Annotated in this window: 46 protein-coding genes, 1 tRNA gene, 2 pseudogenes and 1 riboswitch (1 of these 50 running past the window's edge); of the genes and pseudogenes, 47 read left to right on the top strand and 2 right to left on the bottom strand. The window is 35.8% G+C overall.

Features of this window, described 5'->3' with window-relative positions:
- The 14 genes and pseudogenes from HMPREF1140_RS08995 to HMPREF1140_RS09060 all read left to right on the top strand — a co-directional run.
- A pseudogene (locus tag HMPREF1140_RS08995) lies at positions 1-994 on the top strand (N-acetylmuramoyl-L-alanine amidase family protein); the annotation flags it as partial.
- 17 nt (positions 995-1,011) lie between these two features.
- Positions 1,012-5,910, top strand: a complete 4,899-nt coding sequence (locus HMPREF1140_RS13570) for an InlB B-repeat-containing protein (protein WP_009663569.1) — start codon at positions 1,012-1,014, stop codon at positions 5,908-5,910.
- Positions 5,911-6,047: 137 nt separating this feature from the next.
- On the top strand, positions 6,048-7,058 hold the full coding sequence (locus tag HMPREF1140_RS09005) for an asparaginase (RefSeq protein ID WP_009663574.1): 1,011 nt from the start codon (positions 6,048-6,050) through the stop codon (positions 7,056-7,058).
- Positions 7,059-7,079: 21 nt separating this feature from the next.
- The gene (locus tag HMPREF1140_RS09010) at positions 7,080-8,483 is read left to right on the top strand and encodes a CAP domain-containing protein (RefSeq protein ID WP_009663554.1); all 1,404 of its coding nucleotides are present in this window, start codon (positions 7,080-7,082) and stop codon (positions 8,481-8,483) included.
- Between the two features lie 210 nt (positions 8,484-8,693).
- A complete protein-coding gene (gene infC / locus HMPREF1140_RS09015; RefSeq protein WP_007591878.1) occupies positions 8,694-9,191 on the top strand; it encodes a translation initiation factor IF-3 in 498 nt (165 codons plus the stop codon).
- 28 nt (positions 9,192-9,219) lie between these two features.
- Positions 9,220-9,417, top strand: coding sequence for a 50S ribosomal protein L35 (rpmI, locus tag HMPREF1140_RS09020; RefSeq protein ID WP_007591879.1), 198 nt, complete (start codon positions 9,220-9,222; stop codon positions 9,415-9,417).
- A gap of 27 nt (positions 9,418-9,444) precedes the next feature.
- Complete coding sequence (gene rplT / locus HMPREF1140_RS09025; protein WP_007591881.1) at positions 9,445-9,801, top strand: 50S ribosomal protein L20; 357 nt, start codon at positions 9,445-9,447, stop codon at positions 9,799-9,801.
- Between the two features lie 54 nt (positions 9,802-9,855).
- Positions 9,856-9,939: transfer RNA gene (locus HMPREF1140_RS09030), tRNA-Leu, on the top strand.
- 90 nt (positions 9,940-10,029) lie between these two features.
- The gene (locus HMPREF1140_RS09035) at positions 10,030-11,775 is read left to right on the top strand and encodes an ABC transporter ATP-binding protein (RefSeq protein WP_009663581.1); all 1,746 of its coding nucleotides are present in this window, start codon (positions 10,030-10,032) and stop codon (positions 11,773-11,775) included.
- Positions 11,775-13,673 carry an ABC transporter ATP-binding protein gene (locus HMPREF1140_RS09040; protein ID WP_009663567.1) on the top strand — a complete coding sequence of 633 codons (1,899 nt, stop codon included), beginning with the start codon at positions 11,775-11,777 and terminating at the stop codon, positions 13,671-13,673. Before HMPREF1140_RS09035 ends, HMPREF1140_RS09040 begins: the two co-directional genes overlap by 1 nt.
- Positions 13,674-13,723: 50 nt before the next feature.
- On the top strand, positions 13,724-14,077 hold the full coding sequence (locus HMPREF1140_RS09045; RefSeq protein WP_009663556.1) for a zinc-ribbon domain-containing protein: 354 nt from the start codon (positions 13,724-13,726) through the stop codon (positions 14,075-14,077).
- 212 nt (positions 14,078-14,289) lie between these two features.
- Complete coding sequence (locus tag HMPREF1140_RS09050) at positions 14,290-15,837, top strand: hypothetical protein (RefSeq protein WP_009663564.1); 1,548 nt, start codon at positions 14,290-14,292, stop codon at positions 15,835-15,837.
- A gap of 304 nt (positions 15,838-16,141) precedes the next feature.
- Positions 16,142-18,706, top strand: a complete 2,565-nt coding sequence (locus HMPREF1140_RS09055; protein ID WP_009663539.1) for an RICIN domain-containing protein — start codon at positions 16,142-16,144, stop codon at positions 18,704-18,706.
- A gap of 326 nt (positions 18,707-19,032) precedes the next feature.
- Positions 19,033-19,866, top strand: a complete 834-nt coding sequence (locus tag HMPREF1140_RS09060; RefSeq protein ID WP_009663544.1) for a hypothetical protein — start codon at positions 19,033-19,035, stop codon at positions 19,864-19,866.
- Positions 19,867-19,990: 124 nt separating this feature from the next.
- Here HMPREF1140_RS09060 and HMPREF1140_RS14055 read toward each other — a convergent pair.
- Positions 19,991-20,200 (bottom strand): annotated as a pseudogene (locus tag HMPREF1140_RS14055) (hypothetical protein); the annotation flags it as partial.
- Positions 20,201-20,726: 526 nt separating this feature from the next.
- Here HMPREF1140_RS14055 and HMPREF1140_RS09070 point away from each other — a divergent pair.
- A complete protein-coding gene (locus HMPREF1140_RS09070) occupies positions 20,727-21,512 on the top strand; it encodes a hypothetical protein (RefSeq protein ID WP_009663580.1) in 786 nt (261 codons plus the stop codon).
- 118 nt (positions 21,513-21,630) lie between these two features.
- On the opposite strand, the gene HMPREF1140_RS09075 is transcribed toward HMPREF1140_RS09070, so the two are convergent.
- A complete protein-coding gene (locus HMPREF1140_RS09075) occupies positions 21,631-22,041 on the bottom strand; it encodes a PaaI family thioesterase (RefSeq protein ID WP_009663575.1) in 411 nt (136 codons plus the stop codon).
- A 394-nt stretch (positions 22,042-22,435) separates the two neighbouring features.
- Between HMPREF1140_RS09075 and HMPREF1140_RS09080 the strand changes: the two genes are divergently transcribed.
- The 32 genes from HMPREF1140_RS09080 to gltX all read left to right on the top strand — a co-directional run.
- Positions 22,436-24,229 carry a DNA-directed RNA polymerase subunit alpha C-terminal domain-containing protein gene (locus HMPREF1140_RS09080; protein WP_009663555.1) on the top strand — a complete coding sequence of 598 codons (1,794 nt, stop codon included), beginning with the start codon at positions 22,436-22,438 and terminating at the stop codon, positions 24,227-24,229.
- Between the two features lie 165 nt (positions 24,230-24,394).
- Positions 24,395-25,405 carry a rod shape-determining protein gene (locus HMPREF1140_RS09085; protein WP_009663570.1) on the top strand — a complete coding sequence of 337 codons (1,011 nt, stop codon included), beginning with the start codon at positions 24,395-24,397 and terminating at the stop codon, positions 25,403-25,405.
- Position 25,406: 1 nt separating this feature from the next.
- Positions 25,407-27,641 carry an SF1B family DNA helicase RecD2 gene (gene recD2, locus HMPREF1140_RS09090; RefSeq protein WP_009663538.1) on the top strand — a complete coding sequence of 745 codons (2,235 nt, stop codon included), beginning with the start codon at positions 25,407-25,409 and terminating at the stop codon, positions 27,639-27,641.
- Positions 27,642-27,668: 27 nt separating this feature from the next.
- A complete protein-coding gene (locus HMPREF1140_RS09095) occupies positions 27,669-28,349 on the top strand; it encodes a ComF family protein (protein WP_255347567.1) in 681 nt (226 codons plus the stop codon).
- A gap of 67 nt (positions 28,350-28,416) precedes the next feature.
- Positions 28,417-29,070, top strand: coding sequence for a hypothetical protein (locus tag HMPREF1140_RS09100; protein WP_009663537.1), 654 nt, complete (start codon positions 28,417-28,419; stop codon positions 29,068-29,070).
- A gap of 146 nt (positions 29,071-29,216) precedes the next feature.
- On the top strand, positions 29,217-29,915 hold the full coding sequence (gene pyrH / locus HMPREF1140_RS09105) for a UMP kinase (protein WP_009663571.1): 699 nt from the start codon (positions 29,217-29,219) through the stop codon (positions 29,913-29,915).
- A 39-nt stretch (positions 29,916-29,954) separates the two neighbouring features.
- Complete coding sequence (frr, locus tag HMPREF1140_RS09110) at positions 29,955-30,509, top strand: ribosome recycling factor (protein WP_009663543.1); 555 nt, start codon at positions 29,955-29,957, stop codon at positions 30,507-30,509.
- A gap of 100 nt (positions 30,510-30,609) precedes the next feature.
- Complete coding sequence (locus HMPREF1140_RS09115; RefSeq protein WP_009663536.1) at positions 30,610-31,317, top strand: isoprenyl transferase; 708 nt, start codon at positions 30,610-30,612, stop codon at positions 31,315-31,317.
- Complete coding sequence (locus HMPREF1140_RS09120; RefSeq protein ID WP_009663568.1) at positions 31,317-32,117, top strand: phosphatidate cytidylyltransferase; 801 nt, start codon at positions 31,317-31,319, stop codon at positions 32,115-32,117. Before HMPREF1140_RS09115 ends, HMPREF1140_RS09120 begins: the two co-directional genes overlap by 1 nt.
- 4 nt (positions 32,118-32,121) lie before the next feature.
- A complete protein-coding gene (gene dxr, locus HMPREF1140_RS09125) occupies positions 32,122-33,261 on the top strand; it encodes a 1-deoxy-D-xylulose-5-phosphate reductoisomerase (protein ID WP_009663566.1) in 1,140 nt (379 codons plus the stop codon).
- Complete coding sequence (gene rseP, locus HMPREF1140_RS09130; RefSeq protein ID WP_009663542.1) at positions 33,258-34,289, top strand: RIP metalloprotease RseP; 1,032 nt, start codon at positions 33,258-33,260, stop codon at positions 34,287-34,289. Before dxr ends, rseP begins: the two co-directional genes overlap by 4 nt.
- 24 nt (positions 34,290-34,313) lie before the next feature.
- The gene (ispG, locus tag HMPREF1140_RS09135) at positions 34,314-35,372 is read left to right on the top strand and encodes a flavodoxin-dependent (E)-4-hydroxy-3-methylbut-2-enyl-diphosphate synthase (RefSeq protein ID WP_009663584.1); all 1,059 of its coding nucleotides are present in this window, start codon (positions 34,314-34,316) and stop codon (positions 35,370-35,372) included.
- Position 35,373: 1 nt separating this feature from the next.
- Complete coding sequence (locus HMPREF1140_RS09140) at positions 35,374-39,822, top strand: PolC-type DNA polymerase III (protein ID WP_009663578.1); 4,449 nt, start codon at positions 35,374-35,376, stop codon at positions 39,820-39,822.
- Positions 39,823-39,904: 82 nt separating this feature from the next.
- Entirely contained in the window at positions 39,905-40,480 is a 576-nt protein-coding gene (locus tag HMPREF1140_RS09145; protein ID WP_009663573.1) for a hypothetical protein, read from the top strand.
- Positions 40,481-40,823: 343 nt separating this feature from the next.
- Positions 40,824-41,159, top strand: a complete 336-nt coding sequence (locus tag HMPREF1140_RS09150; RefSeq protein ID WP_009663582.1) for a helix-turn-helix domain-containing protein — start codon at positions 40,824-40,826, stop codon at positions 41,157-41,159.
- A complete protein-coding gene (locus HMPREF1140_RS13300; protein ID WP_083846513.1) occupies positions 41,160-41,918 on the top strand; it encodes an ImmA/IrrE family metallo-endopeptidase in 759 nt (252 codons plus the stop codon). It begins immediately after the preceding gene.
- A 94-nt stretch (positions 41,919-42,012) separates the two neighbouring features.
- The gene (locus HMPREF1140_RS09160) at positions 42,013-42,660 is read left to right on the top strand and encodes a DarT1-associated NADAR antitoxin family protein (RefSeq protein ID WP_009663577.1); all 648 of its coding nucleotides are present in this window, start codon (positions 42,013-42,015) and stop codon (positions 42,658-42,660) included.
- Between the two features lie 120 nt (positions 42,661-42,780).
- Complete coding sequence (gene ylxM, locus HMPREF1140_RS09165; protein WP_334290530.1) at positions 42,781-43,122, top strand: YlxM family DNA-binding protein; 342 nt, start codon at positions 42,781-42,783, stop codon at positions 43,120-43,122.
- A 9-nt stretch (positions 43,123-43,131) separates the two neighbouring features.
- Positions 43,132-44,487, top strand: coding sequence for a signal recognition particle protein (ffh, locus tag HMPREF1140_RS09170; protein ID WP_009663563.1), 1,356 nt, complete (start codon positions 43,132-43,134; stop codon positions 44,485-44,487).
- A 68-nt stretch (positions 44,488-44,555) separates the two neighbouring features.
- Entirely contained in the window at positions 44,556-44,798 is a 243-nt protein-coding gene (gene rpsP, locus HMPREF1140_RS09175) for a 30S ribosomal protein S16 (RefSeq protein ID WP_007591924.1), read from the top strand.
- A 12-nt stretch (positions 44,799-44,810) separates the two neighbouring features.
- A complete protein-coding gene (locus HMPREF1140_RS09180) occupies positions 44,811-45,038 on the top strand; it encodes a KH domain-containing protein (protein ID WP_009218659.1) in 228 nt (75 codons plus the stop codon).
- A 77-nt stretch (positions 45,039-45,115) separates the two neighbouring features.
- Positions 45,116-45,625 carry a ribosome maturation factor RimM gene (rimM, locus tag HMPREF1140_RS09185; protein WP_009663551.1) on the top strand — a complete coding sequence of 170 codons (510 nt, stop codon included), beginning with the start codon at positions 45,116-45,118 and terminating at the stop codon, positions 45,623-45,625.
- A 2-nt stretch (positions 45,626-45,627) separates the two neighbouring features.
- Positions 45,628-46,368 (top strand): tRNA (guanosine(37)-N1)-methyltransferase TrmD, encoded by a 741-nt coding sequence (gene trmD, locus HMPREF1140_RS09190; RefSeq protein WP_035620249.1) that lies wholly within the window; start codon positions 45,628-45,630, stop codon positions 46,366-46,368.
- A complete protein-coding gene (locus HMPREF1140_RS09195; RefSeq protein WP_009663559.1) occupies positions 46,369-47,481 on the top strand; it encodes a DUF4317 domain-containing protein in 1,113 nt (370 codons plus the stop codon). It begins immediately after the preceding gene.
- Between the two features lie 80 nt (positions 47,482-47,561).
- Positions 47,562-47,679, top strand: a riboswitch (FMN riboswitch).
- A 91-nt stretch (positions 47,680-47,770) separates the two neighbouring features.
- Entirely contained in the window at positions 47,771-48,514 is a 744-nt protein-coding gene (locus HMPREF1140_RS09200) for an ECF transporter S component (RefSeq protein ID WP_009663572.1), read from the top strand.
- Between the two features lie 138 nt (positions 48,515-48,652).
- Positions 48,653-50,938, top strand: coding sequence for a RelA/SpoT family protein (locus HMPREF1140_RS09205; RefSeq protein WP_009663558.1), 2,286 nt, complete (start codon positions 48,653-48,655; stop codon positions 50,936-50,938).
- Complete coding sequence (locus HMPREF1140_RS09210) at positions 50,938-51,600, top strand: MBL fold metallo-hydrolase (protein WP_035620252.1); 663 nt, start codon at positions 50,938-50,940, stop codon at positions 51,598-51,600. Before HMPREF1140_RS09205 ends, HMPREF1140_RS09210 begins: the two co-directional genes overlap by 1 nt.
- Positions 51,597-53,021, top strand: coding sequence for a coproporphyrinogen dehydrogenase HemZ (gene hemZ, locus HMPREF1140_RS09215; RefSeq protein WP_009663547.1), 1,425 nt, complete (start codon positions 51,597-51,599; stop codon positions 53,019-53,021). The genes HMPREF1140_RS09210 and hemZ overlap by 4 nt, the downstream gene beginning before the upstream one ends.
- On the top strand, positions 53,008-54,267 hold the full coding sequence (gene hisS, locus HMPREF1140_RS09220) for a histidine--tRNA ligase (RefSeq protein WP_009663541.1): 1,260 nt from the start codon (positions 53,008-53,010) through the stop codon (positions 54,265-54,267). The genes hemZ and hisS overlap by 14 nt, the downstream gene beginning before the upstream one ends.
- 14 nt (positions 54,268-54,281) lie before the next feature.
- Entirely contained in the window at positions 54,282-56,069 is a 1,788-nt protein-coding gene (aspS, locus tag HMPREF1140_RS09225) for an aspartate--tRNA ligase (protein ID WP_009663549.1), read from the top strand.
- A gap of 30 nt (positions 56,070-56,099) precedes the next feature.
- A complete protein-coding gene (locus tag HMPREF1140_RS09230) occupies positions 56,100-56,777 on the top strand; it encodes a response regulator transcription factor (protein WP_009663540.1) in 678 nt (225 codons plus the stop codon).
- 32 nt (positions 56,778-56,809) lie between these two features.
- Positions 56,810-57,671: the 5' portion of a glutamate--tRNA ligase gene (gene gltX / locus HMPREF1140_RS09235; RefSeq protein ID WP_009663550.1), read on the top strand. It continues 590 nt past the right edge of the window; only the first 862 of its 1,452 coding nucleotides appear in the window; it begins with the start codon at positions 56,810-56,812; its stop codon lies beyond the right edge, outside the window.

Raw genomic sequence — 57,671 nt, forward strand, 5'->3', positions numbered from 1 at the left:
CAACAGAAAAGAAGTTGCAAAGGCAAGAGTAGATCTTGGTGGTACTATAGAAGAAGCAAAGATCCTCACAGGAGACCCATACCTTAAGGTAGCAGAAGTTGCTGAAATAAATGAGGCTATAGCACATGCACTTGAGACACTTAGACAGGCAAGAGATCTTGTATCTCCTGACGGAACTACATATCTCAGACAGGCAAACTATGCAGAGCTTCAGCAGGCAATAGATGCACTTAGAAGACTTATTGACAAGTATTCAAAGATAGCAGCCGACAGAGCCGGAGACAGAAACAGAAGAACCGGCGGTGCCAGCGGTGGCGGTAACTCTTCAAGTGGTAGAGGAAGTAGACTTTTGACACCGGGAGAGAAGTCACAACAAAATACAGCTATCAATGAAAACAGTAATGTAAGAGCATTCGTACTTGGTGTAGACGGTGCTTGGGAGACAAACCCTGTAACAGGCGGATGGTCATTCGTACTTAATGGTGGAACACCTATCAATGATATGTGGGGTATGATTACATTCAACGACAATACAGGTAAGAAGGTATCACGTTGGTATTACTTTGACGGACGCTCAACAATGGCAACAGGTTGGGTATATGACTCAAAGAACGGTAACTGGTACTATATGAATACAACACCGGGTCCTGAGCTTGGCCAGATGGTAACAGGTTGGGTAAAGGATGAAAAGACAAATAAGTGGTATTATATGAATGATAATACAGGTATCCTAGAGACAGGATGGCATTTGGATAAGCAGGATGGAAGATGGTATTACCTAAACCAGAATGGTGAAATGCTTGTCGGATGGCAAAATATTGGTGGAAAGTGGTATTACTTCAATGCCAATGCTCCACAAAATACTTATGTATGGGATGCTAATGCTTTCAAGTGGAACTATTTGAATAATAGTACAAGACCATTTGGATCTATGTATGCAGGAGAAAAGACTCCTGACGGATATAGTGTAGATGCAAACGGTGCTTGGAATTAAGTGACATAGGAGAGAGAATGAAAAGAAAGACAATAAAAGCAAAATTGGCTGCCGTATTGTCTGCCGGCATGTTATTTACCATGCTGGCACCGGCAAAGCCGGCATATGCTGCAGATGTAACTATAACATTTGATTTTGATACGAATACACCTTCATTGGATCCTGGTATTGCTCCACATCAAATTACACATCAAATTACAGTGAGTGGTCCGTTGGGTGCCCCTATAAATACTAATTCAGCAGGTCTTCAGACAGATGCAAATGGTGTTTTACTTCCATGGGGGAATGGAACTACTTATCCAACACAACCAGATGGCACAGGATATACAGGAAAAGTTGGTGGAAAAATATGGGGCAAAGATTTAACGGGAGTAGTAGATGGACTGGATTTGATTGGATATAAGATAAGTGAATTCAGAAAAGCACCAGGTGCTGGTGACTTTCCTAGAAGTAAGTTAGATAGTGGAAGATATCAAGCTACAACTTATTATGCGACTCTTGTACCTGACGAGAATGTTACATCAGCAATGAAATTAGATATAAAACATTTACCGGATACAACTGATCCTGATACAACATATTTTCCTGTACCGGCTGGTACTCCTAAAGAGCATAAAGTAATGTATGAGGTTTTTACAACACCTTATACAATACCGGGATATGATATACAAAGCTTAAAGGTATCAGGTCCGGGTGTTGGAAGTGTGGCTAAACAGGTTGAAAAAACACTATCCGGTACAGAATTAAACATAGGTTCACCTTATACACTAAAATTTCTGACCACAAATAAAGATGTTAATATCGAGTATAGGTATAAAGTTAATAATGATAAATTTTCGTTAAAGGTTGTTGATAAAATATGGGATTATACAGGTAGTATAACCAATCCTGTTCGTGGTACTGTAAAGTCTCAGAATCAAAGGGCTATTCCTACGGTTTCAAACCAGAAGGTACTTACATCTGTTGACGCTGCTGACATAAAAGCAAATAGTAAATATGTTAATATAGCATCTTCTGCTTCAAGTACTCCAAGCAGATATATACTTGATCCTGTAAATCCTGTGACCATTACATATGATTGGGGAGTTCCAAATGCTACAACAGGAAGGTTTACGCTGGATAAAACCGGTGATGATTTTAATCTTACTAATCCGGATCCAAACAAGAAACCTCTTGATACAATAATACCGGCAAAAGATGCAGCCAATTATCAAAGTATAAAGGTTGGTAATGCTGCCAGTGGATATAAAATTACCGGACAGCTTCCAAACCAAGGGGTAACCGTAACATATAATTACTATGAAAATCCGGCTTATTATAAAGTTATAAATGTACAATATTCTGATAATGAGGGAAAGAATATATTTGATAAAGTGAAGGAAGCAAATCCTAATGCATTTACAGATATATCAACAGTCGTTCCTCCTGCTGAGCCGGCCATTGGTGTAATGTATACAGATGGTAATAATGTATATATGAGAGTAGCTGTTTCAAATAAGGATTATGATATTCCTGTTCCGGTATTAGACAATTATATCAGTACAGGAACAGATGTGAATAAATTACCAACCATAAAAACTGATAATATTGCAGACTTTAGAAGCTCATATTCATATAAATATTTAAATACTAATCCCGCACATTATAATCAAACAGAACCTAATGCAAATGAAGCCGGATGGTCAGATACTAATCCTAAATACACTATAAGTATTGACAAAGATGGAGATAATACACCGGACTCACCTGATAAAGATGCAAATTTAGTTATAACATACACAATTGATCCAACAAAGGTGGCAAATGTGGTAGCTTCAAGTGTAGGAACAGGAAAACTTTTAGTTGATAAAGGTCTTGCAACAGAACATGAATATGGAACCGGTAATAAAGATATAAAGCAGTTAACAAGGAAAAACAGTTCAGTTCCAAACCACTATTCATTGGAAATTCAAGAGTCAGATTTGCCGACTCCTGAACCCGCAGTTGGATACAGATTTGCAGGATGGAAATATAACAGTGTTGATATCACATCATTCCCTGCTACTATAAATGTGCCAAACTCAACTAACAGTGCATCTATTATTGCAACATTTGAAAAGAATGTAAACCAGTGGAATGTTTATACACTTAAAGAAGGTAACAATCATGTTCAAATAGTTAATGGAGATGAATCTACAGCTACAACAGAGAATGTCAATGCCGGAGGTTCATTATTGACATACATCCCATTTAGTGCATTAGATAACTTTACTCAAGGTACAGCTATTATTGTAGATCCGGGATATACAGCTACATGGTATTATAGATACTATGACAATGTAGAGAGAAAGTATAAGTATGATGAGTTGAGTCCAACAACAGATATAAGAAATATGAATGGTGAAACATTTGTAGTATTTGCTTATAACACTCCATTTGCAACACCATATACACCTATAGCTACAGGTGAGATTGATAATAATGGAAAGCCTATAATTACTGTAGATACTCAATTACCTTCTACAATGGATTCCAGATTGAACTATGTAGTTACAGATGCAGGCGGAAATGTAGTTGCAGTTTTATCCGGTGCTGAAATAATGACAAATGGTGGAAATATTACAGGTGATTTCCTTACACCTGGAAATACATATAATGTTGCCACAGCACTTTCTACAACACCGATAACAGTGGGAGATCCTATTCCTACAGGAGTAACCGGTGTAAGTACGAATAGTACAACTCAAATTCCTGTAGCGCCTACACCAATGGTTACAGAGGATTACTCAAATCCAGGTAAAGCAAGCATCACAATAACACCTACAGCACCTAATACAGAGTATGCATTAGTGGATAACAATGGAAATACTGTTTATCCTTTTACAACTCCGACAAATGATTCACGTGGAGTTGGAACAGTAACATTTGGGAACTTAGATCCGGGAACAACATATCATATTGTACCAAGACCGTTAGGAAGTACTGATACACCGGCACAAAGACAGGCAGCAGGTGCAGATTTACCTGTAGCTACAAATAACTTTGGTTTAAGTGTAAATACATTTGATATAACTGTAGTTGGAAGTAACAGTCTATTGCCTGTTATGTATAAATTAGGAAATGCAGATGTAACGCTTGCTCCAACAGATAATATTAATGATATGTTAAGGGGAGTCACACCTGGAACACATGTAGAGATAGTCGCATATCCACTTGATAATAATTCAAACACATTTAGAGAGTGGAAGGTTGTAAATGGAGATTTCTCCGGAACAACTAATGCCAGAATATCTTTCACAATGCCGAATAAGCCTGTAAAAATTCAGGCAATGTATGATGTAGCAGGCTTATACTGGGATGATAATATATACAATGATAATATAGGCTCAGGAAAACATATTGGAGTGATAAATCCTGTTATTTTAGATACCGGTAGATTTAGAGTCGTTATTGATAAGGATAGTGTATCTAACCCATTTAAGACACTTGTGGAAGATACCCTTACAGATCACTATCATCCAATATTTGCTATGACAGCAAAGGTTCAGAAGTTAAATACCTTAACTAATGTTTGGGAAGATTATCCAGGTAATATTGATCTTGATACAACTGTTGAAACAGGAGCACTACTGTCAACCAGAGATTACATGTTACATGAGGTTGCAACAGGTTCAAATGCTGTTACAGCATTAAATGGGGATTATGAGAATCCTTCAGCAACATATCCGGGACAGTTTAATGTAACTTTGAAGTCAGGTAATACCTACATATTTGGATATACAACACCAGCTATATATAAAGTTAAGGTAAGAGATAATAGAGATAATGATCTTATAACAACCCTTACTCTTAGGTCTACAGAGACAGTTCAAGATAAGGCAAATTTATACTCACATAAGATAAGCAGGGATTATATCGATAACAATGGTATAACATGGCATTATGAAGGTTTGAGTACGGACAAAAATACATATCAGGAATATGATCCTACACTAAGAGTTACTTCAGATGAAACAGTTTATGTGTTCTATTCAAATGACAAAATTGAAAGACTAAAAGCTGAAAGGGACTTAAAGTCTGCAGTGACTACAGCAAGAAATAATTTGAATAATTATGATGCACCTTCACAGGCATTGTTATTAGCACAGTTGGCTGATGCTCAGGCAGTAATTGATAGGATAAATAGAAAGTCATCGACATCTGAATTAGAGGCTGCACTTGATGCATTAAATAATCTTATTGCTACACTACAGCCAAGAAGATCCTCCGGTGGCGGCTCTTCAAGCGGCGGTGGCCGTGGCTCTTCAGGCGGCGGTAGCGGTCGTGGAAGCTCAGGTGGTGGCGCAGCATCTTCAAATACAGGAAGAGGCAGAGCGAACACATTGTCAGGATCAACACCTATTGCAGTAGGAGTAGGCGGAAACTGGGAACTTATTAACCCTGAAGAAGCAGCTAAGAATCTTGATAATTCAAAGTGGATCTTTAAGCTTACAACAGGTGAGAGAGTAACAGGATGGCAATTACTCAGTTATACTTTTGAGGGTAGAACAAAGGTTGAATGGTATCACTTTGAACAGGACGGTATCATGGATAGCGGATGGTTCTTAGACAGAGATACAAACAAGTGGTATTATCTTTCAATGAATCATGACGGTTTCTTTGGTGAGATGATTAAGGGATGGCACCATGATCCTGATGATACAAGATGGTATTTCCTTGACAGAAATGACGGTCATATGCATGTATCATGGGATAAGATCGATGGAAACTGGTATTTCTTCAATCCTAATCCACCGGCTCAGACATGGTTCTTTGACAATACTACAGGTCGTTGGAACTATGGAGACAATAAGGATATAAGACCGCTCGGTTCTATGTATGTTAACGAAGAGACTCCTGACGGATTTCATGTAAATGCCGACGGAGCATGGAGATAATATTGTCTGATCTGTTTTCAGACGAAATGGTGAACGCCTCGATTCGTTCGGGGCGTATCACCTAAAATAGGGTAATTATTCTACTTGAGTTTTGCCTTATTTGAATGTATTCTAATATATCGAATAAGGAGTACACCATGAAGAAGATTTTAGTGATAGGAACAGGTGGAACAATTGCTTCAAAGCAAATGGGTGAGGGATTGTCACCGGCACTCTCGGCACCTGAAATTTTGACATTTGTACCTGAAGTGGAAAAACTTTGTGAGATAGATGTATTGCAGGTTTGTAATATTGACTCTACAAATATTACACCGAGTATCTGGCAGGATATAGCGAGAGCTATTGAAAAAAATTATGATTCCTATGACGGTTTTGTAATTTTACACGGTACGGATACTATGGCATATACTTCGGCGGCTCTCAGCTATATGATACAAAATTCCAGAAAGCCTATAGTTATTACAGGAGCTCAAAAGCCGATAAGTACAGACGGTACAGATGCAAAATTAAATTTAAGAGACAGTATTCTCTATGCATGTGATGATTATTCTCAGAATGTTGTTCTGGTATTTGACGGTAATGTAATTGCCGGTACCAGAGCAAAGAAGATGATGGCAAAATCATTCAATGCGTTTCATAGTGTGAATTTCCCGGTACTTGCAAGAATCCAGGAAAAACACATAATACGATACATTCCATACATACCTATGAGAGAGAGGGTAAGATTCTTCCTTGACTTAAGTGATTCGGTATGTGTATTAAAAATGATTCCGGGTATGAAAGAGGGCATGCTTGGATATTTATTTGATAACTATGATTGCATTATTATAGAGAGTTTCGGAGTTGGGGGTATACCCGACAATATGCTTGATAAATTCTATGAAGAGATGGAGAAGTGGCAGGAAATGGGCAAATTCATTGTCATGGCGACTCAGGTTGTAAATGAGGGCTCCAATATGGAGATTTATCAGGTAGGTCAAAAAATCAAAAAAGATTTCAGTCTAATAGAGGCATATGATATGACATTGGAGGCAACAATTACGAAATTGATGGTCCTGTTGAAAAGGTATACATCATATTCCGATCTTAGAAGAGCTTTCTATGAAGAAGTAAATTATGATATATTATGTGCCTTTGAAGGACTGTAAAGTTTTATTTTGGAGATTGAAATGGGTTTAAGCAAGAAAATCTTGGGATTAATTTTTGTTTGTTTTACAAGTTGTTTATTATCAATGATTGCTTTAGCATCACCTCCTGTTTTAGAGGGATGGAGGCAAAATGATATAGGGTGGTGGTATAGGCAGGTCGATGGCACATACCCGAGTGATTCTTGGAAAAACATAAATAAAAAGTGGTATTATTTTAATGATAACGGTTACATGGTGGAAGATTCATGGGTGGAAAACTATTATCTGGGTTCGGACGGTGCTATGCTTGTAAATACAATAACGCCTGATGGTTACTATGTACTTGATAACGGAGAGAGAATAGAAGAGAGCTTACCGGCAAATCAGACCGGAATTACTGCCAATGTTCACAAGCCGAATGTTGATAAAAGAGAATTGGAAAGCTTGATTGGTCCGGGTGCGGAGTTAAGCGAGTATTATAAGAATGAAGTTTTGGGAAATAGTGTAGATTCTTTGGCCGATGAGGTTATCAAAGAGGTATCTACTGAAAATGACACTGTATCAGAGACATTGGATTCTTTGGCCGATGACGGTATCAAAGAGGTATCCGGTGAGAATAATGCAGTAGAAGCTGATACTTCAAATCTATTCAAAGAAACAAAAGTATTGGAAAACACAAATAATAATATCGGACCTGTGGCTGACAATACAGCTTCCGATTCAAATAATATCGGACCGACTGCCACCAAAGACAATGATACTACAAATCAGGTGGTACCAGGTGCTAATGATGGCAACGTTACAAATCAGGTGGTGCCAAGTGATAATGACGGCAACGTTACAAATGTTCCTACAACTGTAATTACAAACGATAATGTTGAAGGAGACACAAGAGCAAAGATCATTGCTGAACTTAGAGAATACGGACTGAGTGAAGCAGAAGCAAATTTATATTATTTGATAAATGAGTACAGAGAGAGTCTTGGACTTTCTAAGTTGTCATTCTCAAAATCTCTTACAAGTGTTGCAAGAGCCCATGTAAAAGATTCACATGATTACACACCAAGGCTTCAGCTTGATGAAAGAGGAATCCAGGGCAATCTTCACAGCTGGTCTAATAACGGAAATTGGAGCGGTGGAGCATACACACCCGATCATGAACATGCACAAATCATGTGGGATAAGCCAAGCGAGTTGACGGACTATGCGGGAGCAGGATATGAAATATCCGTATACCACAGTATCGGAATAGATCCTAAGTTGGCTCTTGATTTATGGAAGAGTTCTTCAGGTCATAATGAAGTAATAATAGGTGATAATGACTGGTCATTTATAACAACTATGGGAGTGGCTATGGATAAAAATTATTCTCATGTCTGGTTTGGAGGAGATGAAGATCCGGCAGGTTATTATGACATTGAAGGATATGAAGTAATACATCCATAAAAACAAAAAAACTTATTGACAAACAAAAAGAAAACTGATAACATAGACACGTTGAAAGAAAGCAGGTTCGCCTCACCTTAGCACAGGAGTGACTTTGGTTCATATAAGCATTTTTTGATTTTTGATTAAATGATTATTTGGGCGGATAGTTTTCTATCTGCCTTTTTATATTGGTAAAGAAAATGGAGGTATAAAGGTATTAGCGAACAATTGATTAACGAACAGATTAAAGCTAAAGAAGTTCGTCTTATTTCATCAGAGGGTGAACAGTTAGGTGTAGTTTCAATAAATGAGGCAAGGGAAAAAGCAGAGGAAGCAGGCTTGGATTTGGTTCTTATTGCTCCAACAGCTAAACCCCCTGTTTGTAAAATTATTGATTATGGTAAATTCAGATATGAACTTGCCAGAAAAGATAAGGAAGCAAAGAAAAAACAAAAGACAATAGAAGTAAAAGAGGTTCGTTTATCTCCAAATATTGACACTAATGATCTTAATACTAAAGTCGGTTCAGCCAGAAAATTCTTGGAAAAAGGAAACAAAGTTAAGGTTACTCTAAGATTCAGAGGCAGAGAGATGGCAAGAATGTTCAAGTCGAAATATATTTTGGATGATTTTGCCGAAGCTCTTTCAGATGTGGCAACAATTGACAAACCTTCTAAGGCAGAAGGAAGAAGTTTGGTAATGTTTTTATCAGCAAAGAAGGCTTAAAGATATTGTAATAAAAGGAGGATTCATTATGCCAAAGCTAAAGACAAACAAAGCAGCAGCGAAGCGTTTTAAGAAAACAGGAACAGGTAAGCTTGTAAGAAACAAAGCTTATAAGTCACATATCTTAACTAAGAAGTCAACAAAGAGAAAAAGAAATCTTAGAAAAGATATCGTAACAGATGCTACAAACGCAAAAGTTATGAAGAAAATTTTACCATATCTATAAGTTGACGAAGGGTTAGGAGGTTTTTAAATGGCAAGAGTTAAAGGTGCTTTAAATGCAAAGAAAAGACATAATAGAGTTTTAAAACTTGCAAAGGGATATAGAGGAGCTCGTTCAAAGCAGTACAGAATTGCAAAGCAGTCTGTAATGAGAGCTTTAGCAAGTGCTTATGCAGGTAGAAAAGAGAGAAAGAGACAGTTCAGACAGCTCTGGATCGCAAGAATCAATGCAGCTGCAAGAATCAACGGTCTTTCATACTCAAAGCTTATGCACGGACTTAAGGTTGCAGGCGTTGATATGAACAGAAAGATGCTTGCTGAGTTGGCTGTAAATGATGCTGCAGGTTTTGCTAAGTTGGCAGAAGTTGCAAAATCTAAGCTTGCATAATATTCAGTATTGTATTATACTTGCCACGTAAGTAAATCTTACGTGGCGTTATAAGCAGAAATGGCGGAATTGGCAGACGCGCACGGTTCAGGTCCGTGTGATAGCAATATCATGAGGGTTCAAGTCCCTTTTTCTGCATGGAATTTATCTTAAATATTGAGAGGTATTTCATTTTAAAAGATTGTACATTATGTGCAATTTTTTTTTATATTAGAGAGGAGAAAACATATGTTAAAGGTATTGGCAAAATATATAAAAGAATATAAACTTGCTTCCCTGCTCACAATTGTATTTATAATTGGTGAAGTAATATTTGAATTACTTATACCGTATATGATGACATTTATAATTGATAAAGGTGTTGCAATTAATGATTTCAATGCGGTAATAAAATACGGTTCAATTATGATAGCGCTTGCCGTTCTCGGACTTATATGCGGTATTGCTGCAGGTATTTACGGTGCAAATGCTTCAGCCGGTTTTGCTAAAAATTTACGAGAAGGTATGTTTAGAAATATTCAAAATTTCTCTTTCTCAAATATTGATAAATTTTCAAGTGCAAGTCTTGTTACAAGACTTACTACAGATATAACCAATGTTCAAAATTCATACCAAATGATATTAAGAATGTTGATGAGAGCTCCGGCTACACTCATTTTTGCTCTGATTATGACTGTTTCTATCTCAAAAGACATGTCTGTTATATTCTTTGTTGCTATTTTCTTTTTAGCTACAGCCCTTGCTATTATAATTGCGGTAGCCTTTAAACTCTTTAATCAGGTATTTGAAAAGTATGATGCATTGAATGCAAATGTACAGGAAAATATTTCGGGTATAAGAGTTGTAAAATCATATGTACAGGAAAATAAAGAGATATCTAAGTTTGACAGAGCTATAACAAATTTATATACCTTGTTTGTAAAGGCGGAATCACTTGTTGTATTAAACAATCCTTTGATGATGCTTACAATATATGCCTGCATAATCGCACTGTCATGGTTTGGTGCAAAAAGAATTGTAGCCGGAGCATTAACAACAGGTGAACTTACATCTCTTTTTTCATATATAATGAGTATACTTATATCCCTGATGATGCTCTCGTTTGCATTTGTAATGATTACTTTATCTGAAGCAAGTGCAAAGAGAATTGCGGAAGTTTTGCAGGAGGAAAGTGATATTAAGTCAAAGGAAAATGCGTCCAAAAAGGTAAAGGACGGCAGCATCGACTTTGATAATGTAAGCTTTTCATATAAAGCAGGTATCGGAAAGCCTGTACTGTCAAATATAAATATTCATATAGCATCAGGTCAGACTATAGGAATAATCGGTGGTACAGGCAGTTCAAAGACATCTTTGGTAAATCTTATTCCAAGACTTTATGATGCCACACAGGGAAAAGTATATGTGGGCGGAAAGAATGTAAAGGATTATGACATAAAGAGTCTTAGAGATGCGGTAAGTGTGGTATTACAAAAAAATGTACTCTTCTCAGGCAGTATAATCGACAATCTTCGTTGGGGAAATGAAAACGCTACTCTGGATGAGATAAAGAGAGCCTGTGAACTTGCTTGTGCCGATGAATTTATAGAAAGAATGCCTGAAAAATATGATACATGGATAGAGCGTGGCGGAAGTAATGTATCAGGTGGACAAAAGCAGAGACTTTGTATTGCAAGAGCTCTTCTAAAAAACCCTAAGATATTGATACTTGATGACTCTACATCTGCTGTAGATACTGCTACAGATGCAAAGATAAGAAAAGCATTCAAAGAAGAGATACCGAATACTACCAAAATCATTATCTCTCAAAGAATATCATCCATAAAAGAGGCTGATAAGATCATTGTAATGGATAACGGTAAGATTGTGGGATTTGATACACATGAAAAATTGCTTGAGACTAATGAGATTTATAGAACTACAGCAAATGCGCAGTCTGAAGGTAATGCGGATTTTGATAAGGCAGGTGCATAATGTCGGGAATAAATAGAGAAAAAAGCGGTATAAATCAAACTATACAGGTTGTTGCAAGCGACAGCATGAAAAGAGTAATATCACTTGTATTAAAAAACTATAAAAAGAGTATCTTTGTTGTAATTATAGGAATATTGATATCGGCGGTAGTAAGTTCTCTGAGTGCTTCAGTTATGCAGGATATTATAGATAATTATATAATTCCCCTCACAAAAGAAAGTAATCCTGATTTCACACCATTGGCAATTGAGATAGGAAAACTTATTTGTATATTTTCGGTGGGTGTATTGGCATCATTTGCTTATAACAGGATAATGGTAAATGTGGGACAGGGAACCATGCGTGAGATCAGAAGAAATCTTTTTGCACATATGGAAAAACTTCCTATAAGATATTTTGATACACATTCACATGGCGATATCATGTCCATCTATACCAATGATACAGACACATTGCGACAGTTTATAGGTGTATCTTTCCCACAGCTCGTTGAGGCATTGCTTTCTTTAATTGCTGTATTTATTACAATGCTTATTTTAAGTCCTACGATGACTTTAGTATCTGTAATTATGATTATTATATCCGTACAGGCTTCAGGTAAGGCCGCAAGTATTTCAGGCAAATATTTCGGAATACAGCAAGCTACTCTTGGAAAAGTAAACGGATATATAGAAGAGATGATAAGCGGTCAAAAGGTTGTAAAGGTATTCAACTATGAAGATAAGAACATAAAAGGGTTTACATCCATAAATGATGAACTATGTGAGGCCGCTTCAAAAGCAAACGGATTTGCAAATATACTTATGCCTATAGTTGCACAAATCGGAAACTTAAGTTATGTAGTAATAGCTGTAGTTGGCGGCTACCTGGCTATAAACGGTCATTTCGGTGTGACAATAGGAACTATAGCTGCATTCCTTTCATTGGTAAAAGCATTTAACAGACCTTTTATGACTGTATCACAACAGCTCAATGCGGTAGTTATGGCGGCTGCAGGAAGTCAGAGAGTATTTGCACTTATGGATGAATCTGTAGAAGAAGATGAAGGATATGTTACACTGGTAAATGCAAAAATAGACGGTAAGGGAAATATATCAGAGTCAAAATCAAGAACCGGTATCTGGGCATGGAAGCATAAACATGATAACGGAGAAATCACTTATACAAAACTTGAGGGAGATATTGTATTTGAAAATGTCGACTTCGGATATGTACCTGAAAAGATAGTACTACATGATATAAATCTCTTTGCGAACAAGGGACAAAAGATTGCCTTTGTAGGTTCTACAGGTGCAGGTAAGACAACTATAACAAATCTTATAAACAGATTTTATGATATTCAAAACGGTAAGATAAGATATGACGGTATAAACATCGAAAAGATAAAGAAGGATGACCTTAGAAGATCTTTGGGTGTGGTTCTTCAGGAAACAAATCTCTTCTCAGATACTGTTATGGAAAATATTCGTTACGGTCGTCCTGATGCAACAGATGAGGAGTGTAGAGATGCTGCAAGACTGGCGAATGCAGACGGCTTTATAGAAAGACTTCCTGACGGATACAATACATTCCTTCATGAGGGCGGTGCAAATCTGTCACAGGGTCAAAAACAGCTCCTTTCTATCGCAAGAGCGGCCTTAGCAGATCCTCCTGTACTTATTTTGGACGAGGCTACATCTTCAATTGATACAAGAACGGAACAGCTTGTACAGGCCGGTATGGACTCCTTGATGGAAGGAAGAACTACATTTGTTATTGCCCACAGACTCTCAACCATTAAAAACTCGGATGTAATAATGGTACTTGAGCAGGGTAGAATAATAGAGCGTGGTTCACATGAAAGCTTGTTGGAACAAAAGGGAAGATATTATCAACTTTATACGGGAAAAGTGGTATAATAAAAATGTAGTATATATTTTTAGACCTGTAATTTAAGGAGAGTGCATATATGTTTTGTTCAAATTGCGGTAAACAGCTCGAAGACGGTGATAAAGTATGCGGTTTTTGCGGAAAACAGGCTGTACATACAGTTGCTAATGAAAATACTATAAGAAATGTTTCTGTTGAAAACACGGCAAATACCAATGAACTCGATGAACCAAGTACCGGTATAAATGTTTTATGTTTCTTTATTCCTATAATTGGCTTGACTCTATACTTTGCATGGAAGAATATGTACCCTAAAAAGGCAATAACAGCACTGAAGGTTGCTTTAATAGGATTTTTAACTTGGACGGTATTAAGCGTTGTATTAAGATTATCTATAGACTTTATAGTTTATTGGATGATTTCGAACATGTAATAATAATTGATGTATGAAATTTAATATTTAAGATAGAATAACGGTCGAAGCGGATTGCTTTGGCCGTTATTTTTTTGTAATATATACTTAAGAAAAATATTGACATTTTATTATATAAACCTTACGATAGTATTTAGATATATTAATTATAAATTAAATAGTAATATAATATATATAATATATGTAGCAGTTTGAGTTAAAGGGTGTATTACATGCAAGGACGCAGGATTTGTCAAAGTGATATAATTAAATATATAAATGAAGAGTTGGGTATTCCATATTCATCATTATGTACTGTTATAGATACGGTTAGACCTGGAAATATGGTGGAGCCTAGAATCAGTGAGATAAAACGTGGAAAAAGAAAGGGATACAAGGATCTTGAAAATCATGAGGACCTATTTTTTGATACATGCTTTACAATCAAAGATGAAGAGCTTGGATTTCAAAGGGTAAAGGAGTTTATTGAACGTGAAAAATTAATATTTCCTAATCATAAAGGTTTACAGGAAGATGATTATAAAACTTATTCTTTGCGAATGCTAAAGTATGGTCTGGAGAATTGTGAATTACCGTCCAGCCATAAAAATATTGTATTAGTTGAGGAAGACTTAGAATACATTAAAGAACCACGTGTAGTGACGGAAGATATATTGGATATAGTTGATATTGAGGAATCTTCAAATAAAATAGATATAAGTTCAAAAAACAGATATATAAACAGTTTGAAGGATAATTGGAACTATATATTTTTTTGCCTTGTTTTTTTGACACTTGGTTCGATAATATTCAGTATTTATAGGATTTCCGCAATGGATATATTCATTTGGATGAAGAATATGTCACCTGCTTTGTTTTCTTTTTTGACATTATTTATTTCGGTATCTACAGTGATTTTTGGGTTTGTTGATACAGGTATTGCAGTTTTTATCTATAATATAAAAAATAAAAACCGGGAAAAATTGACTTATAAAGACATATATATGATTGCCAAATACGGTGATAAAGACAAAATAATACAAGGGCGTGGAAGATATGATCTTGGAATAAGTCATATATGTTATTCATTATTTTGCAATATAACAGGAGCCCTATGTGCATTGGCTTTATACAGCTATTTAAAGAAACAGGAAAGCTTTGATACTTTTTTATTATCAAAGGATTTTTCTATAGTGGCAAATATAGCTCTAATGTTTGTATTGATATTGGTATTTGTAAACAGTTTCTTATTATTTACCAGAGAGCCTATGAAGGATTTCCATGATATAGAAGAAAACCCGGATACATTGAAAATCACAAGGTTAAGTGTCATAGCCAACAATGTTCATATAGCAGTAAATATATTTTTCTCGTCTATGGGAATACTGTTTTCATTTATGTATGGATTTTCAAGCTATAATGTAATGGGAAATATATCACCTATGTTTTGTCTTGTACTTATAGGATTGTATTCATATTTATGGTTTTCCTCAACATCGCCATATGCGGTAGAGTTCAATGCACAATGTGCGGGATCTTTTTTATTGCTGGCACCTTTTATAGCATCTGTTACCTCACTATATACAATTATGTGTTTTGACAACTCGACTTCATATATGATGGTTATAGGTGTAAATGTAATAGCTGTAATAGTATGGCTCGTATGCCTGATTTATAAAGAAGAGAGAAAATTAGCACCGGTGATGCGAAACAATAAGATTTATTTTTCTGTCTATGCATCACTTTTGGTTTTGTTTTTTATTATACTCAATTGTATTTAAATGTAATTTTATAAAATTGATTTTACCACCGTTTTAGTACGGTGGTTTTTTATTGTAAATTTTATGTACATTTTTTATAAAAAAGTCAATAAATATAAGGGTTACAGTACTTACACTAAAATTACACAGGGGTATGTAAGTTATTGGGATGGTACATTATATAAAAAAGGTTAAAATAAAACTGTATTTTGGGGGCAAATATTGCTACGTTAAACAAATAAATAAAATGTTGGAGGAATGTATATGCTTTAGTAGGAAAAATATTAATTTTAAAAAGAATAGAATTTATTATAAGGGGGATAAAATGAATAAACGTATTAATAAAATTATAGCAATCCTATTATCTATAGCAATAGTTTTTGCTAATCAAACAGTTGCATATGGAGGAATAGAACAACAGGATAATGAAGAGTTTTTGGAAGGATATGAGAATTTAAATATCGATGAAGACTTAGATATATCCAAATTTGCAACTCCATCTATAGCAAGTTTTAGAATGGCCAGTTTATTAAACACAGGTGTAGGATTTACTAGGAGAACCACAGCTCCTGAATATGGAAATGTATATTATTATAATGGGGCATATAATCCTTTTGCATATAATCAAGCTCTTATTGGAGAATGTACATGGTATGTTTGGGGAAGGGCTTATGAAATACTTGGACAACGGCCTAATATTTCAAGAGGTCAAGCAAAAGATTTTTACACATACAACCTAAATTCAGGAGCATATCCTTATGGAAACGAACCTAAATTGGGAGCTATTGCCTGTTTTGCACCAAATAATCATGCATATTGGACAGGACATGTAGCCATAGTAGAAGCTGTAGGTGGAGATGGCTCAGTAATACTTTCAGAGTATAATTTTGTATCCGTACATGCATTTTCTGCCAACAGATATCTCAATCCAACAGAGGCAAGAACATGGGTACAAGGATATATTTATTTAAGGCCTGACGATCCCGTCATACCTGATCATATCCCGGGACCTGTAGGCGGAAGTGATGATGATATAGCAGACGGCGACTATACTATACGTTCGGATGTGGCAGAAGGTAGAAGCTTAGGTTGGGAAGGTGACGGAAATACAAACGGACAGAATGTATGTTTAAAAGATTATTTTACATATGGTGATTATGTATGGACGCTTGAACGTCAAAGTGATGACAGTTTTATCGTAAAAACAAAGCAAGGTGGAAAACTTCTTGATATATTAGGTGGACCATATTCATATGGAAATGAAAAGAATGCGATTATGTGGGACTATGTACAGGGAAATGATAATCAAAGATGGTACATAGTAAGAAACGGCAGTGGATATAGATTTATTGCTAAACATTCAGGATATTCATTGGATGTAAGAAACGGAGATACTACTGACGGCAATAATATATACCAATATTATCCTAATGAATCTACAGCACAAAGATTCTATCTTGAAAAACATGATTTTCCAAATGTAGAAGAAACAAGTGCAAATGATTTAAAAGATAATGCTACTTACATAATTCGATCAAAACTGGATGTATCAAAAGTAATTACGTCCGAGTCTGATTCAAGTGGTGCAAACGGTAAAAATATATACCTATATGATTATAATTCGCCTAATTTACCTTCAACACAGATTTGGAAGCTTGAGAAGCAGTCAGACGGAACATTTCTTATAAAGAATACATACAATAATAAATATATGGATGTAGTATGGTATTCCTTGAGCAACAGAGCAAATATATACAGCTGGGAAAGGCATTATAATCCAAGTGAGAGCTGGTATATTGTGAAAAACAATGATACTGAGGGAACATATAGAATTGTAAATAAGAATTCAGGTAAAGTTGTGGATATAACCGGAGGTCAAACAGCAAACGGTACTAATGTGCAACAATATATTTGGCATGAGCATCCGGCACAAATGTTCTTCTTTGAAAGAGTTCCTGCTACGATAGAATATACAGTTACATTTAAGACAGATGATAACAATATAATATCAACTCAGATAGTAGAAGAAGGTAATCCTGCATTTGCACCGCAAGCGCCTTATAGAGAAGGGTATGAATTTGTAGATTGGGAAGGTGATTACAGCAATATACTCTCAGATACTGTTATAATTGCTAAGTACAATAAATTGCCTGAGAATAATAATGGAACAAATACCGGCAATAATAACAATAATGCACCAAATATAGGAAGTTCAAGTAATAATACAGCTAATTCCGGCAATAATGTGGTAAATAATACAGGTACAAATCCAAGTAATAGTGGAAATAATACAGGTGGTAATCTAAATATCGGAAACGGTAATAATATTGTCGGAACAAATGCAGGTAATACAAATAGTAATACCGGAAATAATATAGGAAATACAGCAACCGATACTACAAAGAAAAGTAAAGGTGGTTCATCATCGGGAGGCGGAGGCGGCTCACGTTCCGGTGGTGGAGGTGGCGGTGGATCACGTTCAGGAGGAAGCAGTGGCTCACGCTCCGGTGGCAGCGCTGCTAAAACTTCTCAAAATTCAACTTCTATACATCAGGGAAGTGTATCATGGCAAAGAGATAACAAAGGATGGTGGATAAAGAACAGTGACGGCTCATATCCAAGAAATGAGTGGAAGCTTGTTAACAACAGTTGGTATTTCTTTGATTCACAAGGATACATGTTCACAGGTTGGTTAAATTCAAATGGAAGTTGGTACTACATGAATACAGACGAAGGTAGTAACAACGGAAAGATGGTCACAGGTTGGAGAGCAGTATCAGGAAAATGGTATTATCTAAGCACCGCTACAGACGGTAGTGGAGGAAAAATGCTTCTGAATACAACAATAGACGGCTACAGATTAGGTGCTGACGGGGCATGGGTAAAATGATAATTTGGTATGGGGTGAATCACCCCATACCAATAATAGCAACTAAAAATATATATTATTTAATATTATTTTTATTATATAAATAAAGGAGAGAAACATGGTATACAAAGAAGGACATAGTTCATATGGACATTGTTGGATTGAGGGCGACGGTATAAATTTTTGGTAAACTGCCTGTCAAAAAGTCGAGTTAATTAAAGGATAAAATACTAGACTTAAGGTTTGCTCATTGTCTTAAGGAAAAAACTTGTTTGTAATATATAGGCGGTACGATAAAAGGATTTTGATATCAGTACCATATTTATTAAGCAAAGAAAGGGGTTTTTATGAGAAAATTATTTGTTATGTCATTGGCAGCATTACTTGTAATGGCAAGTGCTATGCCGACCTTTGCAATCGGAGAAGGTCTGGAAAAAGATGACGGAGGATACTACTTTGAAAAAGATAACGGTGAACGTGCAAGGAATGAATGGGTATATGTAGAATACGAGGGTAAAGGATATTGGTATTATATGACTGATTATGGCTATCCTTTAAGATCGGCTATAACACCGGACGGCTATAAGGTAAATTCTAACGGACATTGGATTGATGAGGGGAATTTAAGCAGCGACTCTTATGAATATGATAAGGATTATATGTTATTTATAAGCAACTTGGTATTTGATGATTTTTATGACAATAATCCTATCAGTTCGGGTCTTAATAAAAAAAGAGAAAACTTCTCTTCCGCAGATAAAGCACTCATTACCTATGCTTATGTATACTTTAAAAAAGATAGTAGGATAAGTGAAAAACGTTCAGGTCGTTATGATTTATACAATGTAGTAAGCAAGGACAATCTAATGTCCATAATGAAAGATCTTACAGGCTCAAGTAATGAAACTGATATGCAAGAATTTGCAAAGTATGGAACTTTAAAAGGAGATACTTATTGGGTTCAGGCTGGTGGAAGTTTTGGCGCTGCCGGCGATTCTTATCTGTCCGACAAAAATATTCAATTAAGTATAGAGGGCAATAGAGTTAAAATCACCGGTGATGTTTTGCGTTATCAGGCTAATTCAGGGTATGTTCCAATTAAGAAATATAACGCATACTTTACCATAAGCGATGCTCCACAACTGGGATTTTTAAGATTTGATGAACTTAATATTCAATAGTTATAAATAGATAATTGCGAAACTTGCTAAGCTCTTTTGCAATCTTCGTTGAAAACAAAGATGAATTTGTGCAAAGCACAAATTCTAAGCTGAAAAGTTGATAACTGCAAGATTTAAGTGCACTTTAATAAGCATAGTGCTTATATAAAGTTGATAAGTCATAAGCAATTAAAGATTTTAAACTTCTGATACGTTGTCGTTGATTAATTTTATCAGCAACAATTACAGTTAATAACTGAGATGTACCGGCTGGCAGTGAATCGGAATGTGGTGTTTTTTCATTTGTTGTTTTCCTTTTGGTCATGCAGAAACTATCCTTAAAGTGGTTGATTGATAAGGGATGGTGATGAGTGGCTACGAGGTGATGGAAGCTCTTTATTAAAATATCCATTTGGGTCAATATCGGATATTAGTATGATTTATGCCGGAGCGGTTACCGGCTCAAAAGATGACGCTCGTAAAGAGTTTTATAATTTTATTGCGGAAACTTGTCCCGAAAATTCTTTGGTACATTTTGAACAAAGTAGTTGCCCTGTTGAGTAGAGCTTGATTTAATAACATTTATTAGAAAATTATTATTATTTTAGATAGCAATTTAAACATAAGTTCTTTTGGAATAAGGCATAAAAATAATAGGAGAAATTTTAATGTTATTAATGAGAATATGAAGAAAAGTCTATAAATAAAAATATCTTATAAAGGGTGTAATATGTTATACAGTATTTTCATCCTTGTTATATAATATAGAATTTAAATTTGCATTCACAAGACTTAAAATAGAATGAATATCATTTAGATTAAATTTATATAATCATTAATATGGTAAATGTGAATAAAAAATAATATTAAGGAGATGTTTGATGAGAAAAGTAATTTTAGCAGCAGCGATAACAACTTTCAGCTGCATAATGACAATAAGTGCATATGCAGGCAATTGGGTAAAAAATAATACCGGTTGGTGGTATGATAACGGTAACGGTACTTGGCCGTCATCATCATGGCAGTGGATAGACGGTAACTCTGACGGAATAGCGGAGTGCTACTACTTTGACGGTTCAGGTTATTGTATGATCAATACTACTACACCTGACAATTACATTGTAAATAATTCAGGGGCATGGACTGTAAACGGAGTAGTACAAACAAAAAATGCAGGCACTGAAAAAAGCGACAGCTATTATATGGAAAAGTATGCATCTGTGATAGATAAATGGAGAAACGACGAAGCCGGATATGCACTGGATCCTGTTTACGATTTTATAGATATAAATGGAAATGGCAGTAAGGAGCTGATAATAGGAGAGAGAGATAATGGTTTCATTAGAGGTATATACACTTTAAATAATGAAACTCCTGTTGAGATTGTAATTGACCCGGGTGTTAGTGCTTGGAGATTTAATGTTCTTAAAGGTGGATATATTTCAACCAGTAACAGTAATGCCAGTTGGGATACCAACAGTCTCTCTATATTAGATAGTAATGATAACAGAGTTTGGGTGAGTACGGCAAATTATACACATATCTTTGACGAGCCTGAGGTTTATGAAGTAAATGATGTTAAAGTATCTAGAGAAGCATATATTGATGAACTGAATAAGTATAATATTGAAAAAGAAAATATAAGATTAACAAGAAATTTTAAATAATTAAAGATATGTTTTTATAAAATATAGCTTAAATAAAACTTGCATTAAGGATAAACTTAGTGCAAGTTTTGTTGTAAAGATTAATTAAATAAGTGTTTAACTAAATGAAAAACTTCATTTAAATCTCTATCTCTCTCCCCAGCGACATAAATGAAAATATACCGACTGCAAGCTCCACATCGTCCTGATCTTTTACTGATATGTTGTAGACGGAGATTTTCTTTCCTTTCTTTATTTCTGTGGCGGTAGCGGAAAGTTCTTTTGTATTTAAGCCGGCACGCAGATAATGGAAGTTTCCGTCAATTGTAGTAACATGTACTCCGTAGGAACTTGCAGCAGCACCGCCTGCTATATCGGCGATGGTATAAAGGCAGCCTCCATGTATTGAATCTATTGGATTTAAAAGTTCTTTTGTGACTTTCATTTCAGCTTTGGCATAGCCGTTTGAAAGTTCGGTAAGTTCTATACCAAGTAATTTTGCGAAGTTGTTGTTTATATTTCTAAATGATTTCAGTTTCTCATAATCCATATGCATCCTCCTGATAATCGGAATTTACTCCGATTGATTTTAATAATTATACAATAATATGTACCATATAAAAATATCATTTTTATTTTACACGTAAATAATATGTATTGTATTAATGAAATATATGTGCTAATATATCTAGGTAAAATTTAATTGAATTATTTTTAGCCATTGTTTTTAGAATGAATTGTACTACCTGGGGGTAGTGTGTCAATTTTAAAGGCAATGGCTTTTTGCTGTGCTTTTTTGCACCTTGAAAATCAAATCCGTAGATGCAAATGACGGCCGGCCGGGGAAGTATGCGATGAACTAAAATAAAGTGAGCATGCCAAGGAAGAGTCATTGCAGACTGCGACAGTAACAAAACAATTTAAAAACGAAAAGAGGTATGGCAATGAATAAAACAAATGAAATACGTAAAGAATTTTTATGTTCAACATCAATAGTATATACAGGTGAATTTAACGGTGAGGTGTATGGTGTCAGTGACAGATTTATGACCTATGGAATGTATTTAAAAGATGGTGAGACTTTGGGATTTGAAATTGTAATGAATCAGGGTGAGCCTTATAAAAACTATATATACTTGGATTCGGATAATGAGGTTTCTACAGATGAGTTTGACTGGATTTTCAACAATTATGCAAAGGTGATTCCGGATAAGTATATTTTGGAAGATAAAACACCAGAAAATGACAGAATAAAGTATAGAGCGGTTGCCTGTGAGAGTTTGAATATTAATTTTATAGATGATGACATAATATATATGATTCCTAATTCCGGATATTTTAAGGCAATGTGTAAGGAGATAAGCGAGGTTGGAGGACATATCAGTGTGATTATTAAAGCTGGAGGAAATAAAGACGGTAATGTTGGAAGTATTGTTTTTGATTTTCCGCAAAGAATATCCAAAAAGCTTAAATCACTTATAAGTATGGTCTTTAAGGGTTGTGTTTTGGAAGAGGTAGGCGATGAAGTAAGTGATAATAATATAAGTAAAAAGAATTTAAGAGATTATATTATTATTCTTTTGAAAATACTTGGTATGCAGCAAAAGGTGGATAAGGACTCCATTGACAATCTGGAACTTGGGGTTCGCTCCTACAATGCATTAAAAAAAGCGAATATTACTTCTATAAAAAGGCTTCTTGAGATGTCCGATATGGAACTTCTTAAGATTAGAAATCTCGGCAGGAAATGTATTTCAGAGATTAGAACACAGCTTATTGAAAAAAATTATGTGAGTTCTTATGAGGATCAATTTTTTGAAAATATGGACTCTATCGTATTGCCGGAAATGCCTAAAGATATTTTTGAAGATATAGCGGATAAGCGTAACTATATGGATGAACTACAGGCTTTGGTAGGTATAAGGGCTGTAAAGGATCAGGTGAAAAAGATTTTGGCATTTGCAAAGATGAGAAAGGCTATGGAAGAAAATGGGAAACATTTAGAACCTATAACTTTGAATATGGAGTTTGTAGGAAATCCGGGGACTGCCAAAACCACTGTAGCAAGGATTGTTGCAGGATTACTGAAAGAAATAGGTATTATAACAACAGGAGAGTTTATAGAGGTAGGAAGAGCCGATCTTGTAGCAAAGTATGTGGGACAAACAGCTCCCATGATACAAAATGTATTTCAAAGGGCAAAGGGCGGTGTGCTCTTTATAGATGAGGCGTATTCACTTTTGGAAGAAGTAAGGGGAGGATTCGGTGATGAAGCTATAAATATGATTGTTCAGGAGATGGAAAACAACAGAAAGGATACTATAGTAATATTTGCCGGTTATCCTGATGAGATGGATGAGTTCTTCTTGCGAAATCAGGGGCTTAGATCAAGAGTACCTTTTAGAGTAAATTTTGAAGACTATAATGTTGAGGAGATGTTAGATATATGTAAACTGGAAGCCTTTAAGAAGGGATTTTTGACAGATGACATGGCTGATAAAAAGATTATGGAAATATGTGAGAAATCTATTGAAAATAAAAATAATGGAAACGGAAGATTTTGCAGAAATCTGATAGAAATGGGAGTACTCAATTTTGCATTCAGAAACTATGGAGATTTGGATGTAAATGAAAAAATAGAGTATATTTTAAGAAAAGAAGATTTCATAGATATGAATGATTTGGATTTAAAATCTGATGAGAACAACTCAAGAATAGGTTTTAAGATATCTGCTTAAGTAGTCAAAGTTATAAAAAGTGTAATAAAGTATCCTTTATACAGAAATATCGTATTTCTTTATAATTTATTTCTAAATATTGATATTGGCTAAATGCATTATTTGTTGTAGAATAGTATACAGTGTGTTACATTAAAATTTATAATAAGTAATTTGGAGGAGAATATGTTTTGGTTTACATCCAATGACATTGGTATAGATCTTGGAACAGCAAGTATCTTAGTTTATATAAAGGGCAAGGGTGTTGTTTTAAAAGAGCCAAGTGTTGTAGCTATAGATAGAGAAAACGGTAAGATACAGGCCATAGGTGAGGAAGCCAGACTTATGATCGGAAGAACACCGGGAAATATTGTGGCAGTAAGACCGCTTCGTCAGGGTGTTATTTCAGATTATACAATAACAGAAAAGATGTTAAAGTACTTTATCGACAAGGCTGTAGGAAAGAAGACTTTCAGAAAGCCGAGAATTGCAGTATGTATCCCGTCAGGTGCTACTGAGGTCGAGAAGAAGGCTGTAGAGGATGCAACATATTCTGCAGGTGCAAGAGAAGTTAAGATTATTGAAGAGCCTGTAGCGGCTGCTATAGGTGCAGGAATTGATATTGAAAAGGCTGTAGGAAACATGATAGTTGATATCGGTGGTGGTACAGCTGATATAGCTGTTATCTCTCTTGGAGGTACTGTTGTAAGTACATCAATTAAGATTGCAGGTGACGATTTCGATGAGTCTATTGTTAGATATATGAGAAAGAAGCACAATCTTTTAATCGGTGAGAGAACAGCAGAGGAAATTAAGATTAATATCGGTGCAGCATACAGAAGACCTGAGGTTCTTACTATGGAAGTTAAGGGTAGAAACCTTGTAACAGGACTTCCAAAGACTATAGAGGTTAACTCTGATGAGACTTTAGAGGCACTTAGAGAGCCGGCAATGCAGATCGTAGACTCAGTTCACAATGTTTTGGAGAGAACACCACCTGAGCTTGCAGCCGATGTATATGACAGAGGTATTGTACTTACCGGTGGTGGTGCATTACTTTCAGGTCTTGACGCTCTTATTGAGGAAAAGACAGGTATCAACACAGTAATAGCTGACAATCCTTTGACAGCGGTTGCTATCGGTACAGGTAAGTTTATTGAGTTCAGATCCGGTAATAAGGGAGATTCTAAAAAATAATATGTCAACAGTATCAGGCTATATCGAAAAAATCATTTATAGGAATGAAACTAATGGCTATACTGTGCTCAGCGTGGAGGCCGATGATGACGATTATGTCCTTGTCGGTACCTTCAACTATATCGCTGAAGGTGAATTTATAAAGGCAAATGGAAATATGAAGCTGCATCCAAACTATGGAGAGCAGCTTTTTGTCGATGAATACGAAATCATAGAGCCGAGAGAACTTGACAGTATACAAAAGTATCTGGAATCTTCCGCAATAAAGGGTGTGGGCGAGGCACTGGCAAAAAGAATAGTTAAAAAGTTTAAGATGGACACTCTTAGGGTGATGGAAGAAGAACCTGAAAGGCTGGCAGAGGTAAAAGGTGTAAGTGAAAAGCTTGCAAGATCCATAAGCGAACAGATACAGGAAAAGAAGTCCATGCGTGATGCTATGATTTTTTTACAAAAGTTTGGAATCAGCATGAAGCTTTCCGCAAAGATATATATGGAATACGGAAGTAAAATATATACTATAATAGAGACAAATCCATATAAACTTGCAGATGATATAGACGGTATAGGTTTTAAGATTGCAGACGATATTGCCAAAAAGGTAGGTATTACAGCTGATTCCAAGTTTCGTGCCATTGCAGGAGTGGAGTATATTTTATCAAATGCCATGATGTCCGGACATCTATATCTGCCTGATACAGTTTTAAATGCTGAATTCCTTGATTTATTCGGTGAAAATATATTTGACTTTGATTCTTTACTTTCAGAAATGCAGATGGAAAAAAGAATCGTTGTGAAGAAAAATGAAGAAACTCAAGTTTATCTTTCACAGTGCTATTATACTGAACTGGCGGTAGCAAAAATGCTGACAGATATCAATATAAAAGCAAAGTATGATATAGAAAAGATAGAAGAGAAAATTCTAAAGATTGAGGATAAAGAAGGTATTGTCCTGGATGACTTGCAAAGGCAGGCGGTAATAGAATCCATAAGCAGCGGTCTTATAATAATCACCGGAGGACCGGGAACCGGAAAGACTACGACTATAAATACTATTATCAAATACTTTGAAAGCGAAGGCGAAAGTATTGCGCTCGCAGCTCCTACGGGAAGAGCGGCAAAGAGGATGTCGGAAGCTACATCATATGAAGCGAAAACCATTCACAGACTTCTGGAAATAACACCTAATAACAGTGATAATTCAAGCAATATAGGTACTCATTTTGAGAGAAATGAAGACAATCCGCTTGAGTCAGATGTACTTATAGTGGATGAGGTCAGTATGGTGGATATTTTTCTTATGCATGCACTTTTAAAGGCTGTAGCAATAGGAACAAGACTGATTTTAGTAGGAGACATAAATCAGCTTCCAAGTGTAGGTCCGGGAACAGTGTTAAAAGATATGATCGACTCAAATTGCTTTAATGTTGTAAGGCTTAATAAGATATTCCGCCAGTCCACAGGAAGTGATATTGTTGTAAATGCTCATAATATAATGACAAATGAAGAGATTGATCTGGGTAAGAAGAGTAATGATTTTATTTTTATCAAACAGAGTAATCCCGAGCATGTAATGGATTCGGTTATTTCTCTTGTAAAGGATAAACTTCCTTCATATGTAAAAGCATCTACAAATGAACTTCAGGTCATGACACCTATGAGAAAGGGACCTCTCGGAGTGGAACTTTTAAACTCATTTTTACAAAATAAACTAAATCCTGCAAGTAACTCCAAAAAAGAAAAAGAATATGATGCCACAGTCTTTAGAGAAGGCGATAAGGTAATGCAGATAAAAAACAATTACCAAAAAGAGTGGTTCGTATACAATGAAAAACATATGCCGGTGGATAAGGGGCTTGGAGTTTACAATGGTGATACCGGAATAATTAAAGAAATAGATATGTTTTCAGAAAGCTTCACTGTTTGTTTTGATGACGGTAAGGTTTCAAATTATGAGTTTTCGGAGTTTAACGAAATTGAACTTGCATATGCCATTACTGTTCATAAATCACAGGGAAGCGAGTATCCAGCTGTAATTATTCCCATTTATAAGGGACCTGCAATGCTTATGAACAGAAATCTTATATATACGGCTGTTACAAGAGCAAAAAAATGTGTTGTACTTGTAGGTATTCCCGAAGTGTTTTACAGTATGATTCAAAACACTAAGGAGATGGCAAGATATACCGGTTTAAAATCCAAAATAATTGAGCTTTCCATGTTATCTAAGGAGGATTAGGACATATTTAAAAACATAGTTGATATTATTTACCCGAGAAGATGTCCTGTGTGTGAAGAGATAATAAATGAAAAAGGTCATCTTATATGTAAGACATGTATAAAAAAGCTTCCTTTTGTGAAAGAACCCTATTGTATTAGATGCGGTAAGGAAATAATTTCAGAAGATTCCGCCTACTGTGACGAGTGTAACTTAGACAGAGAGTTTGAAGCCGGTAGAGGACTTTGTAATTATACCGATGAGATGAGGCATATCATACTTAAAATTAAGTATGACAATAAAAGAGAGTATATTGAAGGCTTTGCAAAGCTAATGGCAATTCGCTATGAAAAGTTTATTAAAGCCTCAAATATTGACTGTATTATACCTGTTCCGCTTCACAGCTCACGAAAAAGGATGAGAGGTTTTAATCAGTCCGATATTTTGGCAAAATATTTGTCAAAGTATCTGGATATCCCTGTAGTACATGACTGCCTTTGCAGAGTAAAAAAGACTAAAGATCAAAAAGGATTAAACAGAACTGAAAGACTTCACAATCTTGACAATGCATTCATGGTAAGGGATTTACCCTCAAATATTAAAAATATTTTGATTGTTGATGATGTATATACTACAGGTACAACTATAGAAAAATGTGCAAAAGTCTTAAAAGATTCCGGAATAAATAAAATTTATTTCTTAACCATATGTACAGGAAGCATTGGTTAGTAGTAAAATATACTTAGGTTTGCAGTTCTTAAAACCTTACATTTTAACTTCCGGGAGGACATAATTTATGAAAAAGAGTTTATATCTGTTACCTTTAATGATTGTAATGCTTTCTGCTTGTGTAAATAAACAGGCGGATGTAGCGGTGACTGCAAAAGCGGATGAGAGTACGGTGGAAGCCACACAAAAAGATGAGACTACAGCGGATTCTACACAAAAAGATGAGACTACGGCGGATGCTACACAAAAAGATGATGCAGCCAATAAAGACTCAAAGAGAGTTGAGAAGGAGTTTGGAAGCTTTATTGTGGCTGAAGGATTCGGTGAAGCAAAGGAACAATCAGGCGGTGGAAGATATTTTTATGTTGTTGAAGGTCATGAACATGATGCAAGACCAAATAATATCTCTATAAATACCGGACATCAAAATTATAACTTGGATGAAAGTGAAAAGTTTGCGGAGTCTACCACATGGCAGTTAAATATGCAGATAAAGCAATACGGTATGGATGCTGTAGTTTACGGTTCATCAGGAAAAACCGATGCAGGCGATATAATGTATATCTTTGATATCAAGTTTAATGACAGTGATGAGATAGACCGTCAATACTATATATTAAGAGATAAAAAATACGTGATGGTCTTTATGTCAAACTTTGACGGTGATGAGTCTGTAAACAAGGCGGCGGAGTTGATGGCAAAGAGTTTTGAGTGGAAATAATTTAATTTCCGGTAGATGGTGAATAGGAGCATATAGCTAAAAGTATAGTACTTAAATATTTATTGCTATATTTTAACTTATTGTATAACTATTTTCCCTATGGTATACTTGTGTCATAATTCCAAGTAAAAAGGATAGAAGAATCTATGCAAAACAAAAGAGTAATGTTGAAACTCAGCGGTGAAGCTTTGGCAAAGCCTGAGGGTGGTTACAACGAAGATAAAGTAAGAGATATTGCAAAGCAATTAAAGCCTTCTTTGGCGGCAGGTACTAATATCGGTATTGTTATCGGTGGAGGTAACTACTGGAGAGGCAGAACATCTGAAGCTATTGACAGAACAAAGGCGGATCAGATAGGAATGCTTGCGACCATTATGAACTGTATTTATGTATCTGAAATTTTCCGTTCGGAGGGAATAGATACAGCAATCTTTTCGGCATTTCCTTGTGGGGATATGGCGGAAGTATTCTCAAAAGACAGAGTAAATGAAAGATTTAAAGAGGGCAAGGTTGTATTCTTTGGTGGAGGTACAGGTCATCCATACTTCTCTACAGATACCGGTATAGTTTTAAGAGCTATTGAAATGGATGTAGATATGATACTTTTGGCAAAATCTATTGACGGAGTATATAATGCAGATCCTAAGGTGGATCCTAATGCAAAGAAGTATGATACGCTTACAATTCAGGAAGTAATTGATAAGAGACTGGCTGTAGTTGATTTGACCGCTTCAGTAATGTGTCTTGAGCATAAGATGCCGCTCGCAGTATTTGATTTAAATGAAGAGAATTCTATAAAAAATGCGCTGGACGGCAAGATAAACGGAACAATTGTGACAGTGTAATTGTAATATATTTAATAAACATAATTTTAAGGAGATTTTATGCAAGAGAGTATTAAAAAGTTTGAAGAGAAGATGACAAAATCTATCGATGTTTTGCTTGAGGAATACGCTTCAATCAGAGCAGGAAGAGCTAACCCTCATGTACTTGACAGAATAAAAGTTGAATATTATGGAACACCTACACCTATTCAGCAGGTTGGAAATATTTCAGTTCCGGAGCCTAGAATTATACAGATAGCACCTTGGGAGAAGTCTCTTTTAAAGGAGATTGAGAAGGCTATCAATATGTCGGACCTCGGCATCAATCCTACAAATGACGGTTCATGTATCAGACTTATCTTCCCTGAGCTTACTGAGGAGAGAAGAAAAGAACTTGTTAAGGATGTAAAGAAAAAAGGTGAGGCATGTAAGGTTGCTGTCAGAAATATCAGACGTGATGCTATAGATGCCATCAAAAAACTCGAAAAGGCCGGAGAGTTTACAGAGGATGATTTAAAGGACGGCGAAAACAAAATACAAAAGATTACAGATAAGGCTATTGAGAGAGTAGATAAGGCTATTGAAGACAAGTCAAAGGAAATATTAACAGTTTAATTAGCCGGCTTCATATCAGTAGAGACAAATAGTTTCTAAAGTTTAAGAAGGTGGGCTTCCACCTTCTTGTTTTATAGTTTAAAGTGAATGGAGTATAAATTTGGAAAACTTAGTTATACCAAAAAGCATTGCCATAATACTGGACGGTAATGGCAGATGGGCTGAAAGAAGAAACCTGCCAAGAGCAATGGGACATAAAGCCGGATGTGAGGCGCTTGAAAAAACTGTTGAGGACTGTGTGAGGCTTGGAGTGGAGTGCCTTACAGTATATGCTTTTTCTACAGAAAACTGGAAAAGATCTGCAGTTGAAGTAAGTGCTTTGATGAAGCTTCTCAGATTTTATATGGTGAAGCTTATCGATGTTGCAAATAAAAACAATGTAAAGGCTGTAATGATCGGTGATGAGAGCAGATTTGATCCCGATATCAGAAAAGGAATTCAAAAGCTTGTGGATGCAACAAGCTCAAACACAGGTATGACTTTTGCCTTTGCTATAAATTACGGTGGAAGAGATGAGATAAAAAGAGCTGTAGAGCATATAGTGGATGATGCCGTCGCCGGAGTTATTTCAAAAGAGAATATAAATGAGGAGCTTATATCCTCATATTTAGATACAAAGAATTTACCGGATCCGGATTTGCTTATTCGTACAAGCGGTGAGCTGAGAGTTTCAAACTTCTTACTTTGGCAGATAGCATACAGTGAGTTTTATATTACGGATACCTTGTGGCCGGATTTTGATAAGGAAGAGCTTTTGAAGGCTGTTGAGAGCTACAGCAAAAGACAGAGGAGATTTGGAGGTCGTTAATGTTTTTTACCAGACTGATAAGTGGAATAGGACTTTTGATAGTGGCTATCTTGGCTTTTTATATAGGTAATTTACCGCTTATAATATTATCCGCATTGATTTCTATAATAGGTTTATTTGAATTTTACAGAGCCTTGGACCTTGATAAGAAAAATATTGCATATCTTGGATATGTATATTCAATGATATATTATTGCTTGATTTATTTTAAATTAAATCAATATATATTCTTTTCAGTGATAGCATTCCTTATGCTTATTTTTGCAATATATGTATTTACATTTCCTAAGTATAAGACCGAGGAGATATCACTTATATTTATGGGGGTGATGTATATTCCGATACTGTTTTCATATGTTTACAATACCAGAACATATGAGGACGGACAGTATCTGGCATGGTTAATACTTATATCCAGCTGGGGTTCGGATACATGTGCATATGCGGTAGGTTCACTTTTTGGAAAGCATAAGATAGCTCCTGTACTAAGCCCTAAAAAGTCTGTAGAAGGCAGTATAGGCGGAGTTTTGGGAGCCGCTCTTATAGGAGGTATATTCGGTGCTATAATGTCGGGACATTTTATAAGTACCTTCTCACCGGTATTTACTTGTGCCGCTTCATGTGCTATAGGTTCTGTAATATCACAGGTCGGTGATGCTCTTGCTTCAGCTATAAAGAGAAATCATAATATAAAAGACTATGGTAATTTAATTCCGGGACATGGTGGCATACTTGACAGATTTGACAGTATGATATTTACCGCTCCTGCAATCTTTTTTGCAATATATTTTTTAGGATAAATAAATGAAAAAAATATCTATTTTGGGATCCACAGGATCCATAGGAACACAGACACTTGATATAGTTAGAATAAATAATGATGCGGAAGTGGTGGCACTTTCCGCTCATAAAAATATAGATTTACTGGAAAAGCAGATACGAGAGTTCAATCCGAAGGTGGTTGCCATATGGGAGGAAGCTGACGCAAAAATTCTTTCAGATAAAGTAAAGGATTTGGATGTGAAAGTGTGCTTCGGTATGGATGGACTGATAGAGGTTGCCTCTGTTTGTGATGCCGATATAGTGGTAACAGCTGTTGTAGGAATGATAGGTATAGAGCCTACTATTGCGGCAATTAAGGCAAAGAAGGATATTGCGCTTGCAAATAAGGAGACACTTGTTTGTGCCGGTCATATTATTATGCCGCTTGCAAAGGATATGGGTATAAATATATATCCGGTTGACTCTGAGCACAGTGCTATTTTTCAATGTCTTGATAAGAACAATCCTATAAAGAAGATCTTGCTTACCGCTTCAGGCGGACCTTTTAGAGGTTTTAGCAAGGAAGAATTGGAAAATGTTACTCTTGAAGATGCTCTAAAGCATCCGAACTGGAGTATGGGCAAAAAAATCACCATTGATTCTGCTACAATGATAAACAAGGGATTGGAGATAATTGAGGCGTCGCATTTATTTGGTGTGGATATTGATGATATTGAGGTTGTAATACAAAAAGAATCCATCATTCATTCTATGGTAGAGTTTAAAGATAACGGAATTTTAGCACAGCTTGGTACACCTGATATGAAGCTGCCTATTTCCTATGCTCTGTTCTATCCGGAAAGAAGATATATATCTGAGGAAAGAGTGGACTTTAACGCACTTGCAACTTTAAACTTTTCAAAACCTGATTTGGATGTGTTTGAAGGACTTAAGATGGCTATATCGGCAGGCAAAAAGGGTGGAAGTGCACCTACAGTTTTGAATGCCGCGAATGAATGGGCTGTAGATAAATTCTTAAATAAAAAGATTGGATTTACAGATATACCGCGTCTTATCGGTCTTGCCATTGAAAATCATCAGTTCAAGGAAAATCCGTCCCTTGAGGATATCCTATCATTGAAACAGTGGACAGAAGAGTATCTGGAAAGGATAAAAATTTGAATATAGTTATTGCACTAATTATTTTTGGAATAATAGTATTAATACATGAGTTTGGACATTTTCTTTTTGCCAAACTCTCAGGAGTAAAAGTTGTAGAGTTTTCCGTAGGAATGGGACCTAGAATTTTCTCTGTAAAGGGGAAAGAGACAAGGTACTCACTGAAACTCTTACTGCTTGGCGGTTCCTGCGCCATGTATGGAGAAGATGAGGATGAAGATGCACCGGGAAGCTTTAACAGTGCACCCCTTTTAGGAAGAATTGCCACTATTGCGGCAGGACCTTTTTTTAACTTTATCTTAGCATTTTTAGTTGCCATATTTATAGTTGCAAATGTAGGCGTGGATAAACCTGTTATAAGCGGATTTGTATCAGGACTTCCGGCTGAGAGCTCAGGGCTTATGGTAGGCGATGAGATAGAAAAAATTAATGGAAGAGATATTGACTTTTACAGAAGTGTTTCCACATATCTGTTTATGAATCAGGGCAAGGATATTACACTTACGGTAAAAAGAAATAATGAAAAACAAACAATAACCGTTACACCCGTGTATAATGAGGAATACTCTCAATATATGATAGGTATAAAAAGCTCAGGATATGAAAAGCTGAAAAATCCTTTTTCTGTACTGAAGTATTCTGTTTTGGAAGTGAAATATACTATTTCCATGACTGTTGATTCACTTATATACCTTCTGAGAGGCAGAGCAAGAGCAAGTGAGATAAGCGGTCCTGTAGGTATTGTAAATATGATTGGAACTACGGTGAATGAATCAAAACCTTATGGAATATTCGTTGTGCTGCTTTCATTGTCACAGATGGTTTTACTTTTAAGTGCAAACCTTGGAGTAATGAATTTACTTCCACTACCGGCACTTGACGGCGGAAGACTTATCTTTTTATTCCTTGAGGCAATATTTAGACGACCTTTAAACAGAAAAGTGGAAGGATATATCCATTTTGCAGGTTTTGCTCTCTTAATGCTTTTGATGGTTTTTGTAATGTTTAATGATATAAGAAAGATTATATGATGCTAAACATCATTGGAGTAAGTAATGAGAAAGAAAACAAGATTAGTACAAATAGGAGATAAATATATAGGCGGTGACATGCCTATTCTTATACAGTCAATGTGTAATACAAAGACTGATGATGTTAAAGCAACTGTAGATCAGATTTTAAGACTTGAGGATGCAGGTTGTGACATAATAAGAGTTGCAGTGCCAAATTCGGAGGCCGCTTCGGCAATCTCTGAGATTAAAAAGCAGATACATATACCGCTTGTTGCCGATATTCATTTTGACTACAGACTGGCACTTGAGGCTATAAAGTCAGGTTGTGATAAGATAAGGATTAATCCCGGAAATATCGGAAGCAGTGAAAGAATAAAAGCTGTAGTGGATGCTTGTAAAGAAAGAAATCTTCCAATAAGAGTAGGTGTAAACTCAGGCTCTTTGGAGAAAAATCTTATTGAAAAATATGGCGGTGTTACAGCCGAAGGTATTGTTGAGTCTGCACTTGATAAGGTAAAAATTATAGAAGATATGTATTATAACAATCTTGTTATAAGTATTAAATCTTCAGATGTAATGATGTGTGTAAAGGCACATGAACTGATTTCACAAAGAACAGATTATCCGCTTCATATAGGTATAACAGAATCCGGAACAGTGAAAAGAGGTATGATAAAGTCATCACTGGGCCTTGGTATTATATTATATCAGGGTATAGGTGATACTGTCAGAGTATCTCTTACAGGTGATCCGGTAGAAGAAATTTTTGCGGCAAAGCTTATATTAAACAATCTCGGACTTAGAAAAGGCGGTATAGAGGTTGTATCCTGTCCTACATGTGGAAGAACAAATATAGATCTTATAGGTCTTGCAGGTAAGGTTGAAAAGCTTGTAGAAGGTTATGATCTTAATATAAAGGTTGCAGTAATGGGATGTGTGGTAAACGGACCGGGAGAAGCCAAGGAAGCCGACATAGGTATTGCCGGGGGAATAGGTGAGGGACTCTTGATAAAGAAGGGCAAGGTAGTAAAGAAATTGCCTGAAAATGAACTTTTAGCTGCCCTTAAAGAGGAACTTGATATATTGTCAAAAGAGGCATAGAATGTTAAAAAAATTCAAAGATGTTTTTCAAAGTTTAGAATGTTCAGGTCATATTGACGAACTTTTAAACTTTGTTTTTGTGGAAAAAGTAAGTGCAAGCAATGATATGTCTTTGATAAAGATAAATATCATTTCCGAGAGAATAATAGAGAAGAAAACAATCCTTGATTTGGAAAAGCTTATAAAGGATAAGATGTTTCCAAAAAAGAATGTTAAAATTAAAATATTTGAAAAATTCAAACTATCAAGCCAATATACTGCACAAAATCTTTTTGAGACGTATAGAGACAGCATACTCCTGGAAATAAAAAACTATAAGATATCCCAGTATGTTATTTTAAACAATGCCTGTATTACATTTGACGGTTCATACATGGATATGACGGTTGAGAAAAATCCTTTAAATGAAAGTGTAATTGATGAGCTTGTAAGAATACTTGAAAAAATCTTTAATGAAAGATGTGGAATACTTTGTACGGTAAGGCATAAGTTTATTGCAAGAAAAGAAAGAAATGAAGAAATAGAGTATGCCGAACGAACTGTTACAAAGAAAAGCGATAACAGTGATTTTGTTACCGGAAATGCTAATGCAGCCTGGGAAAACGGTGAAAATAATGAAGTGGCAAAATCAAATGAGACGGCAGCTAAGTCAAATCCTAAAAAGGATACAGGAAATAAAAAGTTTGGAAATAAAGGCTTTGATAAAAAAGGATATACTCCTAAATATACAAAGCAAAAGTCTGATAATCCGGATGTTATTTATGGAAGAGATTTTGATGACAATTTTATAAAACTCTCAGACCTTATCGGAGAGATTGGAGAAGTAACTGTCAGAGGAAAAATAATAGAAGTTGAAAGCAGATATCTTGAAAGAAGTGATTCCACGCTTTATATTTTTGCAATTACAGACTTCAGCGATTCCATTTATGTAAAGATGTTTGTTCGTGGTGAGCAGTTGGATGCTGTTAAGGCAAATATAGTCAAGGGAAATTACATAAAAGTAAACGGTATGGCTCTGATTGATAAATTTGACAGTGAGCTTACTGTATCGTCTATAAAAGGAATCAAAAAATGTGAGAAGTTTGAAGAAAATATCAGAATGGACAATGAGCCTGTAAAAAGAGTAGAGCTTCATTGCCATACAAAGATGAGCGATTTTGACGGTGTTTCTTCAGCTTCAGATATAATAAATCAGGTTAAAAACTGGGGTATGGATGCAATTGCAATTACAGATCATGGAAATATTCAAGGCTTTACAGAAGCCAGCCATGTGAAGAATCCACCTAAGATAATTTATGGCGTTGAAGGCTATCTGGTAGACGATTTAAAGGAACTTGTGACTAATCCTTCAGATAAGACTCTTGATGACGGCTTTATAGTATTTGATATAGAGACCACCGGTTTTTCCGCCAAAAACGATGCAATCACCGAGATTGGTGCAGTCAAGGTCGTAAAAGGAGAAATAGTAGACAGATTCTCAACATTTGTAAATCCAAGAAGACCTATTCCTTTTAAGATAGAGGAACTTACACATATAAATGATGCAATGGTAATGAATGCTCCGATTATCGAAGATATACTTCCGCAGTTTTTGGATTTTTGTGAGGACTATATTATAGTAGCTCATAATGCAGGATTTGATACCGGATTTATACGTGAGAATGCCAAGAGGATAAACAGAGAGTATAATCCATCTATAATAGATACTGTAGCAATGGCAAGACTTCTTTTACCGGATCTTAACAGATTCAAGCTGGATACGGTATGCAAGGCTTTAAATATATCACTTGAAGGCCATCATAGGGCTGTTAACGATGCCGAGGCTACTGCACAGATATGGGTGGAGTTTATAAGAAGACTTAAAAACAGAGGATTGTCAAAATTATCCGAGGTGGCAAGTCTAGGTGAAACAAATGCGGATATAGTAAAGAAAACAAAGTACAATCATGTAATAATACTTGCAAAAAATGATATCGGAAGAATAAATCTTTATAAATTAATTTCACTTTCACATATTGATTTCTTTAATAAAAGACCAAGGATTCCAAAGTCTATTTTAGCAAAGATGAGAGAGGGACTTATTATAGGAAGTGCATGTGAACAGGGAGAGGTTTATAAGGCTATTTTGGATGATGCCACAGATGATGAATTAAACAGAATAGTATCATTCTATGATTATCTTGAGATTCAACCCATAGGCAACAATATGTTCCTTTTGGAAGACGAACAAAATGATATTCATTCTATAGAAGACTTGCAGGATATCAACAGAAGGATTGTAGAGCTTGGAAATGTATATGAAAAGCCTGTAGTTGCCACCTGTGATGTACATTTTTTAAATCCTGAAGATGAAATATATCGAAGAATTATATTCTATGGAAAGGGATATAAGGATGCGGATACACAGCCTCCTTTATATCTTCGTACAACTAAAGAGATGCTTGATGAGTTTGAGTATCTTGGCAGCGAAAAGGCTTATGAAGTCGTTGTTACAAATACAAGAATGATTGCGGATATGGTGGAGGTGATATCACCGGTAAGACCGGATAAATGCCCGCCTGTTATAGAAAACTCGGATGAGGATCTGACCAATGCATGCTACAAGAAAGCACATGAGCAGTACGGTGAAGAATTGCCGAAAATAGTGGAGGACAGACTTAAAAAAGAGCTGAACTCAATTATCTCAAACGGATTTGCGGTTATGTATATTATTGCAAAAAAACTGGTGGAAAAGAGCAATGAAGACGGTTACCTTGTCGGTTCCAGAGGATCTGTAGGTTCATCTTTTGCCGCATATACTTCCGGAATAACTGAGGTTAATCCATTACCTGCACATTATTACTGTGACTGTAAATATGTTGACTTTGACTCACCGGAAGTAAAAGCGTTTGCAGGTATGGCAGGATGTGACATGCCTGATAAGATTTGTCCGAAATGTGGCAAGAAACTAAAAAAAGACGGATTTGATATTCCTTTTGAGACTTTCCTCGGATTTAAAGGAGATAAAGAGCCTGATATAGACCTAAACTTCTCAGGAGAATATCAGCCTAATGCCCATGAATATACCGAGGTTATATTCGGTAAGGGTTATACCTACAGAGCCGGAACAGTAGGTACTCTGGCAAATAAGACGGCATATGGTTATGTAAAGCATTATTTTGATGATAAAAATGAGAGTAAGAGAAAATGTGAGATAAACAGACTTGCTGTAGGCTGTGAAGGTGTAAGAAGAACTACGGGTCAGCACCCGGGAGGTATTATAGTTCTTCCTCACGGTGAGGAGATCTATACATTTACACCGGTGCAAAGGCCGGCAAATGATATGACCACAAAGACCATTACCACACATTTTGATTATCATGCTATTGATCACAATCTTTTAAAGCTAGATATACTTGGACATCAGGACCCTACAATGATAAGAATGCTTCAAGATCTTACAGGTATCGATCCTGTTAAAGATATTCCTTTGGATTCAAAGGAGACAATGAGCCTTTTCCAAAACACCTCGGCACTTGGAATTGAACCGAAGGATATACTTGATTGTCCGCTGGGTGCTTTAGGTGTGCCGGAGTTTGGTACAGACTTTGCTATGCAAATGTTAATTGATACAAAACCTCAGGGGCTTTCAGATCTTGTAAGAATTGCCGGACTTGCACATGGTACCGATGTTTGGCTTGGAAATGCTCAGACTTTGATACTTGAAGGTAAAGCAACCATAAGAACAGCCATCTGTACCAGAGATGATATCATGATTTATCTTATAGAACAGGGACTTGATGAGGGTGAATCCTTTAAGATAATGGAGAGTGTAAGAAAGGGTAAGGGACTTACAGATGAATGGGTTGAGCATATGGAGGAAAAGGGTGTACCTGACTGGTATATCTGGTCCTGTAAGAAAATAAAGTATATGTTCCCTAAAGCTCATGCTGCCGCATATGTTATGATGGCATGGAGAATTGCCTACTGTAAGATATTTTATCCATTGGCATATTATACGGCATACTTTACTATAAGAGCTACAGGATTTAACTATTCTCTTATGTGTATGGGAAAGGATAAGCTTGAGTTTAATATTGCTCAATATAAGAAAAATCCGGATACCACAGCCAAATATGCGGATACTCTTCGAGATATGAGAATAGCACAGGAGATGTATGCAAGAGGCTTTGAGTTTGCAAAGATAGACCTTTTCAAAGTACATCCTACAAAGTTTCAAATAATGGATGACGGCAAGATAATGCCTTCACTTTCAAGTATTGAAGGCCTTGGAGAAACTGCCGCAACATCCATAGTCAATGCAACAAAGGCCGGACCTTTTATTTCAAAAGATGATTTTATGTCAAGAGCCAAGGTAGGTAAGAGCACCTGCGAACTTCTTGACAGCTTGAACTTACTGGGTGATCTGCCTGAGAGCAATCAGATATCGTTTTTTGATTTGATGGGGTAAAATATAGATGAACTAATTACGTTAAAGTATAATTTGTTCTAGAGTTATTTCCAAAGTTGTTTTAATTAAGGAGAAATGGAATATGGAATGTTTAACATGTGGAAAGATAACAGATAATAAAAAAGAATTTTATGAGGTTACTGGTAGAGTGGGTTTGAAGTACATTTGTAAGGAATGTGCAGCCGAACTTGGATATAATAATTTTTTTTCTGTTGGAATTCATACAAATACTGATCTGCTAAAAAAATATGTAAAGATTCATCCTGAAGCACAAGAAAGACTTGATTTACATATACAAAGAAAACTTGAATCAAATTCAAGAGAAATAGAACAAATAAAAGGATATGGAGAGAAGATAAAAGGCTGTATTGATAAGATAAAATCTGATGCAGAAGAAAAACGTAAATATAAAAATTATAAAAAAATGAAAGAAACAGAATTTACCTGTAAGGCATGTGGTAATATTTATTATTTTGGTTTAATGGATGATATAAAAAATTTCTCATTAATAGCCGCGGATCTTGGTAGCTTAGGAAATAATATCTATGCAGCAAATAATGTAAAGTATAGAAATCAATGCCCTAAATGTGGTAGTACAAGGACTACTAATAGAGAGATTTATTTTTATGTTGATAAAAAAGGGAATTTGGTGGAGTGATTTATTAATAGTTATTTAAGATTCAATCAAAAAAGGTTTTTATTGAAATCAAGCCAATATGTGAGTATATGAAGCTTTTTCTGTAAATAGCTATTAAGCCAAAGGCCTTCTATGACAAAATATAAAATCATAGGAGGCCTTTTATTATGACAAAAATAGAGAAGAAACCAGATTTAAGTCGCTTTATTTGTAAAGTAAATATATTTGAAATACAAAATTCTTTATAGCGTGTTCGTATACTAAGTATTAATATATAAATCTTGTCATATTTTTGGCCCACAACTCTCTTTACTTTATGACAAAGGGCTGATATAATATTCTTATCTAATAGGAGGAGTAATTTATGATGGATTTGATTGATATTGGAAAAAGAATAAAGAGTCTTAGAAAAGATTCCAATCTTACACAAAGTAAAGTTGCAGAGTTTTTATCATTAGATCAGAGTATGATTGCAAAAATAGAAAGAGGAGAAAGAAGTATTAGTTCAGATGTTATTGAAAAACTTTCCTATCTCTTTTGTTGTACAACAGATTACATTTTAACAGGTGAAGATTCAGAACAAAAATGTTTGATATCATTCAGATCCGGTGACATCACAGAAAACGACTTGGAATCTTTGGCAATAATTAATAAGATAGTTTTAAATCAATTTGAAATGGATAAAATTGCGAGGCTATAGATGATTAATAAAATGGAATTGAGTAGCAAAGCTGCGCTTCTCAGGAAAAAATTTGGAGAAGATGAATCATCACCTATTGACATATTTCAGGTGGTGCAAGCAATAGATAAACTTACGCTTGTTTTTTATCCTTTGAATAATAATATAAGTGGCATTTGCTACAAAGGAAAAAGTTCAAACGTAATTATAATTAATTCGGATATGTCTATAGGTAGGCAAAGATTTTCTCTTGCACATGAGCTTTATCATTTATATTTTGATGAAAGCGGTATTAGTTCGGCAAGTTTAACAACTATAGGTAAGGGAGATGAAAACGAGAAAAAAGCCGATCAATTTGCATCATATTTCTTAATACCTCAATCATCATTTTATGGACTGATTGAATCTATTAAAGAGAAAAACCAAAAAAAACATCTCGATATAGAAGATGTTATTAGAATTGAACAGTATTACGGAGTCAGTCATAAAGCAATATTATATAGACTAATGGAGGAAGGAGAAATTGATTCGGAAGATATAAAATCAATGGAAACAGGAGTTATTGCACTCGCTGCCAGATTAGGGTATGATACAACAATTTATTATCCTTCAGTGAAAGATAAAAATAAAATGGTATTGGGACATTATATAGCTTTGGCTGAAAAGCTTTTAGATGAAGAGTATATTTCGTATGGTAAATATGAAGAAATACTGTTGGACGGCTTTAGAGATGATATAGTCTATGGAATTGAAGGGGAGGACGGTGTTATTCTTGATTGATTCTATATTTAAACTATAGGGGCAAATTCGTTTACAGAATTTTTGAAAATAAAAAAATGATAATAATTAATAAAATAATCTAAAAGGAGGATTTATGGCAAAAAGACCTATATTTATCGCAAAGGATAAGTATCCTTTTTATACAGAGAAAACAATTGAATTTGAATATTTTGCAGGATTTTCTGCAAGTCAAAAACAAAAATCAATTAATTCACTTCACAATTCGTATAAGAAACAAGGAGGAGGCGATGTTCTCGAGATTTCAACAAAGGGAGAGGATAAGCTTGGAATAAACTTAAGTGCATTCAACTTGTTGATTGGTATAAATGGAGGTAAATACAAACTTGAATGTGTATTTCAAGGAAGTAAAGTGTTTGAACATGGCGGACCATATACAGATTTATATGATGTACAACCTTGGGAAGCAAAGAAGGATAACCGCTTAAGAGAAAGTGGAAAAGTGATAGGATTTAATTTATTTGGGAAAGATTTTAAAAGCGAACCTAAAGATTTTTTCTATAATTGGATCTACATAAATGCCTTAGCCAAAAATAAGAAATATTTGGAAGAACTTGATATGTATGAGGCTTTTACAGATATTGAATTCAATCCGAATAAATCTATCAACTGCCAGGCCAGATCGGTTGCAATTGCAGTCGGATTAAAAAAAGCCGGTATATTGGAAAAATGTATTTCGGATGAAAAAGTTTTCTTAAGTGAAGTTTATAAGGTAACCGGTTAGTAAATAAATATCAAATCAAACGATATTAAATTTTTATGAGGAATTTTCAAGCTGTCAAGTAAAAACACTTGACAGCTTCTTTTTATGTTGTTATAATCTCTCAGTATGGAAAATAATGATATAGAAAAATATATCAATCAAGGGATTCTTTATGATTTCTATGGGAAGCTTTTGACAGAGCATCAACAAAGAATTTATGAAGATGTGGTTTTCAATGATTTGTCACTGAGTGAGATTGCTGAAAATGAGGGAATAAGCAGACAGGGTGTGAGCGATCTTATAAAAAGATGCAATAAATCTCTGGTTTCTTATGAGGAAAAGCTTGGTTTGATAAAAAAGTTTGATGAAACAAAATCTTATGTAAAAGAGATACAAAGGATTGTTAAGATATATCAGGACACAAAGAATGAAGAACTTATATCAAAGATAGAAGAGCTTTCATTCAAGATACTGGATGTATAGGAGGTTTGAATGGCTTTTGAAAGCTTATCCGAAAAACTTCAAAATGTTTTCAAAAATCTTCGTGGCAAGGGTAGACTTACTGAGGATGATGTAAGAGCCGGATTAAAAGAAGTAAGACTGGCGCTTCTTGAGGCTGACGTAAGTTTTAAAGTTGTAAAAGATTTTATAAAGAGTATTCAAGAAAAGGCAACAGGTACTGATGTACTCAATTCACTTACACCGGCTCAGCAGGTTATCAAAATAGTTAATGACGAGATGGTTTCTTTAATGGGTAGTGAGACTACTGAAGTAAAGATTAAACCGTCAGGAGAAATGACTATAATATTGATGGCAGGACTTCAGGGTGCAGGTAAGACAACAACTACCGCAAAGCTTGCCGCAAAATTAAAGAAAAAAGGAAATTCACCACTTCTTGTAGGATGTGATATCTACAGACCTGCCGCTATAGAGCAGTTAAAAAGAAATGGTGAAAAGGTGGATGTGCCCGTTTTTGAGATGGGAACAGATCATAAACCTGCAGAGATTGCTAAAAGAGCTGTAGAATTTGCTAAGGAGAATCATCATAACATTATATTCCTTGATACTGCAGGTCGTCTGCATATCGATGAAGATATGATGAATGAGCTTATAGAGATAAAAGAAAATGTAACTGTTGACGATATCATTTTGGTAGTAGATGCCATGACAGGTCAGGATGCGGTAAATGTAGCCGAGACCTTCAATGAAAAGCTTGATATTACCGGAGTAATACTTACAAAGCTCGACGGTGATACCAGAGGTGGTGCAGCTCTTTCAGTACGTGCCGTTACAGGCAAGCCTATACTTTATGTAGGTATGGGAGAAAAGCTCTCTGATTTGGAGCAGTTTTATCCTGACAGAATGGCAAGCAGAATTCTTGGCATGGGAGATATCCTTTCTCTTATTGAAAAGGCTGAGATGGATATGGACAGTGAGAAAGCCAAGAAGCTCTCACAAAAGATTGCCAAAGCGGATTTTGATTTCAACGATTTCCTTGATCAACTGGAACAGCTTGAGAAGATGGGTGGCATGGCAAGTATACTCAGCATGTTACCGGGAATCGGTGGTAAGGCTGCATTACCTGAGGTGGATGACAGTCAGATGATAAAAATAAAAGCTATTATTCAGAGTATGTCTGAAAAGGAAAGGCTTGATCCAAGTCTTTTAAACCCTTCAAGAAAAAACAGAATTGCGAAGGGTTCAGGTGTTAATATTGCTGATGTCAACAGACTTGTAAAGCAATTTGAACAGATGAAAAAGATGATGAAGCAATTCCCGGGTATGATGAAGAATAATAAAAAGAGAGGAGCCCTTGGCGGACTCTTCGGAGGAAAATTAGGTTTTTAAAGGATTTTATTCTAAATAATTAGAATTGATCATATATAGATTTTTATAGCTATTAGGAGGATAATAAAATGGCGGTTAAGATGAGATTAAAGAGAATGGGACAGAAGAAGGCACCTTTCTATAGAGTAGTTGTTGCTGATGCTCGTTCACCAAGAGACGGTAGATTTATCGACGAGGTTGGTTACTATGATCCAACAGTTGAGCCAAGCGTAATCAAGTTTGATGAGGAGAACACAAAGAAGTGGCTTGCAAACGGTGCACAGCCGACAGATAGAGTTGCTAAGCTCTTAAAGAGTGCCGGATTAGTATAATAAGGACTGATTATGAAAGAAGTCATTGAGGTTATAGCAAAAGCTTTGGTAGATGACCCGGCTCAAGTAAAAGTTGAAGAGACAATCGATGGTGATACTACTATATGTACATTGTCTGTAGCCGAAGCCGATATGGGTAAGGTTATAGGTAAGTCAGGAAAGATAGCTAAGGCTATTCGTTCTATTATAAAATCAGCATCTATAAGAGCTGAAAAAAAGGTAGTATTAGAAATAAAATAACAAAACAAGCTGCTACATTTGTAGTAGCTTTATTGTTATTTAAAGGCTGTATTAAATAATTTTTGAAAGTGAACAAAATGATAGATAGATTTAGAGTGGGAGTTATCACAAGCTCTCATGGAATAAAGGGTGAGGCAAAGGTATATCCTACATCTGATGACCAAAACAGATTGAAAAAGATAAAGAAAGTATATGCAAATATTAAGGGAGTTGAGACTGAACTTGATATTGAAACTGTCAGATTTCAAAAAAATATGGCACTTGTAAAGTTTAAGCAGTTTAACGCTCCTGAAGAAATACAGGCACTTAGGAATACCGATTTGTTTGTAGACAGAGAAAATGCCACACCTTTAAAAAAGAATGAAAACTATATTGCAGATCTTATAGGTCTTGATGTAATTGATGAAGAAAGTATTTTACTTGGTAAGGTTACAGATATATTCCCTACGGGAGCAAATCATGTAATGGAAGTGGATATGGGAGAAAAGAAGGTATTATTCCCATATATCAGCCAATGTATACTGGATGTGGATCTTGAAGAAGGAAAAATTAAAGTCCATGTTTTGGACGGACTTTTGGATTTATAGATATGAAGTTTTTTTGTTTAACATTATTTCCTGAAATGATAGAAATGTGTATGAACACAAGTATAGTAGGTAGAGCCATAAAAAATGATTTGATATCAATGGAAGCGATAAATATACGTGATTATACACTTGATAAACATAGAAGAGTGGATGACTATCCATATGGCGGCGGTGCAGGTATGGTAATGCAGGCAGAGCCTATTCATAAAGCATATGAGAGTATCTGTGGCAGACTGGATAAAAGAGCAAAGCTTATATATCTTTCACCACAGGGCAAGGTATTTGATCAAAACGATGCCAAAGAACTTGCAAAACTTGATGAAATAGTTTTTCTTTGTGGGCATTATGAAGGTGTGGATGAGAGAGCACTGGAACTTATAAATGCTCAGTGTTACTCCATAGGAGACTATGTACTTACAGGTGGTGAGCTTCCTGCACTTGTAATGATGGATGCAATCGCCAGGATGGTAGACGGTGTACTTACCAATAATGAAAGTGCCGATTTTGAGTCATTTGAAGATAATTTGCTTGAATATCCTCAGTATACAAGACCTGTAGAATATGAGGGACTTAGGGTGCCTGATATGCTTCTTTCAGGACATCACAAAAATATAGAAGAGTGGCGAAGAAAAGAGTCTATAAAGAGAACTTATCTTAACAGACCGGATCTGCTTGATAATGCAAATCTTTCAAAAAAAGATTTAATTTATCTGGAGCAATTGAAGCAGGAAAGTAGTAAATAGATGATTAGAGAAGAAATTAATGAGATCAAAAAGCAGTTTAACAAGGATACCAATGTTATCACAAAGTATGCCGGTTGCTATGTTGATGCTGAAAAGAATATAAAATTTATGAATAAGGATGCTTTCTATTCGTTACCCGAGGAGGACGCTTTCAAATATGAGGAAATATTCAGAAAGACCTTATCGGGAGCAATCGGAAAGTCATTACTTACATTGGACTTTTCTTTGGATGATGAAGATAAAGACAGCCCACATGCATTTTTAATGAAGCTTAGGGAGAGCAGACTTGATGATGAACTACTCTTGGATGAGTTTTTCAGAAAAGTAATTGAATCCTACGAACATGCGGAAAATTATTACATAATACTTATTGATATCATGTATGATATCCCCGGTAAGGCGAGCGATAAGATTGCAATGGATGATGCTTCAACGGAAGTTTATCATGCACTGCTTTGCAGTATTTGCCCTGTGAGCCTTTCAAAGCCTGCACTCAGTTATTTTGCCAATGAAGGTGTAATTGCAAACAGAGTAAGAGATTGGATAGTAGGTATGCCAATGCACGGGTTTTTATTCCCTGCATTTACAGACAGAACTACTGATATACATGCATCATTATATTTCAGTAAGAAAAATGATGCACTTAATGAAAGCTTTATCAATGAAATAATAGGGGTTGAGCCTCCTATGTCATCAGTTATGCAAAAAGAAACTTTTGAAGCTGTACTTTATGATATTTTAAGAGATGAGCTTACAATGCCTGTTATGTCCTCTTTAAGCTCAAATATGCTTGATTTGATTGCAGAAAACTCTGATAATCCTGAGCCTTTGGTACTTACAAAAAATGATATGGTAAAGCTTATTTCAAAGAGCGGTGTATCTGATGAAGCAGTGGAATCATATGAGAAAAGTGAAGATGCCGATATAGAAGTACTTGCGGATAATGTAATAGATACAAAGAAATTTGAAGTTAAAACACCGGGTATTACTGTAAAGACCGATACAGATTCTATTGAAAAGCTTGAGACAAGGATTATAGACGGAAGGAAATATATCCTTGTACCTATAGAAGATGATGTGGAAGTTAACGGAATGCCTGTAAAGAGTATATAATACTATAGAATGCCTGTAAAGAGTATATAATACTATTGACATTTTGTATAAAAAGTCTTAAAATTAAGTTAACAAAATTAATATTTCTTCGGGGCGGGGCGTAATTCCCCACCGGCAGTATAGTCTGCGACCTGCATGAGCAGTTGATTTGGTGAAATTCCAAAACCGACAGTATAGTCTGGATGAGAGAAGAGTGTTTTCAAATTCATTTGCTTATGCCCCCTATAGATGATATAGGGGTTTTTGCATTGAAGAAAACCACTCCGAAGCATAAGCTATGGAGGTAGTTATGTTAAAGACAGTAGTTGAAAATTTGGTTTTTGTAGCAGAATTCTTGGGAATCGTATTTGCTACATTTGTAGTCGCATATCTTTTTGAGAAGATAGCAAACAAGAAATCAGGCTATACCGGTCCGATTATCACCACTCAAAAGATTGCAATGGTAGGTTTGTTCGGTGCTATAAGTACAATACTCATGATGTTTGAGTTTCCTGTACCTTTTGCTCCTACATTTTACAAACTTGACTTTTCCGAATTACCTGTAATGATAATAACTTTTGCTTTCGGTCCGGTTGCCGGAATACTTACAGAGTTTATAAAGATACTTTTAAAAGTAATGTTTAGATCCACTACCACAGCATTTGTCGGTGAACTTGCAAACTTCTGTGTAGGAGCATCTTTGATACTTCCTTCAAGTATTATTTATATATTCAGCAAAACAAGAAAGGGAGCCTTACTCGGAAGTATAGCGGGAACACTTACAATGACAGTATTCGGATCACTTTTTAATGCATTGTATCTTTTGCCTAAGTTTGCGCAGATGTATGGAATGGATCTGAGCGCACTTGTGGGAATGGGAAGTGCAATAAATCCTGCGGTAAATAGTATTCAAACTTTTGCATTAATGATAGTTGCACCGTTAAATTTATTAAAGGGTTGTATGATTTCAGTCCTTACAATTGCTCTTTATAAGAAGTTTTCACCGATATTAAAGCAGGGCAATTCATTTAGAGAAGTGAATACAGTAAAATAGACTTTTGCCGGCACTTATGTGCCGGTTTTTTCTTAGGTTTTCTTGCTTTTTTTACATTATATTCGTATAATAAAACTTTGAACATATATAACCCAAACTATAGCTTTGTAATATTTTAGCCTGAGAATGAGGATTTTGATGAAAGAGGATAAGTTTAATTTTCCAGATGAAAATATAGAAACTCAAATTGATAAACCGGCAGATTTTACTTCGCCGGAAAGCTTGTATAAAAAACTTGTTGATATCATATTACATTATCATCCTTCAGATGATATCACGATGATATCAAAAGCCTATGAGCTGGCAAAAAAAGCACATAATGACCAAAAGAGAAAGTCAGGTGAACCATATATCATTCACCCTATTTGTGTTGCTATAATTCTTGCCGAGCTTGAGCTTGATAAAGAGACTATAGCCGCAGGTCTCTTACATGATGTAATAGAAGATACAGCTATATCATTTGAAGAGCTATCAGATATATTCGGTGTGGATGTAGCCAACTTGGTAGACGGTGTTACAAAGCTTACACAGCTTTCATTAAAGAACGATAAAATAGAGATGCAGGCTGAAAACCTTAGAAAAATGTTTTTGGCTATGGCAAAGGATATAAGGGTTATTCTTATAAAACTTGCGGACAGACTTCACAATATGCGTACACTGCAATATATGAAGCCTGAGAAGCAAAAAGAAAAGGCAAGGGAGACTATGGATATATATTCTCCTATTGCACAAAGACTTGGTATTTCAAAAATAAAGGTAGAGCTTGATGATCTGTCATTAAAGTATCTGCATCCTGATGTTTACTATGATCTTTCGGAAAAACTGGCATTCAGGAAAGAGCAGAGACAGCAATTTGTCGATGAGATAATAAAGAAGTTCAATGAGCATTTATCGGATACAGGAATGAAATATCAGATAAGCGGAAGAGTTAAGCATTTATTCTCCATATATAAAAAGATGGTAAATCAAAATAAGACTCTGGATCAGATCTATGATGTGTTTGCCATACGTATAATCGTTGAAGATGTTGCAGCGTGTTATCTTGCTCTCGGTACGGCACATGAAATATATAAACCGATACCGGGAAGATTTAAAGACTATATTGCAATGCCGAAACCGAACATGTATCAGTCACTTCATACCACACTTATCTCAGATACGGGACAGCCGTTTGAGGTACAAATAAGAACTTTTGAGATGCATAAAACTGCAGAGTTCGGTATTGCCGCTCACTGGAAATATAAAGAGAGCGGAAGCGGTACATCTGCACAGGGTTCAGAGGATGCCAAGATGAACTGGCTCAGACAAATACTTGAGTGGCAAAAGGATACCTCCGACAATGCGGAATTTTTAAAAGTTATAAAGAGTGACTTGGATCTTTTCTCAGACAGCGTATATTGCTTTACGCCTAATGGTGATGTGAAGAACCTGCCTGCAGGATCAAACCCTATAGATTTTGCCTATTCGATACATTCAGCTGTCGGAAATAAGATGGTCGGTGCAAGAGTTAATGGTCGCCTTGTAAATATCGACTATGAATTGAAGAGCGGCGACAGAGTCGAAATCATAACCTCTCAAAATTCAAAGGGACCAAGTAGAGACTGGCTAAATATAGTCAAGTCAAATCAGGCTAAGTCAAAGATACAACAATGGTTTAAGACTGAGCTTAAAGAAGACAATATACTAAGGGGAAAAGATCTCTTAGAAAGATATTGCAAGGCTAAGGGTATAAACTGGAATGAGATAAACAAGCCTCAATTCCAGGAGAAAGTTATGAAGCGCTATGCTATCAAGGACTGGGATTCAATTCTTGCATCTTTAGGTCATGGTGGCTTAAAAGAAGGTCAGGTCATCAATAAGATGATTGAAGAACAAAAGAAGGTTGCAAAGAAAGAAATTTCAGAGTCGGCTCTTTTGGAAAGTCTAAGCGACAATAATAATACTGCTGTACATAAGAAATCAAAAAACGGTATCACTGTAAAGGGCATAGAAGATATTGCGGTCAGATTTTCAAAATGCTGCAATCCTGTTCCGGGTGATGAGATAGTAGGCTTTATTACAAGGGGCAGAGGTGTATCAATACACAGAACAGACTGTATAAATGTGATGAACCTTCCTTCGGATGACAGAACAAGGCTTATACCTGCCGAGTGGCAGGAGTTTGAAGATGCAAAGCTTGAAGAAAAGTATCAAACAGAATTGCAGATATTTGCTCACAATCGTCAGGGGCTTATATTCGATCTTATAAGAATTTACAGTGAAAACAACATCACAATCAACAATATGAATGCCCGTACAAACAAGCAGGATATCTCGACAATAAATCTTGTGTTTGATATAAAGGGAAGAGAAGAGTTGAACTCTTTAATCGGTAAACTAAGACAGATTACCGGAGTAATAGATATTGAAAGGGCTACAGGCTGATGAATAAATTAGGAATATATGTGCTTACACTCGGTCCGGTGCAGACCAATGTGTATGTAGCATATAATAAAGAAACTTTGGAATGTATTATAGTGGACCCCTCAGCTCAGGCGGATGCTATTATCAACACAATAGAGGAAAATAAATTAAAACCAAGTGCAATACTCCTTACACATGGTCATTTTGATCATATAATGGCCGTGAATGATCTGGTGGAAAAATATCATTTAAAAGTATATATTTCAAAGCATGATGATGAGATGCTTGGTGACAGTTATAAATCAGGTGGAAAGTCATTTATAGGACATGGATATGTTACAAAGGCGGATTTTTTGCTGAATGACGGTGATGTTATTCGTTTGCTTGATGAAGATATAAAATTTATTGCCACACCGGGGCATACAAAGGGATCAGGTTGCTATTATATAGAGTCCGAAAAGATTTTATTTTCAGGTGATACGGTTTTTAGAGAGGACTGTGGAAGAACGGATCTTTACGGAGGAGATAATCCTACTATAATCAGATCAATATATGATAAGGTCCTTACTTTGCCGGAAGATGTAAATATATTGCCGGGACATATGGATATGACTACAGTAGGACATGAGAAAAAATATAATCCTGTTGCAATTTATGTAGAAAAGCATGGGATAGACAGATGATTTCATTACTATTGGAAGATATGACCTTCGAGCAGGATATCAGAGAGCTTTTGATGGCTTTTTATCCGGAGGAAAAATATATTTACACAAATGAAGATGTATTTCTTTCACTTTTTTTATCAAAAAAAAGTATTGAATATCATATCAAAATCAAAAGTGAAGACAATGTATTGGAGTTTAGTTCACCACTTAGAGAAACAAAATTTGATACCAAAAATGATTTAAAAAGAAATATATATATAAATCTTTTAAAACTGGGTAATAAGGAACTTCCTTGGGGAACTCTCACCGGAATAAGGCCTACAAAGATAGTAATGGAAATGCTTGAAAATGATATGTCTTTAGAAGATATAAAAAAACATTTAAAAGAAGTCTATCTTGTAAGTGATAAAAGAATTAAGCTTTGTACCGATACGGCAAAAAATGAATTCAATATATTAAAGAAGATTGATTATAAGAACGGTTACAGTCTTTATATAGGTATACCGTTTTGCCCTACAAGATGTTTATACTGTTCTTTTACATCTTATTCTATTGCACAATGGAAGAAAGATACCGATACATATGTAGAAGCACTTTGTAAAGAGCTTTTGGCAGTATCAAAGATGTATAAAGGCAAAAAACTTCAAACTGTTTATATGGGTGGTGGAACACCTACTTCACTTGAAGGATATCAACTATCAAAAATTTTAAATGTTGTAAAGAAAAATTTTGATCTTTCAAACCTTTTAGAATTAACTGTAGAGGCAGGAAGGCCTGACAGTATTACAAGAGAAAAGCTTGAGGCATTAAAGGAAGTAGGAGTTGACAGAATATCGATAAATCCACAGACAATGCAGCAAAAGACTTTGGATCTTATCGGAAGATATCATACCATTGAAGATATATTTGAAAGCTATAAACTGGCAAGAGATGTAGGATTTGAAAATATAAATATGGACTTTATAATCGGATTAAACGGTGAAACTTTAGAGGATGTAATAGACAGCTTCAAAAAGGTAAGAACCTTTACTCCTGAGTCTGTTACCATACATTCACTTGCATTAAAGAGAGCAGCCAGGTTAAATACAGAAAACAAAAGAGAGATTATGGACAATGATTTGATTTTATCAATGATAAATACAGCAACCGATACTTGTGCAGATTTGGGATTGGAGCCGTATTACTTGTATAGACAAAAAAATATGGCGGGTAATCTTGAAAATATAGGATTTTCAAAGCCCGGTAAAGAATGTCTTTACAATATATTGATTATGGAAGAAAAACAGACTATCATAGCCTGTGGAGCAGGTACATCAAGTAAGATAGTATTTGGAGACGGCAGAATAGAGCGAATTGAAAATGTTAAGGATCCGAAACTTTATATAGAAAGACTTGATGAAATGATAATGAGAAAGGAAAGTATGCATGGCATTGATTAAAAAAGGTGTCACCGGAATGAAGGACATTCTCCCTGAGGAGATGATTATCAGGGACTATTTGATAAATATAATAAAAAAGACATACGGAAGTTTTGGATTTACCTCAATAGAGACTCCTGCAATGGAGCATATCGAAAATCTTTTAAGTAAGCAGGGTGGTGACAATGAAAAGCTTATTTTTAAGGTTCTAAAAAGAGGTGAAAAATTAAAACTTGATGATGTTAAGGATGAGAATGATCTGGTAGATGCAGGCCTCAGATATGATCTCACTTTGCCACTTGCAAGATACTATTCAAATAATCAGGCAAATCTTCCAAATCCGTTTAAAGCATTGCAGATAGGTAATGTATATAGAGCTGACAGACCTCAAAAGGGTAGATTCAGACAGTTTACACAATGTGATATAGATATTCTTGGAGAAGCATCAAATCTTGCAGAAATCGAGCTTATACTTGCAACTACCAAGGCACTCAGTGAAATTGCCAAGGGAAAGAAATTCACAGTTAGAATAAATGACAGAAGAATTCTTTTAGCAATGGCACTTTTTGCAGGCTATTCTGAGGACAATATAAGTAATGTATTTATTATCCTTGATAAGATGGACAAAATAGGACTTGATGGAGTCAAAAAAGAATTGACAGAGCTTGACGGAGCAGATAAATGTGAGAAGTATCTGAATCTTTTTGACGGATTATCCGGTGATACAAAGGCTCTTTTATCTTTAAAGGAAAGTTTGAACGGATTTATTGAAGAAGGCGTACTTGACAGCCTATCTGATATAATGAATACAGTATTGGATGTAAAGGATAATGATTTTTCACTGGAATTTGATCCTACTTTGGTTCGTGGTATGGGATATTATACAGGAACTATTTTTGAAGTAAGTATGGAAGGATTCTCAGGTTCAGTAGCAGGCGGTGGAAGATATGACAAGATGATTGGAAAATTTACAGGAAGTGATACACCTGCATGCGGTTTTTCTATAGGTTTTGAAAGAATTATCACAATACTGATGGATGCAGGATTTAAGATTCCTGATGAGAGCAAAAAGATCGCATTCCTTTATGAGAAGAATATAGACGCAAATGTTTTAACATCTATATTAAAGGAGGCATCAGCTCTTAGAGAAGCCGGAAATATTGTCTTGGTTTCAAAGATGAATAAGAATAAGAAGTTCCAAAAAGAGGGGCTTGAAAAACAAGGTTATATTGAATTTAAAGAGTTTTATAGAGAAGCTTTAAAATAGTGAGGAGATAAAAAATGGCAGAATCAATGCTCGGCTTAAAGAGAAGTCACAGATGTGCAGAGGTGGTTAATGCACCGATTGAGAGTGAAGTTACAGTAATGGGTTGGGTTCAAAAGAACCGTAACAAAGGTGGAATTATATTTTGTGATTTAAGGGACCGTTCAGGTATCTTACAGATCATTTTTGAAGAAGAAGAATGCGGTAGCGAAGTATTTAACAAGGCAATGAAGCTTAAGCAGGAGTTTTGTATTGCTGTAACCGGAATTCTCAAGAAAAGAAGCGGTGCTTTTAACGAATCACTTGAGACAGGAGAGCTTGAGGTAAGAGCAACAGGGCTTAGAATACTTTCAGAGTCTGAGACACCTCCATTCCATATAGAGGAAGATTCAAAAACAAAGGAAGAACTTAGATTAAAGTACAGATTCCTTGATCTTAGAAGACCTGATCTTCAAAGAAATCTTATGATAAGAAGTAATGTGGCTACAACCACAAGAAACTTCCTTGCAGAAAACGGATTTTTAGAGATTGAAACACCTACACTGATAAAGAGTTCACCTGAGGGTGCAAGGGATTATCTTGTGCCAAGCCGTGTATATCCGGGAAGCTTTTATGCACTTCCACAGTCACCTCAGCTTTTTAAGCAGCTTTTAATGGTATCCGGATATGACAGATATTTCCAGCTTGCAAGATGCTACAGAGATGAGGACCTTAGAGCGGATAGACAGCCTGAGTTCACACAGATAGATATGGAACTTTCATTCGTTGATGTGGATGATGTCTTAGATGTAAACGAAAGACTCTTACAGAGACTTTTTAAGGATGTACTTAATATCGATGTTAAGCTCCCTATACAGAGAATGACATGGCAGGAGGCTATGGACAGATTCGGTTCAGATAAGCCTGACCTTAGATTCGGTATGGAATTAAAGGATGTTTCAAATGTTGTTGCAAACTCTGAATTTGCAGTATTTAAAAATGCATTGGCAGCCGGCGGCAGTGTAAGGGGTATTAATGCTACAGGACAGGCAGGTATGCCTAGAAAGAAAATAGATGCCCTTGTAGAGTTTGTTAAGAGCTACAGGGCTAAGGGACTTGCATATATGGCTATTGAAGCTGACGGAAATATCAAGTCTTCATTTGCAAAATTTATGACTGAGGCTGAGATAGAAGGACTAAAGCAAGCTATGGATGCCAAACCGGGTGATATGCTCTTCTTTGCTGCAGACAGCAATAAGGTTGTTTGGGATACTCTCGGTGCTCTGAGAGTTGAACTTGCAAGTCAGCTCGGTCTTTTAAAGAAGGATGATTACAGATTCCTTTGGGTTACAGAATTCCCGCTTCTTGAATGGTCAGAGGAAGAAAACAGATTTAAAGCAATGCACCATCCGTTTACCGCACCTATGGATGAGGATTGGCAGTATATTGATTCGGATCCGGGTAGAGTAAGGGCAAAGGCTTACGACATTGTGCTTAACGGTACTGAGATAGGTGGAGGTTCTGTAAGAATTCACCAGGGAGATGTACAGGCAAAGATGTTTGATGTACTTGGACTTTCAAAAGAAGTTGCACAGGAAAGATTCGGTTATCTTCTTGATGCATTCAAGTATGGTGTACCGCCTCATGCAGGACTTGCATATGGTCTTGACAGAGTGGTAATGCTTATGGTTGAGGCAGATTCTATAAGAGATGTTATCGCATTCCCAAAGGTAAAGGATGCATCAGATCTTATGACAAATGCTCCTGATAAGGTAGATGATGCACAGCTTAAAGAACTTGGACTTATAATAAAGAGCGAACAGTAAACTGAATCTTTATACTGTTGTGGGGATTATATGGAAGATGTAAAGATACTGGTGGTTGATGATGAAGCCAGAATGAGAAAACTTGTAAAAGATTTTCTTTCTATGAAAGGATTTATAGTTTTGGAGGCCGGAGACGGTGAGGAAGCTCTCAAAATTTTTGATTCCAATAAGGATATAAAGCTGATTCTATTAGATGTAATGATGCCGAAACTTGACGGCTTTGAAACTTTAGAAGTTATAAGGCAGTATTCCAAAGTACCTGTTATGATGTTGACTGCAAGAAGTGAAGAAAGAGACGAGCTTGAAGGCTATAAGCTCGGAGTGGATGAATATATTACAAAGCCTTTTTCACCTAAGATACTTGTTGCCAGAGTTGAAGCGGTACTTAGAAGAACAATGGGTGAGTCTGAAGAAAAACTTATAGCCGGTGCAATAGAGATTGATAAGGTTGCACGCAGTGTTTATATAGATCAAAAGCCGGTTGACTTAAGCTTCAAAGAATATGAACTTTTAACCTACTTTATTGAAAATAAAGGTATTGCATTATCCAGAGAAAAAATCCTTAATTCAGTATGGAATTACGATTATTTCGGAGATGCCAGAACCATTGATACACATGTAAAAAAACTTCGTGCCAAGATGGGTGATAGAGGTGACTATATAAAGACAGTATGGGGCATGGGCTATAAGTTTGAGATAACACCATAAATAATAATTATATATATAGATAAGGAGCATTTATGACAAAAATAAGGACAAGATATGCACCGAGTCCTACCGGAAGAATGCATGTTGGAAATCTTAGAACCGCATTGTATGCATATTTGATAGCAAAGCATGAGGGTGGAGATTTTCTGCTTAGAATAGAGGATACAGACCAGGAAAGATATGTGGAAGGTGCTACAGAGATAATCTATAGAACATTAGCAGAGACAGGACTTATACATGATGAGGGTCCTGACAAAGACGGCGGTTGCGGTCCATATGTACAAAGTGAGAGACAAAAGCAGGGCCTCTACCTTGAGTATGCAAAAAAGCTTATAGAAAAGAAGCAGGCATACTATTGTTTCTGTACTCCTGAGAGACTTAATTCACTCAGATCAAGTGTGAACGGTGAGGAGATAATGAAATATGACAAGCACTGTCTTTCACTGTCTGAGGAAGAGATAAAGAAAAATCTTGAAAGCGGTATTCCATATGTAATCCGTCAAAATAATCCTACTACAGGTACAACATCATTCCATGATGATATTTACGGTGATATCACAGTGGATAATTCAGAGCTTGATGATATGGTACTTATAAAGTCTGACGGTTATCCTACCTACAATTTTGCAAATGTTGTAGATGACCATCTTATGGGAATCACACATGTTGTTAGAGGAAATGAGTATCTTTCATCATCACCTAAGTACAACAGATTGTATGAAGCATTCGGATGGGAAGTGCCTACATATGTTCACTGTCCTTTGATAACAAATGAGGAGCATAAAAAGCTTTCAAAAAGAAGCGGCCATTCTTCATTTGAGGACCTTATTGAACAGGGCTATGTATCTGAAGCTATAGTAAACTTTGTAGCCTTACTTGGATGGTCACCTGAAG

Source organism: Lachnoanaerobaculum sp. ICM7 (assembly GCF_000287675.1).
In the GTDB taxonomy this organism is placed as follows: Bacteria; Bacillota; Clostridia; order Lachnospirales; family Lachnospiraceae; genus Lachnoanaerobaculum.

Bases quoted from the DNA above. Each gene is read 5' to 3' on its own strand.
- HMPREF1140_RS13570 (WP_009663569.1), top strand. From the start codon at position 1,012: ATGAAAAGAAAGACAATAAAAGCAAAATTGGCTGCCGTATTGTCTGCC.
- HMPREF1140_RS09005 (WP_009663574.1), top strand. From the start codon at position 6,048: ATGAAGAAGATTTTAGTGATAGGAACAGGTGGAACAATTGCTTCAAAG.
- HMPREF1140_RS09010 (WP_009663554.1), top strand. From the start codon at position 7,080: ATGGGTTTAAGCAAGAAAATCTTGGGATTAATTTTTGTTTGTTTTACA.
- rpmI (WP_007591879.1), top strand. From the start codon at position 9,220: ATGCCAAAGCTAAAGACAAACAAAGCAGCAGCGAAGCGTTTTAAGAAA.
- rplT (WP_007591881.1), top strand. From the start codon at position 9,445: ATGGCAAGAGTTAAAGGTGCTTTAAATGCAAAGAAAAGACATAATAGA.
- HMPREF1140_RS09035 (WP_009663581.1), top strand. From the start codon at position 10,030: ATGTTAAAGGTATTGGCAAAATATATAAAAGAATATAAACTTGCTTCC.
- HMPREF1140_RS09040 (WP_009663567.1), top strand. From the start codon at position 11,775: ATGTCGGGAATAAATAGAGAAAAAAGCGGTATAAATCAAACTATACAG.
- HMPREF1140_RS09045 (WP_009663556.1), top strand. From the start codon at position 13,724: ATGTTTTGTTCAAATTGCGGTAAACAGCTCGAAGACGGTGATAAAGTA.
- HMPREF1140_RS09050 (WP_009663564.1), top strand. From the start codon at position 14,290: ATGCAAGGACGCAGGATTTGTCAAAGTGATATAATTAAATATATAAAT.
- HMPREF1140_RS09055 (WP_009663539.1), top strand. From the start codon at position 16,142: ATGAATAAACGTATTAATAAAATTATAGCAATCCTATTATCTATAGCA.
- HMPREF1140_RS09060 (WP_009663544.1), top strand. From the start codon at position 19,033: ATGAGAAAATTATTTGTTATGTCATTGGCAGCATTACTTGTAATGGCA.
- HMPREF1140_RS09070 (WP_009663580.1), top strand. From the start codon at position 20,727: ATGAGAAAAGTAATTTTAGCAGCAGCGATAACAACTTTCAGCTGCATA.
- HMPREF1140_RS09075 (WP_009663575.1), bottom strand. From the start codon at position 22,041: ATGGATTATGAGAAACTGAAATCATTTAGAAATATAAACAACAACTTC.
- HMPREF1140_RS09080 (WP_009663555.1), top strand. From the start codon at position 22,436: ATGAATAAAACAAATGAAATACGTAAAGAATTTTTATGTTCAACATCA.
- HMPREF1140_RS09085 (WP_009663570.1), top strand. From the start codon at position 24,395: ATGTTTTGGTTTACATCCAATGACATTGGTATAGATCTTGGAACAGCA.
- recD2 (WP_009663538.1), top strand. From the start codon at position 25,407: ATGTCAACAGTATCAGGCTATATCGAAAAAATCATTTATAGGAATGAA.
- HMPREF1140_RS09100 (WP_009663537.1), top strand. From the start codon at position 28,417: ATGAAAAAGAGTTTATATCTGTTACCTTTAATGATTGTAATGCTTTCT.
- pyrH (WP_009663571.1), top strand. From the start codon at position 29,217: ATGCAAAACAAAAGAGTAATGTTGAAACTCAGCGGTGAAGCTTTGGCA.
- frr (WP_009663543.1), top strand. From the start codon at position 29,955: ATGCAAGAGAGTATTAAAAAGTTTGAAGAGAAGATGACAAAATCTATC.
- HMPREF1140_RS09120 (WP_009663568.1), top strand. From the start codon at position 31,317: ATGTTTTTTACCAGACTGATAAGTGGAATAGGACTTTTGATAGTGGCT.
- dxr (WP_009663566.1), top strand. From the start codon at position 32,122: ATGAAAAAAATATCTATTTTGGGATCCACAGGATCCATAGGAACACAG.
- ispG (WP_009663584.1), top strand. From the start codon at position 34,314: ATGAGAAAGAAAACAAGATTAGTACAAATAGGAGATAAATATATAGGC.
- HMPREF1140_RS09140 (WP_009663578.1), top strand. From the start codon at position 35,374: ATGTTAAAAAAATTCAAAGATGTTTTTCAAAGTTTAGAATGTTCAGGT.
- HMPREF1140_RS09145 (WP_009663573.1), top strand. From the start codon at position 39,905: ATGGAATGTTTAACATGTGGAAAGATAACAGATAATAAAAAAGAATTT.
- HMPREF1140_RS09150 (WP_009663582.1), top strand. From the start codon at position 40,824: ATGATGGATTTGATTGATATTGGAAAAAGAATAAAGAGTCTTAGAAAA.
- HMPREF1140_RS13300 (WP_083846513.1), top strand. From the start codon at position 41,160: ATGATTAATAAAATGGAATTGAGTAGCAAAGCTGCGCTTCTCAGGAAA.
- HMPREF1140_RS09160 (WP_009663577.1), top strand. From the start codon at position 42,013: ATGGCAAAAAGACCTATATTTATCGCAAAGGATAAGTATCCTTTTTAT.
- ffh (WP_009663563.1), top strand. From the start codon at position 43,132: ATGGCTTTTGAAAGCTTATCCGAAAAACTTCAAAATGTTTTCAAAAAT.
- rpsP (WP_007591924.1), top strand. From the start codon at position 44,556: ATGGCGGTTAAGATGAGATTAAAGAGAATGGGACAGAAGAAGGCACCT.
- HMPREF1140_RS09180 (WP_009218659.1), top strand. From the start codon at position 44,811: ATGAAAGAAGTCATTGAGGTTATAGCAAAAGCTTTGGTAGATGACCCG.
- rimM (WP_009663551.1), top strand. From the start codon at position 45,116: ATGATAGATAGATTTAGAGTGGGAGTTATCACAAGCTCTCATGGAATA.
- trmD (WP_035620249.1), top strand. From the start codon at position 45,628: ATGAAGTTTTTTTGTTTAACATTATTTCCTGAAATGATAGAAATGTGT.
- HMPREF1140_RS09195 (WP_009663559.1), top strand. From the start codon at position 46,369: ATGATTAGAGAAGAAATTAATGAGATCAAAAAGCAGTTTAACAAGGAT.
- HMPREF1140_RS09200 (WP_009663572.1), top strand. From the start codon at position 47,771: ATGTTAAAGACAGTAGTTGAAAATTTGGTTTTTGTAGCAGAATTCTTG.
- HMPREF1140_RS09205 (WP_009663558.1), top strand. From the start codon at position 48,653: ATGAAAGAGGATAAGTTTAATTTTCCAGATGAAAATATAGAAACTCAA.
- HMPREF1140_RS09210 (WP_035620252.1), top strand. From the start codon at position 50,938: ATGAATAAATTAGGAATATATGTGCTTACACTCGGTCCGGTGCAGACC.
- hemZ (WP_009663547.1), top strand. From the start codon at position 51,597: ATGATTTCATTACTATTGGAAGATATGACCTTCGAGCAGGATATCAGA.
- hisS (WP_009663541.1), top strand. From the start codon at position 53,008: ATGGCATTGATTAAAAAAGGTGTCACCGGAATGAAGGACATTCTCCCT.
- aspS (WP_009663549.1), top strand. From the start codon at position 54,282: ATGGCAGAATCAATGCTCGGCTTAAAGAGAAGTCACAGATGTGCAGAG.
- HMPREF1140_RS09230 (WP_009663540.1), top strand. From the start codon at position 56,100: ATGGAAGATGTAAAGATACTGGTGGTTGATGATGAAGCCAGAATGAGA.